Source organism: Bifidobacterium goeldii (assembly GCF_003951095.1).
Classification (GTDB): domain Bacteria; phylum Actinomycetota; class Actinomycetes; order Actinomycetales; family Bifidobacteriaceae; genus Bifidobacterium; species Bifidobacterium goeldii.
Genome location: NZ_QXGL01000006.1, coordinates 1 through 57671 on the forward strand (window position 1 = coordinate 1; position 57671 = coordinate 57671).

Sequence of the window (57671 nt, forward strand, 5' to 3'; positions counted from 1 at the left end):
CCATCATTAACCACTCTCATGGACCCCAACACCAAACAAGCATCAAGGCGACAGTCAAACTGGCAATCATTAGACAAAAAGTAGTACAAACACACTCTTGAGTTCTCAAACCACCACCACACCAACAAGGCAAAACCCCACAAGAGCAGAACCCCGCCGTGCTGAGCAGCAAGAGATAAACATACACGAACACACAACACCACGCAAATCAAGCGCGCACAACAAGACCGAGAACCGTTGAAAACAAACGGCTCTCTCGGCGTGTCGCAAAAGGCATAATCAGCCTCTATCTGTTCCCAGATTAGCCCTTCACGAGGCATTCTGCGCGCACATTACGCATTATTCACGGCGTGTCGCGAAGAATTCACCGTGCTGTCATCCATGTATTCCGTCTCACGAGCGCATTACACCGACTGCGCACGAGCATCGCACGCATTAGGGTGGCCTTATGACGAATACACACACGAATACATCTGTGCTGGAAACACAACCGGAGCGTACTGATCTTCCGCTAGTAGTAATGCCCGATGTCGTCGAATCCATGATCGACGCATTCCGCGCCAACTTTTCCTTGCTGCATAACATCGCTCGCGTACGCATGTACACGCAGTTCACACTTGACACTGATGAGATTCTTCAACGCGCAGCTGATGCCGATGCACTCATCGTTATCGGCTTCCATGTTTCCGACGATATGCTCAACCAACTCAGCAGCCACGTGCGCTGCTTCGCATTCGGTGGCACTGGCGTAGCCAGTTACATCAGTCTTGCTACTGCGCAACAGCTAGGCATTCGCGTATGCAATGTTGTGCGATATGGCGACAGTGCGGTAGCTGAGCACGCGTTCGCGCTCATTCTGGAGCTCGCTCGTGAAGTTGGCCGTTTAAACACGCAAGTACATTCGGGCAGTTGGCAAGGTGCTGACGGTATTGGCTTGCATGGCAAAACGATTGCCTTAGCTGGCTTTGGTGGCATCGGGCAAACCATGGCTCGTATCGCCAACGGGTTCGGCATGCGCGTACTGGTATGGAACTCGCATGTTGATCAGCAGGCTGCTCGCGAACTAGGTGTTACGTTAGTTGACGATTTAGGCGATCTGTTTGCGCAAGGCGACATCGTCAGCCTGCATTTGCCGCTCAATGAATCAACGCGCGGCATGATCAATGCGCGCATACTGGATCGTTTACGTGCTGGCACCCTGTTCATCAACACCGCACGCTCGGAAATCATCGCGCCCGGCGCGTTAACGCAACGGTTGCAACGTGGCGATATTCGTGCTGGATTGGACGTGTTCGACTGCGAGCCACTGCCTGATGATGATCCGCTGCGCGCACTCGACAACGTTATACTCACCCCGCATGTTGCCTGGCGCAACGATGAAGCATGCGCGAATCTCACGCGGCAAGTAGTTGAATCAGTAGCTTCATTCTTCACCGGCGGAACGATGAACCAAGTTGTGTGACGACGATTGTCAGCACATTGTTGACAATCTACGACAGTGAAGCAGCGTCAATAAGCCGTTTGGTGTACTCGTCGCGCGGATGTTCCAATACATCGGTAGTCGAACCAGTTTCCACCAAACGGCCATCATGCAATACCAGAACCCGGTCAGCAATGTGTTGCACTACGCCAAGATCATGCGAGACCATAATCAGCGCGGTTTCAGGGCGCACTTTGCGAATCAAGTCGAAAGTACGCAAAATTTGCAAACGCGATGGCACATCAATCGCACTCATTGGCTCATCCGCAAGAATCACCGTCGGTTCAGTAACAATCGCACGAGCAATAGCAACACGTTGCGCTTGACCGCCGGACAATTGCATCGGATACCGGTCGATAAACTCCACCGGATCCAATCCCACGCGCGCCAGTGTTTCATAAACCGTACCTAATACTGTGCTGCGCTTTCCCGCTCGAATCAGCAACGGCTCAGCAACCGTGTCGCCTACTGTCCATCGAGGATCTATCGAAGAAAATGGATTTTGGTACACCAATCCAGAATCATGTTGCAACACGCGCGCCGCAGCATTATGCCGTTGTACTACCGCACCGCGGTAGGTAATAGTTCCCGAATCAGCAGGCTCTAATCCAAGCAGAATGCGCGTAAGCGTTGACTTGCCGGAACCAGAACCGCCAATCACAGCGAGGCACTCCCCCGCGTACACGTCAACGTCAACGTCAAACAGCACTTGATGACGCTCTGCCCGCTTACCGCCACGGCTGCCATATGATTTGCAGATTCCGCGACCGCTGAGCACCACGTCACCGCGCGTTGCAAGCGTCTCCACCTGCTCACTCATGCGCGCCCCTCCTCTGTCTTGCTCGTCAACGTGCCAGTTGCCACACTGCTCATACCACTATTGTCAGCAAGAACAGTGTTCTGCGCACTCTCAGTTTGCGTTGCGCGCAACGTGAGCTCACGTGCCGCATGCACCAGTTCACGCGTATGTGCCGACTGCGGGTGAGTCAACAATTGCTCGGTGTCACCTGATTCGACAATTTCGCCACGATCCAGCACGTAGGAGCGCGTTGTCGCACGCGATAACACCGCAAAATCATGGGTGATGAACAGCATTGACGCGCCAGCATCGTCTACAAGTGACACCAGCAGATCAACAATCTGCCGTTGCGTAATTGAATCAAGCGCAGTAGTTGGCTCATCAGCAATAATCAACCGCGGTGCAGTAACCAACGCCGTAGCAATACCAACACGCTGCTGTTGGCCGCCAGAAAGCTGATGCGGATACGCGCGCGCAATATCATCATCAAGACCAACTTTATGCAGCATGGTCATTGCGCGCTCGTAGCGTTCAGTTGCATTCAGGTTGTAATGCAGCTTAAGCGGTAGTTCAATCTGCCGCACAACTGGCAGCACCGGATTCAATGCGGAGCCAGGATTTTGAAACACAGTACCCACATATCGGCCGCGCACATCAGCTAACGTACGTTCACTCGCATTGGCAGTATTGACATCGCCAAGCATGAGCGACCCTGTAACGTGCGCATCAACCGGCAGTAATCCCAGCATGGCTTTGGCGATCATCGATTTACCAGAGCCAGACGCGCCAACCAAACCAACGCGCTCACCATTGGCAATATGCACATTTACATCATGCACAATCTGCACAGAGCCGAGCGTCACCGATAACGATTGAATATCAACGCTCATGCAGCACTCCCCTTATCGCCAGCAGGATTCGTACCCGCGCGTTTGCTTACAACCCGCAGTTGCGTATTCGCAAGCGGATCAGCAGCATCGCCTAAAGCGTCGCCTAGCAAATTCAACGCAATAACCACCACTGTTACGATGAGGCCAGGCCACAGCACGGTAAGCGGGTACACGTTAATAAACTTCACCGAAGTTGCCAGTGAATGGCCCCAACTGGGTACGCCAGATGGCACGCCAATGCCAAGATAGGTTAAACCGCTTTCTGCCAACACTGCGGTGCCGGCAGACAACGACAATTGCACCAGCATCACCGGCATAATATTCGGCAGCACATGGCCAACAAACACGCGCAGGCTTGACGCGCCACTCCACAATGCAGCCTCTACATATGCTGAACGTGCAGCGAGCAGCGCTTGCGGGCGGGCAACGCGAGCCAGATTCAAACCGTAGCCAAAACCGCAGGCGACAACAATGACCATAATCGAAGCGCCAAGCGGCACTGCAAGAATCAGCGCGAGTAGCACTGTTGGAATAGAGATAAGCGCGTCAACTGCTACTACAGACGCGCCTGCGAGCGCAGAATGTCGGCTGACCATTGCGGCAACAAGCAGTAATCCAAAAGCGGCTGCGCAAGCGATGGTGAGTATCACAATAAGCAGGTTCGTGCGTGAGCCAGCCATCAGCCAGCTGAGTACGTCGGCACCGGTGCCATCAGTGCCGAGTATGTGCGCAGCAGACGGTTTTGCCCACACGTGATAGCCGTCGGTGGCAAGTAGTGAATATGGCGTCCAGATCAGAGAGATAAGCGAGACAGCCAGCCATACTGCCATGACGATCAGCGCAAATCGGCCTTCTGTGTGAGACCACATGCTGCGCACGACAATGAGTGGCTTGCGACGGCGAGTAGCAGTGGTAGTAACTTCCGCGGCATTGCGAGGCAGCTCGTTCTTGCGTTCGTTGCGCTCCGTCAGCGTTGTAGTTGTATCGGTTGTATTGGATGTTTCGGTCATGTTGCTCATGCATTCACCTCCGCATTATCTCCAGCTGATTGAAGACGAGGATCGAGCACTCGGTGCAGCAAGTCAACGATCAGTCCAATGGCAAGGAAAAATGCGGCAAGCATAAACAGTTCGCTTTGCACCGCAATCAAATCACGGTTACCAACGTCGGTAATCAAGCCTGCGCCAATTCCTGGCAATGCAAACAGGTTTTCGATAACCATTACGCCCGTGATCATCTCAGCAAACGTCAATCCAATCACGGAAACCAGTTGCGCGGTAGCTAAACGCAATCCGACGCGCAAGATTGCTTGCGTGCGCGTCATACCGCATGCCATCGCCATTGCTACAGCATCCGACTGCGCGGTTTGTGCAAGAGCAGCACGCGTATAGCGCATCAAACCGGCGCCTACAATAATGCCGACCGTGCATGCTGGCAGAATCAGCGACATCATTGCAGCGCCTGGATCAGACCAGCCAGCTTGCGGAAATCCTTGCGAGGGAAACACTGCGATAAGACCGGAACCGCGCGAAAACAGCAGGATCATGAGCAGGCCGCCCCACAACGCGGGAACTGATCCGCCGATAATCGCCACAACATGAAATGCCGCGCGCACCGCCGGTTTGCGCGCGAGCGCCGCTGCACAACCTAACGGAATGCCCAAAGCCATGGCAATGAGTAAACCAAGCGTAATGAGCGGAAAGGTTACTTGCGCGCGAGCGCCAACTTGTGCGCCAACGGAACGCCCGGTAAGCACTGAGGTTCCGAAATCACCATGGCATAACGCGCTCACCCAGTCGGCGTATTGTGCAGGCAGTGAACGGTTGAGTCCTAATTGTTCGCGCAATGCGGCAACGCGCTCAGGTGGCGAATTCAGTCCGGCCATAATCGAAGCGACATCGCCTGGCAAAATACGCAGGGCAACAAATACGACGAGAGAAATACCAAACAGTGCCACTGCGAACAGTGCTAAGCGTCGGATGACGAATCGCATGGTGGCTCCTTTACGATTACACGCAATTGAACGCGATTGCCAACAGGTGAGTTACGTAACGGCTCATGCACTGCGCCTTTATGTAACTCACCTGTTGCAATCATCACTGCTTCGTATACGTCACGTTGTACAGCGGCAGCAGCGTTTGATTGAGGTTTACAGGGAAGCCGTTCACGCCCTTCACCCACGCGGTGGTTACACGGTAGTTGAACAGCCAGTCAGCGGGAGCATCCTCGGAGACGACCTTCGCGGCTTGTGCGAGCAGCTGGTCGCGTTCCTCATCGCTAGTGGCAGCGATAGCCTTCGCGTACAGATCCTGCACGTCCTTGTTGTCGTAACCGTAGTAGTACGTTGGGTCGGCCCACTGGTAGAAATCGTGGCTTTCATTGTGGTCTACGAGCGAGAGATCATAATCCTTATTGGTATACACGTCCTGCAGCCACGTGGAGAATTCGACAACATTGACTTTCAAATCAATGCCGATTTTTTGCAGTTGACTACGCAGCTGATCGCCAAGTTCAGTACCATAAATGTTCGCGTAGGTTAGGCTCAACTGCAATGGCTTGTCTTCGCTATAGCCAGCTTGAGCCATCAGTGCTTTTGCCTTGTCGAGATCATAGGGGTACAGGTTGGTCAGGTCCTCGTAGCCTGGGTCAAGAGACGGAATCGGACCGCCAAGCGCCTTGTCGGAGCCACCGCGTGAAGCGATGAGTTCCTTGTGATTGATCGCGTACCGGATCGCTTGGCGTACGCGCTTATCGCTTGTTTTTTCACCAGCATTGTTGAATGCCAGCACATACTTGTCGGTATCGTCGCCTGCTTTGACGGTGTAATGCGCACTATCTGCAGTGAACGGCTCGGCTAGATTTTCGGTAATTGGAGCGAGCACCTGCACGTCGCCGGATTTGAGTGCGTTGACTGCTGCATTATCGTCGGCGAGATAACGCACGATGATGGTCGCGGTCTTTGCCTTATGCGAACCCCAATAGTTAGCGTTGGCTTTGAGCGTGATGGAATCATTCGCTACAAACTTCGCTACCGTGTATGGGCCGGAGCCGATAGCTTCAGTTTTCGCATCGTACTTGGCGTCTTTATCAAACACGAGTCCGGGGCGGCCGGTGAGCGTCCACAACAGGTTTGAATTGGCCGTGTTCAGCGTGATGGTCACCGTATTCGCATCATCGTCGGCAGCTACAGACTTGACCATGTTGAGACTGTCAGCATCGTGATACTGGTTTTTGATGAGCTGATTGATAGACCATGCAACATCTTCGGCAGTAAGCTTGTCACCGTTGGAGAATGTCATGTTCTCGTTGAGATGGAACGTGTAGGTCAGGCCGTCAGCGCTGTGTTCCCAACTTTTCGCAATAGCGGGAACAACCTGATTGTTCTCATCGCGTGCAACAAGCCCTTCATACACGTTGCCGATCAGAATCTGGTCGATAGCTGAGCCTGCAGTATTGCGGATATCAAGATTTGTGGGGGCGAGTTTGAGGCCAATAGTGACAGTGCTATCAGCATTGTTCGTGCTTGCCGTATTGGTATCGCTGCCTTTACGCCCGGTGATTGCGAGCGCAATAACAATGCCAATGACAACGATGGCGGCAATGATTACCCACAGCCAACGCTTTGGCCCGCGCTGTGGCGTTTTTGCTCGGCTTTCCAGACTTGCATCAGTGCTGGCAGATGTAGTGGTTGCGTCGGTGTTGTCGTACGCACCAGTGTGTTCAGACATGATTCCTCTTTAATTCTTTGCAATGCTTTGCAGTTCTTTGCGTAACTGTGCGGCTGGCCGCCCGTACGGGTCGACCGCCAACACGACATTGTAGCGACAGGCCGCCCTTTTCGTCCTATCATTCCTTAGTGAATGACAACCCGAATAGCAAGGATTGCTAACCGGGTTCACCGTTTTCGCGACTGAGGTCGCTATCGGCTCGTGGAGGGGACGCATATGCTCGTCGCAGTGGACATTGGCAACACCAATATCGTGCTTGGTTTTCTTCAAGACGATGACATCGTTGGCACGTATCGTATTACCACCAAAGCCAACCACACTTCTGACGAATACGGATTATTTCTCACTGAATTCTTGCGCATGAGTGGTTTCACACCACGTGATGTTGACGATGTGATTATTTGTTCGGTGGTGCCGAAGGTCATGCATTCGTTCCGCGCGAGCATTATTAAATTCCTTGGACTTGAACCAATGGTTGTTGGCCCGGGGGTTAAAACCGGCATGAATGTGCGGGTTGATGATCCAAAGTCGTTGGGCGCGGACATTCTCGCGGACTGTGTTGGCGCATACCGTACGTATGGTGGCCCGGTGCTAGTGGCTGATTTTGGTACGGCGACAACGTTTACGCATGTGAGTGCTGATGGTGTGATTGACGCAGGCGTGATTACTACCGGTATTCGCGCAGGTGCGGCAGCGCTGTGGGGGGACACTGCACAGCTGCCGGAAGTGGAAATTACGCGGCCGACGACGATTTTGGGAACGAATACGAAAACCTGCATGCAAGCCGGCTTGTATTACACGTTCCTCGGTGGTGTTGAACGTACGATCGATCAGTTCCGCCGCGAATTGCAAGGCGAACATTTCCAAGTGATCGCTACTGGTGGGCTTGGGCGCGTGTTTGCCGATGATACTGATCTGATTGATGTGTATGATCCTGATTTGATTTTTAAAGGCATGTTGTTGATTTATCAGCGCAATGCGCGGTAATTACTTGTACCCTCAACGCAATATCCTCAACGCAATAAATAGCAGCATATGCAAAGCGGTATAGAGCGGTTGCACTCACTTCACATTGCGCAACTGCTCTCTACCGTTTTGTGCTATTGCTGTGCTATTCGCTGATCGTAAAACCTTGATTTGCTCCGTATTCTTTGAGATCTTTCTGCCACAAAGCAATGCCTGCGGATAGTGACACTTTCTTGCCGGGTTTTTCAGGCAAGGCAATCGCTTTACCATCTGTTCCGGTAAGGCCCGCATCACGTTTGGCTTTTGCTTCATCGTAGGCTTGGCGTATGTTCTCCCATTCATATGCTTTGCCAACGGTCGCGCGGAAATCCGAACGCGCATATACTTCAAACGGCAAGTAACGGTAGCCGGTTGATACCGTTTCAGCAGCCTCAGACAGTTCTTTGTTGAATTCTTGGCCGCCAAAATATGGGATGGCAATACCGCGCGAATCCTTAATGGTTGTTTTCCGCAGGAATGCGTCATCACTCAACGTTGTGTTATCTGCGGGGAACGCACCACCGTCAACACGCTCGTCAATACCAGCTTTGTCATGGCATACGAAATCTACGAAACGGAATGCAGCTTCCGGCTTGCGCGTCGTGTGCAACACGCCGAGCGCTGAACCGCCATTTTCTGCGTTTGTTGCAGACCCATCAACGGTGGGCATTTGTGTAACTCGCCATAATCCTGCAGTACCGGGCACATCAGAAAGCAAGAGCGACGGCATCCACGCGCCAGCAAATACGGATGCGACGCTGCCATCACCGAGTGCTTTCTTCCAACGTTCTGACCATGTTTGCAAATGAGTATTGACCAGATCCTCATCAATCATGCGTTGCCAGAATTCAGTGAAGGTTTGTGTGCCCTCATCGTCGTGTAAGTTTACGGTCACAGTCTTACCATCAGACGATGTGCTGAACGGTCGGCCTCCCGCGAGCCAAATCATCGCATCGTAGAAGCTTGCGTCACCAGCATCGGCAGCAATATAGACGCCAATTTCTTTGAGTTTTTTAGCGGCTTCGTAGTAATCATCCCATGTTCTAATCTGCGTGGCGTCAACGCCCGCTTGGCGGAACACGTCCTCATTGTAGAAAAACGCCATCGGGCCAGAATCCATGGGCAGTGCATACACTTTGCCCGCCAACTGTACGGATGCCCATGTGCCGGGGGTGTAAAAATCACCATATCCAGTGGTGCGATCGGTAATATCGAGCAGCTGGCCGCTGACTGCGTACTGGGGTAACGCGAAGTATTCGAGCTGCGCTACGTCAGGAGTACCGTAACCGTCTTGGATTGCGGAGTTGAGATGATCGTAACCGCTGACGTTGTTGAGTTTGACTCGAATGTCTGGATTAGCGGCTTCGAAGCGTTGAATTACCGCTTTCATGCTGGGTTCCCATGACCAGACGGTGATGGTAGTGCGCGTATCTGACTGTGCGCAGGCAGCGAGAGACAATGCTGCTGCAGCGACGCATATTGCGGATATGATTCGCTTCGCTCGTCTGAACGCCATGATCGCCCCTTGTCTGCCGAACTCATGTGGATACCTACCCGTATGAGTCTACACACCGCCGTTTATACAAAGAGGCGCATGACGGTATTGTCATGCGCCTCTACGCTGGTAGCCGCCGATAACGGCTGCCTGCGTGTGAGCAGTATGTAGTACTGCTTGATCGGGTTACTGCCTTACTGGAGTTTGACTACCGCTGCACCGTTCGGGCTGATGCTGAGCGTATCGCCCGAAACCTGTGCGAGGGATGCTACCAAGACTTCGCCTTCGACCGGCACGCCGTGCGTTTCATGCGTGCGGTTGAACAGGAATGCGAAGCGATGTTCGCCATCGCCGCGCTCCACGCGCAGTACGCCACCGCGCTCTGGGAAGGATTCAATGCCCAGTGCATCGAATACTTGAGGCAGGCTCTTGGCCAGTCCCTCACGGCCCAGTCGGCAACCAACATATGCGGTCTTGCCATCACCGTATTCGTTGACAACGATGGCAGGAACACCGTTCAGGCCGGTCCACGGATCTGCCTGATAGGAGGCGAGTACGCGAGCAGTGTCAGCAGTAGAAGTGATGACATCTGCGAAATCGTGTGCAACCGTACCATTGTCGAGGTTGAGCTGATCAAGAGCACCGGGGAAATCGTCGCCCATCGGCGCGAACTCTTCCACACGCACGCCGACTACATCGCGAATCGAACCTGGGTAGCCGCCAAGCCATACGTGATCGCGCTCGTCAGCAAGTCCGGTGTAATACGTGACGAACAGTTTGCCCCCGTTTGCTACGTATTCGCGCACGCGACGGCTCGTGTCCGCTGACAGCAGGTACACGCACGGTAGTACTGCAATCTCGTAGGTATCCCAATCGGAGCGCACTGGCACAACATCAGCAGTAATGCCATTGTCTGCGAACGCGCGGAACCAGTCGAGCGGTTCAGTCCAATGGTGTACCTTCTGCGTTGGTGTAGCCGTGTGCTCGGTAGCCCATTGCGATTCGTAATCGAATACGATAGCTACCTTGGACTTGGCTAGACGAGTGCCCAGCACGCCTGCGTCAGACAGACGATCCAAGTCAGCGCCAAGCTCGCATACATCGCGGAAGATCTGCGAATCAGGGCCCGCATGCGGCACCATCGACGAATGCCACTTCTCCGCGCCCGCCTTGGACTGACGCCACTGGAAGTAGCAGATCGCGTCGGCACCCATAGCAACCTGTGCGAGCGAGTCGCGCACCAGCGCGCCCGGTTCCACACGGTAGTTGATTGGACGCCAGTTGACTGCGGACGTGGAGTGTTCCATTTGGAACCACGGGTCCTTGCGCGCGATGCCGTCGGTGAGCGATGCCGAGTAGGCGAGCTCGTCGAAGTGCTGATCGCCTGGAGTGAAGTAGTGATCGTTGGAGACGAAGTCAACTTCGTTGCCCCAATCGTCATAATCGAGACCAGTACCACTTGCAGAAACCATGAAGTTGGTGGTCAACGGGCGGCCAGGCGTAATCTCGGCGAGCACGTCGCGTTCTGCGATGTAGAACTCCTTGAGCGCATCGGAGCTGAACCGCTTGAAGTCAAGCAGCTTGCCCGGGTTCATGAAGTTGCCGTCACCAATGAAGCGCGGCGGAATGATCTCGGAGAAATCGTTCATGTGCTGCGCCCAGAACGCGGTACCCCATGCTTCGTTGACCGCATCGATGGTCTTGTAGCGCTTCTTGCACCACTTCTGGAAGGCGCGCATTGCGTCATCCGAATAATCGAAGCGATTATGGCAACCGTATTCGTTGCCAACATGCCATGCAACTACGTACGGGTTGTCCTTGTAGTGCTCGGCCATCTTACGGCAGAGGTTCAACGCGTATTCGCGGAAAATTGGGCTGGTGGGGCGCCAATGCTGGCGTGCACCTGGCCAACAGGTGTCGCCGCGATAGTCCTTCCACAGCACTTCCGGGTGGGCTTGGGTGAGCCATAGTGGCGGCGAGGCGGTAGCAGAAGCGAGATCGGTAGCGATACCTGCTTTGCCGAGCTTGTCGATAATGCGATCCAGCCAGTCGAAATCGTAGACGCCTTCTTCAGGCTCGATTTTTGCCCACGAAAAGATGCCAAGGGAGACCAGGTTGACGCCGGCCTTCTGCATTAGTTCGACATCTTCATCCCAGACGCTTTCTGGCCACTGGTCTGGGTTGTAATCACCGCCATACCAAATGCGGGCTTGTGAGCCTTTGAGAGGCTGTGGCCAGCGATGTTCTCTACGCTTGCTCATGTGCACTCCTTGTTGTTAGGTGAACGTGCCTGCGATGTTGTATCGCAGTGTAACGCTGATGCGGGCGCCCGGGCGCCTTCACCCGAACGCCCGCATCGGCTGATGTATGTGATATAGGGTACTCGTGCCGGAACCGACGAAAACGACGAAAACATCGATTCCGGCATGAGTATCAATTGGTAGTGGATTACTCCTTGACGGCGCCTGCGGCCAGACCGGACTGCCAGTACTTCTGCAAGCACAGGAACGCAATCACCAACGGAATAATCGTAATCAAGCTGCCCGTGATCACCAGGTTCTGGATAGCTTGACCACCAGCAGTAGAGGCTTGATCCTTCCACTGGTTCAAACCAATCGTCAACGGATACCAGTCAGCATCCTTCAACATAATCAACGGCAGGAAGTAATTATTCCACGTCGCCACAATCGTAAACAACGCAGTCGTCACAATACCCGGAGCCAACAATGGCAAACTAATCTGCCAGAACGTACGAAACTCCGAAGCACCATCCACGCGAGCAGCCTCCAACAATTCCTGCGGCACCGCCTGCTCCGAAAAAATCCACATAAGGTAAAGGCCAAACGGGGAGATGAGGCTCGGGATGATCATAGCCCACGGCGTATTCGTCAAGCCCAGTTTCGCGAACAGGAGGAACTGCGGGACAGCAAGAGCAATACCAGGCACTGAAATCGCACCAATGATCACTACGAATACTGCATTACGACCCGGGAAACGGAACTTCGCCAACGCGTAGCCACCCATAATCGCCAACAGTGTGGCACCACCAGCACCAACAATCACGTAAAACAGGGTGTTAATCAACCAACGCGCAAAAATCCCATCCTGATACGTAAACACCGTAACAATATTGTCCCACAGCGCGAAACTACGGCCGAAACCCAAACCAAACGTGCTCGTGAAATCAGCCTGCGTCTTCGTCGCATTCACCGCCAAATACACGAACGGGAACAAGCAATACACCGCAAAAATCGCACACAGGAACGTGAGCAACTTTGAGCGACGCGGATTATTCACATTCGCAAAACCCGCTTTTTCACTACGTTTCCGCTCGGCTTTTTCGTCAGCCGCTACACGCTTCTGACGAGCCTTCTCAGCCTTACGCGCAGCCCTCTCCTGCTCTTTCAACGACACACCAGTCGCACTACTCATCACGCACACTCCTCAACACTCAAAACCACAGTCACCAGTACAGGTACAGACTCAAGCATCATTACTTCATCTGCTCCTTCATACTGTTCAACTGCACCGCATACGCAATCGCCATCGTGATCACAGCCATCACAATCGCCAGTGCAGCAGCATAATTACTCTGGTTACCAGTGAACGACAGGTTATACGCATACATATTCGGCGTGTAATACGTCGTAATCGCATTACCCGGCACCATATTCTGCAAAATCGAAGGCTCATTAAACAACTGGAACGAACCAATAATCGAAAAAATCACCGTAATCGCCAGAGAACCCCTCAACTCAGGCAGCTTGATGCTCTTCACGATCTGCCACTCCGACGCGCCATCGATCGACGCCGCCTCATACAGGGAATGCGGAATCGTAGACAGAGACGAGTAGAAGATCAACATGTTATAACCCGTGAACTCCCACGTCACGATATTACCGATCGACGCCAGCAACACCGAAGGAGCAAGCACGTCAATATTCGTACCCAACAAATCATTCAGGCTTCCAACCAAGCCGTATTTAGCACCATACACAAAACCCCAAATCATGGTCGACACCACAGCAGGCACCGCATACGGCAAAAACGTCGAGATACGGAAAAACTTCGTACCATGAAGCTTCATCGAATCCAACGCCAGAGCCATCAACGCCGCCAGGCACAACATAATCGGCACCTGAACAATCGTAAACAAAGCAACACGCACCACCGAAGACCAGAACTGCGTATCACCAAACAAACGCGCGTAATTCGCAAGCCCCACGAATACCGTGCCACCAATCATCTTCTTCTGAAAGAAACTGATATAGATCGCGTACACAATCGGCACGATAAACACAAACACAAACACAACCGCAAACGGCCACATAAACTTCCAACCACGCCAATCAGCACGATGCCGATTCACACGCGCAGAAGACGTACCCGCGGCAACATCAACAGACGCCATAACCCTCTCCTTCGAAGGATCAACCCCGCGTATGTGCGACTCGCCACCCTACATTGCAAGGCGATGGACGCACATACACTCCAACAAATGTTTGCGTTATCATAATATCACCATTGTTGGAATTGTCCACTTAGGCGTGCGGCAAGTCGCCTATTTGTGTCTACTATAATGGCAGCGAAAACATAGACGTTTCACATAACAAAGCAGGAAATGATGGATCGCACACAACCGGCATCGATGCAAGATGTCGCCAAAGCCGCCGGCGTTTCGCCACAAACAGTATCACGCGTAGCTAATGGCAGCACTGCCGTACGCCCGGAAACGCGTCAGCGTGTCGAAGCTGCCATGGAAAAGCTTGGTTACCGACCCAATTATGCTGCGCGCGCGTTGAAACATGGTCGTTTCAAAGATGTAGGCGTCGTCATGTTTAACATGACGAATTATGGTAACGCGCGCATTCTCGACGGTATCGCCGGCGCAGCCGTTGACGAAGGTTATGCCATCACTGTGCATAAGTTCGGCGAAGGCAAAAATCGTACGCTGCAAAGCGCTATTGAACGCATGAAGCAACTGCCTGTTGACGGCGTTATCGTAATTCTCGAACAGCACATCACTGATTTCGACGAATTCCGTCCAACCAAGGATCTGCCGGTGGTCATTATCTCCGAAGATCCTGCGAACTACTGCCCCACTATTGACGCAGATCAATACGGTTGCTCTACAGCAGTTGTTGACTATCTGCTCAGCAAGGGACATAAAACCGTGTATCACATCGCCGGCCCCTCATCCTCGCGCGCAGCCGAAAGCCGCGCACAAGGCTGGCATGACACGCTTGAACAACTCGGATTGCCAATTCCGCCCACGTATCTTGGCGATTGGGAAGCTGACAGTGGCTATCAAGCCGGTCTTGCACTCGCACATGACCCCAACTGCACGGCAATTTATGCTGCTAATGATCAGATGGCGTATGGTGCAATGCTGGGATTGCAGGCGGCTGGCAAACGCGTGCCTGAAGATGTGAGCGTTGTTGGCGTTGATGATTCGCTTGCCGGGCTCGTACCGCGACTGACATTGACCACCATGCGCATGAAGTTCAATGAGATTGGTCGTGAATCGTTTGCCATGATCAAGCGCATGTGCGAGGGTGCTAAAGTGCCCGCTGGCGTAAAAACCGTTGTGCCAGCAGAACTGGTGGAACGCAGCTCTGTGCGTGAGCTCGACAATTAAGCGCATTGCACATCAGCTTCTCATGTGATGGTTTGCGCGGATGGTTTGCGCAGTGAATCATCCGCGCAAACCATCACATGCAACTCATAAAGCTCAGGCGTTGTGCTGCCCTAACGGTATGCGTGATACGAATGTGCGCAGCTCGCCTGACACCGGGTCGGTGAATGATAATCGACGTGCAATCAATTCAAGCGGCTGTGAAAAATCATCGTATGGTCGTTCAACTATCTGCGGGTAAAAATCGTCACCAATAATTGGCAGTCCCAACGAATTCATGTGTACGCGCAGCTGATGTGTTTTGCCAGTGCGCGGATGCAGCGTGTACGCGCGAATACCAGATTGGTAGCTGACCTGCTCCCCTAGTTCGATGACTGTTTCCGCATTGACTGCGCCTGGCTCCTCATATGCCTGCAAGATGCCACGATCTTTGACAATGCGCGAACGACGACGCAATGGGAACACGCGCGGCGATTCCAATCGTTCAATGGTGCCATAACGAGGCCGCTGAATCGGAGCCACAGGCGCTAAACACTCATATGTTTTGGTGGTGCGCCGTTCTTGAAACAGCATCTGGTATGCGCCACGCAGCGCAGGATCGCGCACGAATACAACCAGGCCAGCCGTGAGACGATCCAATCGATGTGCAGGCACAATATCTGGCTCACCATAGAGTTCCCGTAAGCGAATCAACGCAGTTTCGCGATACCACATGCCGCGTGGCGTAGTGGCCAAAAAATGCGGTTTATCAACAACGATAATCCCCGCATCCTCATACAACACATCCAACGCAAACGGAATCCCCGGCTCCTGAACCACCCACCGATGCCGTCGTGTCTGCGTCACGTGATCACCCACTCCCTTAGTTTCAGCGGCATCCGGGAGTGGTTCGGACATACATTGTTCGACACGCTCCGGGCCGCTCTGGCCAAGTCTTTACGGTCGAACAATGTATGTCCGAACCACTCCCTCCTCAATATGTAACGTTACGTTTCGCCAGATTTACCACGGCCGGATTGAACGTGACATTCCAGCGCAACGAGGCGGAGGTCGGCATATGCAATGCTGGACCGTAGGCTTGGCCGAACGGCCTTGAGTGTGTCCAGCGTTGCATATGCCGACCTCCGCCGGTCATCACGTACAAACCATCTCGCCGTCAATCACCGGCCATTAAATGGAAACTAACAAAAACCGCCAACTACTCCACGGTTACAGACTTCGCGAGATTGCGCGGCTTATCCACGTCGTAGCCCTTGAGCTTAGCCATATCCATTGCAAACAGCTGCAACGGCACCACATCAACGAGCGGGCTCATCAGCGTCGGTGCTTTCGGCCGCCAGAACACGACGTCCGCGTAGCGTTCCACATCCGGGTCACCCTCTTCAGCCACGGCGATAATGAACGCGCCACGTGCTCGAACTTCTTCGATGCCGGAGATTACTTTCGCATGCAGTACGTTGCGACCGCGTTCAGGCGGCACGATGAATACGATCGGTTCGCCTTCATCTACGAGTGCGATCGGGCCGTGCTTGAGCTCGCCGGCTGCGAATCCTTCGGTGAACGTGTATGCGATCTCTTTGAGTTTGAGTGCGCCTTCCATCGCTACCGGGTAGCCAACGTGGCGGCCGAGGAATAGGAATGATTTCGCGTTAACCATCTGCTCGGCGGCTTTTTGCACGGCTTTGGTTTGCGTGTCGAGAATCCACTGGATTTTGCGCGGCATGGCTTTGAGCGAGCCGAGCGTAGCGTGGATTTCGTCGCGGAACATTGCGCCTTTGACTTGCGCAAGATACAGGCCGAGCACGTAGGCGGCGGTGATTTGTGCGACGAACGCTTTGGTGGATGCGACGGCGACTTCGGGGCCGGCGTGCGTGTAGAGTACGGCGTCGGATTCGCGCGGAATGGACGCGCCTTGCGTGTTGCAGATCGCCAGCACCTTGGAGCCCTGTTCGCGCGCGTGACGCAAAGCCATCAGCGTGTCCATGGTTTCGCCGGACTGTGAGATGGCGACAACAAGCGTGCGCGGCGTCAGAATCGGGTCGCGGTAGCGGAATTCGTGCGCGAGTTCAACTTCGACTGGAATGCGCACCCAGTGTTCGATCGCGTATTTGGCGACCATGCCCGCGTATGCGGCGGTACCGCACGCGATAACGATGATTTTGTCGATCGCTTTGAAGTCGTGTTCTTCAATGCGTACTTCATCAAGGTTCAAGTCGCCGTGCTTGTCGAGTCGGCCGAGCAGCGTGCGCTGGACGGCTGCCGGGTCTTCGTGGATTTCCTTGTCCATAAACGAATCCCAACCGCCTTTTTCAGCGGCGGAAGCATCCCAGTCGACTGTGTATGTTTTTGGATCTTCGATCACGTTGCCGTCGAAGTCGGTGACGATTACTTTGTCTGCAGAAACGCATACGGCCTGGTCTTGGTCGACTTCGAGCGCGCGCTTGGTGTATGCGACGAATGCGGCTACGTCGGAGCCGAGGAAGTTCTCGCCGTCGCCGAGACCGACAACGAGTGGTGAATCGTGGCGCGCGCCGACGATGATGTCTGGTTGGCGGCAGTCGGTGGCGAGGATGGTGAACGCGCCTTCGAGCATGCGTGCGAGGCGGCGTACGGCTTTGAACAGGTCAGGTTTGCCGTCTTCTGCGATGATGCGATCGACGATTTTGCCGAGCAGTTTTGCGGCAACTTCGGTATCGGTGCTGGAGGAGAATCGGTAACCTTCTGCCTGCAGGTCGAGGCGCAGTTGGGAGGCGTTTTCGATGATGCCATTGTGAATGATGGCAACTTTGCCGTCTGCGCTGGTGTGCGGGTGAGCGTTGACGTCGGATGGTTCACCGTTGGTAGCCCAACGCGTGTGACCAATGCCTACGGTTGCTGCTGGCATTGGCTTGCGTTCAATGTCTTCGACGAGGTTGGCGAGGCGACCGGCCTTTTTGCGTACGGCTACGCGTTCCATGCCGGGAGCGGAGAGTGCTACGCCAGCTGAATCATACCCGCGGTATTCGAGTCGTCCTAGTCCTTGCAAACATACTTCAAGGGGTTTGCCGCATGCTGTTGACGGCGATCCTGCATATCCTACAATTCCACACATGGCTCACCAGCCTACCAAGACAACGTAACCGTCATGTGCAGATGCCGTGTGCGCGCCACGCATTGTTATTCTGCGCGCTGTATCGAAAGCAACAAAAAGGCTGGAGATCATCCTAGAGAATGCTAATGATGATCTACCAGCCCTGCTTTATTGCTCTGCTGCTTTCCTATCGCCAGTCACTACTGTTGATTAATGATTACAGCACGTGTTGCAAGAAGTCTTTGAATCGTGGTTCGCTCGGATGATCAATAATCTCTGGGCCGCCTGCTTCTACAACCACGCCACCATCCATAAAGACCACTTGGTCAGCGACTTCGCGCGCGAAACCGATCTCGTGCGTGACGACGATCATCGTCATGCCTTCGCGTGCAAGCGAAAGCATCACGCCCAGCACTTCGCCTACGAGTTCAGGATCCAACGCGGATGTTGGCTCGTCAAACAGCATGATTTCGGGTTTCATCGCAAGCGCACGCGCGATGGCAACACGCTGCTGCTGGCCGCCAGACAGTTCAGACGGGTAGTAGTCGAGTCGCTCCCCGAGCCCAACACGATTCAGTTCCATGGTTGCCAGTTCGCGCGCATCAGACTTGCTCATGTGCTTCACGTGTACGGGTGCTTCCATCACGTTTTCAATAGCGGTCATGTGCGGGAACAGGTTGAAACGTTGGAACACCATGCCGAGTTTGGAGCGTTGCGCTGCTACAGCCTTATCGTCGAGCGTTTGCAGAATCTCATGGCCGTCCGCATCAGTTTTACCAGTGCGCTTGTAGCCGATGAGTTCGCCGTCAACTTCAATTTCGCCGCCGGTAAGCGTTTCAAGCTGGTTGATCAGGCGCAGGAACGTGGATTTGCCGGAGCCGGAGGGGCCAAGAATCACGGTTACCGTGCCGGGCATTACCGTCAGGTCAACGCCTTTGAGCACATGCAGTGAGCCAAACGCCTTGTGTACGCCGGTTGCTTTGACTGCCGGCGTAAGCCCGCTGTTCGCGAGTTTTGTAGTGTCAGCCATTGATACTTCCTCTCCCCGCTCACGCAGTCATACCGGTAAATCCGGCTTCGTTGATCTTGTTGACGTTGTCTTTTGGCTCGCCATCAGTTTTACCTGGCAGCGGCGGCTGCTTGCCACGAGTGCCCATTGCGCGCGCGTCGAAGCCCTTACCGAAATGCTTCTCAATACGCGACTGGATGATCATCAGAATCGAGGTGATGAGCAGGTACCAGAAGCAGGCTACGAGCAACAGCGGAATCGGCTTGTAAATGCGATTAGCGATCGCACCAGTAGCGAACTGCAGTTCGAGCGTGAAGGGAACGGCAGTAACCAGGGACGTGGTTTTCAGCATGCCGATGGTCTCATTGCCGGTGGGAGGAATGATAATGCGCATGGCTTGCGGCAGGATAATACGTCGCATGATGAGCGAGCGCTTCATGCCGAGTGCTTTTGCAGCCTCGGTTTGACCGGGGTCGACTGCTTCAAGACCTGCGCGCACAATTTCAGACAGGTAGGCAGCTTCGTTGAGTGCCAAGCCAATCCATGCAGCGTTGAACGCAGTGATAACATCCTGTGAGCTCACGCTCCAGAATGAAATGTCAGTAAATGGAATGCCGATGCTCAGTCGCGGAATGAGCACGGCAAACAGGCCCCAGAATACGAGCTGCGTGTATACAGGGGTTCCGCGGAAGAACCAAATGAAGAACCAGCTGACACCGCGCAATACTGGGTTAATGGATTTGCGCATAATGGCGAGGATGACTGACAGTATGATCGCTAGCACCATTGAGATAACAGTGAGTTCAAGTGTGTAGCGTATGCCTTCGAGTACGTTCTCGTTGAACAGGTACTTCCAGACGACCGGCCATTCGAGACGCGGATTGGTGATCATGCCTTGGATGAGCATTGCCGCGAGCAACACCACAATAACCGCAGCCACGATTGGGCCAGGTCGCTTGACTGGCAGCGCGTGAATGCGATTAGGGATGTTCAGCCCGTCACCGTCAGCTTGTTTTTTCGCCATATGTTTTCAGTCCTTATACCATGTCTCGGCTCCTCAGCTGAGGAGACTGTCAGCGCAGCTGACTGGGGGTGTCAACAACTATGAAACGTTCAGAACCGTTGACTACCCCTCAGTCTCACTTCGTTCGACAGCTCCCCTAGCAAGGGGAGCCGAGATAAACGGAATTACGCCAGATCAGTCGGGTTGATTTCAGCCTTGTCGATAGCACCGGATTCCACGCCCCAATGCTTGAGGATCTTGCCGTACGTGCCATCGTCCATGAGCTCCTGCACGGCAGCCTGGATGAACTTATCCATCTGCTCGTCGCCCTTCTTAATGGCCACACCCTGCTTGGCAGTGCCTTCAACATCGCCGAGCATTTCCAGTTCGCCACCGGTCTGCGAAATTGCGTAACCGCCAACCGGCGAGTCAGCGTAGAACACGTCAGCCTTACCGGTTACTACGCTGGTAGCAGCATCGGTCTGCAGCTTGGTAGACAGCACTTCGACTGCATCCTTACCATCAGCCTTGCACTGCTTGGCCGCATTGTTGGCTTCTTCTTCCTGCACGGTACCGGTCTGCACGGCGATTTTCAGACCGCACAGATTTGAGGTATCAACCTTGTTCGGATTGCCCTTCTTGACTACCCAGCTGGAGCCGGCACGGTAGTAGCTGACGAAGTCAACTGCGTCCAAGCGTTCCTCGGTGATGGTCATTGCAGTAATGCCCAGATCGTATTTCGAGCCGACAGACGGCACAATGGAATCGAACGTGGAGGAGATAATGTCAGTTTTGACGCCGGCAAGCTTGCCGATTGCGGTTGCAATGTCAACATCGTAGCCGACAGGCGTCTTGCCATCTTCTGCAAGGAATTCAGCCGGCGCATACGACAATTCCATACCGACGGTGAGCTTGCCAGCATCTTTCACTGAGCTTGGCAGCAGGGCCGCGATATCATCGTTGGTCTTGACGCTGCTCAGATCGTAGCCTTCTGTAGCGTTTGCAGCCTGACCGTTATCGTCAGTCGTGGTATCAGTAGTGCCACAAGCAGCAACGCTGAACAGCAGTGCAGCGCTCAGTGTCAACGCAGCCGCGCTTTTCAATGATTTGAACATGATGAGTCCTCTCCGTTCTCTCGGTTCTCGTTCCGTTTACCGAGTATACAGAGAGGACGAGTTTTTCCTGTTACGAGGCAGTCAGCTCCCCCTACTGCATGAAGCTGACGCAATGGTTATTCGACAGTCGGGTTGATTTCAGCCTTGTCGAGCGCACCGGATTCCACACCCCACGTGGAGAGAATCTTGTCGTACGTGCCATCGTCCATCAGCTTTTGGATGGCTTTCTGTACAGCTTGTGCAGTGGCAGAATCACCCTTCTTAATAGCTACTGCTTCTGGGGTCACGCCAGTATCATCGCCCAAGGTTTCCAACGTGTCACCGGTCTGCGAGATGGCGTAACCGGCAACTGGTGAATCCGCATAGAAGATTGATGCTTTGCCGGAAGCAACAGCAGTAGTCACGTCCGTTTGCAGTTTCGATGACTGGATGTCGATTGCATCTTTGCCATCAGCTTTGCACTGTTCGTTGGCTTTGTTGACTTCTTCTTCCTGCGTAGTGCCAGTTTGTACGGCAACTTTTACGCCGCACAAGTTTGACGTATCCACGTTATCGGGATTGCCTTTGCGCACTACCCAGGTGGATCCGGCTTTGAAATACGTGACAAAATCAACAGCATCCATGCGTTCGGGGGTAACAGTGAACGATGAAATGCCAATATCGTATTTGGAGCCGACAGAAGGAATAATCGAGTCGAACGTGGATGAGATTGTTTCTTCCTTGAGTCCGAATACCGCGGCTATTGCTTTCGACAAGTCAACGTCGAAGCCAACCGCTGTTTTGCCATCTTCAGCCAAAAACTCTGCGGGCGCATACGATGTGTCGGTGCCAACAGTGAGCGTGCCGTCTCCTGCTACCGAATCAGGCAGGAGCGCTGCGATCGCATCGTCTTTCTTGATGCTGCTCGTGTCAAAACCTTTGGTAGATGACGAAGTAGATGAATTGCCATCTGCGGACGAATTGGAATCCCCTTCATCAGTAGTGCCGCAGGCGGCGAATGACATGATCATAGCGGCACTGAGCGCAGCCGCAGTCGCGCAACGTATTCCCTTGCTGTAAGACATCGGATTTCCTCTCTCCAGAATGTGTCGACCGGCGGGTATATTTCCGGCTAATTGTGGAGAGTAGGTTCGTCATGCTACGGGAGCGTAAAACTACGGTTTTTTGTTCGCTACGTGGACATGTGCTCGTAAGATTTGCGTTCCCGATCATGTTCTGCTGTTGCACATGAGTCAGGCAAACTGCATTGTCTGCCTGACTCATTGTGGTGTTTAGCGCGCTGTGTAATCGCACTGTTTAGCGCGAACGCATGTTGCGGTAGCGCATAACGCGTAGCGCTTCACGCTTGTCTTGTTCTTCGCGCAGTGCCTGGCGCTTATCAAATTCGCGTTTGCCTCGCGCGAGAGCAATTTCTGCTTTGGCTCGGCCGTCTTTGTTGAAATAGAGGCTCAAGGGGACGATAGTGTAACCTTTTGCCTCGGTTTGGCGTGCCAGTTTCGCAATCTGCGCTGCGTGGAGCAGTAGTTTGCGCTTGCGCTTAGGCGCATGATTGTTCCATGTCCCGTTGAGATATTCGGGAATGTTCGCGCCTTCGAGCCAGATTTCGCCACGGCGATCGATAGAAACGAACGCTTCAGACAGTGATGCGCGGCCTTCACGGAGTGATTTCACTTCCGTGCCAGTCAGCGCCATGCCTGCCTCATAGGTGTCTTCGATAATGTAATCGTGGCGTGCCCTACGATTTTGGGCGATCAGTCCTGTTCCTTGTTGTTTTGCCATATCTTCCCTGATGTGTGTGATCGGCGATATTGCGATCAGTAGTGCACGTATTCGTAGTTGCTCGCGTTGTACACGGTCATCCAGTGAGCGTTACCTTGCCAGATGGAACCGCATTCGGAGATGAATACAGAACCGTCCGCGTTCACTCGTTCGACGACGGCGACGTGACCGTAGATCGGACTGTGACCGAGCTGACCGGCTTTGAAGACCATTGCTGCGCCAACGTGCGGTGTGCGGTTGACCAGGTAGCCGAGCTTACGACCGCTGTTTGCCCAATCCTGACCGTTGCCCATGTATGAGCCGGTAGGCAGATGGTAATAGTACACGCGGCGACGGTAGGCGTACCACGTGCACTGGCTCCACGGGTAGGCGCTGCCGCCAACCGTGTTGCCAGTGGGGTGGCCGTAGCAGTACGCCATGCCCTCATAGCAGTTACCCGGCACGTCGTAGTTCATGCCGTTTGCATTGCCGGAACCGCCAGCTTGGCTGCCACCAGCGTTGCCAGCATTGCCAGCATTTGAACTGCTGTTATTCGATGAGCTGTTCGATGAGGATCCGCTGCTGCTGCCTGCCGATGAGCTGCCGCCAGTCTGCTGTGCGCCACCAGTGCTCGCGTCCGCTTTGCCGGTATTGTTTTGCGCGCTCCACGCATCGATTTCCGCCTTCATCGACACGAGTTCGGCTGCTTCTTTCGCAGACTGCGTGGTGAGTGCGTTTTTCTGCGATTCCAACTGGCTACGCGCAGCGGTACTCTCATCGCGCAACGTTTGCAGTTCTTGCTGCTTGGCGGCAGCGGCGTTAGCGGCCTGCTGTGCGCTTGCAGCCTGCTCATCTGCCTGCACTTTCAGCTGAGTGATTTCATCTTCGATAGCGCTCAAACGCTGCTTGCGGTTCATTGACGTGTTCAAGCTAGTAGCAGCATCATTGGCCGCATTCGCTTCGCTTCGGGTAACCGCTGCTTCAGACTGCATTTTGTTAACGAAATCTTCCGTAGTGGTTGCGTTTGTGACCACATCCATAACGTTCGAAGCGTCAGAGCCGTGGAAGCTTTCACGTGCCAACTGGGCGACAGCATCCTTCGCATCATCGTAATCTGCACCAGTTTGCTTGATTTTTTCTTCCAACGAAGTTTTATCGTTCTTCGCTGCTTCAAGTCGTGCTGCGGTTGCTTCCGCGAGGCTTTTTGCCTGTTCTGCTTTCTGCGCTGCTTCCTGCGCTGCCTGTTCAGCTGCAGGGATCTGGTTTTCGGTCAGATCGTTGAGCTTCACAATAAGATCAGCGAGTTTAGAGTCCACGCCAGCAAGCTGTGCTTTGAGATTGTTATGATTCTGCACTTTCTGCTGGTATTCGCTCATGCTAGGAACAGCTTGTGCGCTTGAGGGCGTAGCCGCCGTAATTGTGCCAAATCCAAATGCCGTGGCAGCCGCCAGCATTAGAGCGGTGAACGCACGTGCGCGTTTCGCCATCCTCTTCATATGTTGTTCCCAGCCTTCCTTGAAGCACAGTATGTGTGGCATTGTAACGAACGAATCTGAAAGCGATGCGCCATTGGCGAACGGCTTAGCGGCGAATCTCACACTTTCAGATAACGACGCAGTGAAATTGCCGAAGCAATCGCAGAAAGAATCATTGCGCCGCCAATAAGAGCCGGAGCTGTCAACCAAACAGTTGCTTGCGTAATGAACGGCATCCAGCGGACACTACCGGCCAACCAGTCGGTAATAAACACTTTGACGATTGCGCTCAACGCGCCAACTGCCAGCGCCGATCCAAGGAACGAAGCAATTACACCTTCAAGAATGAAGGGCAGTCGAATCGTCCAATTCGAGGCACCGACGAGTCGCATGATTTCTGTTTCGTTTTTACGCGACGCAGCGCTCATGCGAATTGTGGTAGCCGTAAGCATGATGGCTACCACGATCATTACTGCTGCGAGTACAACCGTCACCACGGTAGCGCGATTCAGCACAGCGAACACGGGGTCGAAAATCTGCCGCTGATCAACAACCTCTTCAACACCAGTGCGCCCGCTCAATACTTCAGAAACCACCTGATATTTCGTTGGATCTTTAAGCTTCAAACGCAACGAATCCTGCATATCAGAGGCAGTAAGCGTACGGCCTTGATACACACCGTTCGGATACTGCTTGAGGAACGTGTTTTTGAAGAAGTCCTCGCGGTTCACATACGTGATCTTCGATACGTCACCGCCGAGCTCATTGTTAATCACATCTTCAAGCTCGAGGATTTCCTGCTGCGTTGGCGCCTTGCCAGTAGAGCAGGTAGCGGCTTGACTGGTACCGTCAGGGCACAGCCACACCACAACCTCAACCTTGTCGTACCAATCGCCCTTAGCTTTAGTGATCTGCGCCTGCAGCAGCGCGGACGCGCCAATAAACACGAAGGAAATGAACGTGACGAGCATTACCGAAACGATCATCGATACGTTGCGGCGCAAACTGGTCCATGTTTCAGAAAGAATGAACCGAATTCTCATCACTGATGCTCCTGTGTGGTCGTGCTCGTTGCCTCATGTTCGCTATGCTGCTGTTCGTTCTTTGCGGCAGCTGGAGGGGCTGGTGGTGCGGGCGGCATTGGCGGGCTCGGAGGCATTGCGCTAGCGCTCTCTGCCTCGGTTTCAGCAGCCTCAGTAGTTTCAGCGTTCTCAGCAGCAGGCTCAGATGCTGCAACCGGCTCGCTCAGCTCTTCAGCGTCGCCAGTTTCGTCAGCTGGTTTACGCTCATCAATCGTGGCGGAGTCACGGTTCTCGGTGGAATCATGGTTCTCCGCAGGCGCTTCGGACTGTTCAGCTTGCGCGTCCGGCGTTGCTGCTTCGGCCTGCGATTGTGCTGCGGCCTCAGCTTCTTGGCGAGCTAACTGTTCGAGATCCAAGCCCTTACCCCACGTCAGCGTATCTTCAACTGACTGGAACGCTTCACCATATCGGCCGGTACGGCCCGAATGTACCGACTGCGCAAGGCGGGCAATACCCTCATTGCGCACATCGCCATCAACAGCCTGCGCAACCATACGCACGCCTTCGACAGCGCCTTCCTCGCCCTTCGCTTCAATGGTCGTCACCTCAACAGATTCAACCGCTGCATGCTTCGGGCGGAAACGCTCATGCTCATCGCTACTGTCAGCAGCAACCCCGCTCAACGCCTGATGCGCCTTCGAAGCTACCTCACTATCGGGGAAGAACTCTGCAGAATCATAGGAACCTTGAGCCTCATCACGCACAATCTTGCCAGAGTGTAATTCAACAACGCGCTTGCGCATCGAATTAACAATCTCCTCATTGTGCGTCGCCATCACAATCGTGGTACCAGTGCGGTTAATCGCATCCAACACTTCCATAATGCCCAGCGAAGTCGTCGGATCCAAGTTACCGGTAGGCTCATCAGCCAGCAGAATCTGCGGATGATTCACATACGCGCGAGCAATAGCCACACGCTGCTGCTCACCACCCGACAGCTCATGCGGATAGTTGCCTTCCTTGCCGGTCAGGCCAACCGTTTGCAACACCTGAGGCACGAGTGACTTAATCGCCGAACGACGCGTGCCAATCACTTCAAGCGCGAATGCCACATTCTGCCACACGGTTTTGTTTGCCAGCAGCTTGTAATCCTGGAACACAAAACCGATCGAACGGCGATACTGCGGCACCTGACGATTGGTCAGGCGGCGCAGATCGTTACCCGCCACACGGATTTCACCATCGGTGGCTTCTTCTTCACGCAGCAGCAGGCTCAGCAGCGTTGTCTTGCCGGAGCCGGACGCGCCCACCAAAAAGACGAAGTCACCGCGGTCAATATGCAGGTTGACATCATCCAAGGCTGGGCGCGTACCGCGCGGATAGACCTTGCTCACATGATCCAACGAAATGAGTGCCATGTCGCTTTCCTTTGATCCCTTCAGGCCCCCTATGCCGCCGGGAGCCGCTGCGACTACTCAGACTTACTTAGCCGCTTCAGCCTCGGCAGCAGCCTGACGGCGCTGCTCGTGACGCCAGCGAATGCCAGCCTCAATGAACGCGTCAATATCGCCATCGAACACAGCCTGCGTCTGGCTTGTCTCGTAACCGGTGCGCAAGTCCTTCACCATCTGGTACGGGTGCAGCACGTACGAGCGCATCTGGTCACCCCAGCTGGCCTTAATATCGCCGGCGATTTCCTTCTTCTTCTTGGCCTCTTCTTCGTGGCGCAGCACGAGCAGTCGAGACTGAAGCACTGCCATAGCGGCAGCACGATTCTGAATCTGCGAGCGCTCATCCTGCATCGTCACGACAATGCCGGTCGGAAGGTGGGTAATGCGCACTGCGGAGTACGTAGTGTTCACGCCCTGACCGCCAGGACCAGAGGAGCAGTACGTATCGATACGGATATCAGTGTCCGGAATATCAATGTGATCGGTCGCCTCAACGAGCGGCACCACTTCGACCGCTGCGAAGCTGGTCTGGCGGCGGCCCTGGTTATCGAACGGGGAGATACGCACGAGGCGGTGCGTACCGCCTTCAACCGACAGGCGGCCGAACGCGTACGGTGCATCTACCTGGAAGGTCGCAGACTTAATGCCAGCTTCTTCCGCGTACGAGGTGTCCATTACCTTGGCCTTGTAGCCGTTGCGCTCCGCCCAACGCAGGTACATGCGCAGCAGCATCTGCGCAAAATCAGCTGCGTCCACGCCGCCCGCACCGGAACGAATCGTCACAACTGCGGAACGCTCATCGTATTCGCCGTCGAGCAGCGTCTGGATTTCCATGTCGTCAAGATCTTGCTGAATCTTACCGATTTCACTTTGTGCTTCAGCAAGCGAGTCAGCATCTTCCATCTCACGACCAAGTTCAACCAGCGTTTCTACATCATCAATGCGCTGGTTCGCGGAGGTAAGGCGACGAAGCTGAGCCTGCGCGGCCGACAGCTTGCTCGTGATCTTCTGCGCGTTTTCAGGATCATCCCACAAGCCAGGCTCTGCAGCCTTTGCTTCAAGATCCTTGATATCTGCCTTCAGACGATCCATGTCCAATGCTTTAGCAATGGATTCATATTTGGCGCGTGCGTCGCCAATTGCTTGGTTATAGTCAAATTCTGCCATCGTTAACCACCATAATTGTCGTTGACTGTAAGTCCGGTCTGTTTACGTTCGTCTGCTTCGAATGCGCACAACATATGCGTGTCGAACGCATATCCCCCATTGGGCATGCGCGGGCAAGGTGCGTCAAAGACCTGCGTAGATTGCCGGAATAACAAGACTCAGCAGCATGGCAGCAGCGACAACAATGCACACCGCGCGCATGATATTGCGGCGGCGACGCTCTCGCTGTTCCCGTTCGGTCTTGTATTCGTTCACAATCCGCCATTGTAACGACTCGCCCGGATTTTGCGCTCTGCGCGTTACGAGCCGGAGCGTTGCTGGCGCACGCGATGGCATACAGGCGTAATTTTCCATCCCGTGAGGAGTCAATGGCACACGGGCGTACTCTCCCCTATGCTTAAGAAGAATATGGGTGTCGACGATAACGCCGATGCCAAACGATAAGGAGCATTCAATGGCAAACGAACGCACCGCATGGGGTTGGGGTCTAGCGTCTGTAGACGCTGCCGGCACCACGCTGGATGTCTGGTATCCGCAGCTCGCCCTCGGTGAAGCACCCGCCGACGCAGACCGCCCGAATCACAACTTCGGAGCACTGGTACATGAAGAAGCCGATGCGCGCGGCGTCAAGCGCATTCCCGTATTCACTGTCAGTGATCTCGATGCCCCCATTGCTAGTGCAGCTGACGCGTACCTGCGTCTGCACTTGCTGAGCATGCGACTGGCGAAGCCGAATACGCTCAACCTCGACGGTATTTTTGCGCAGCTTGCCAACGTTGTGTGGACCAACTACGGCCCATTCGCTGTTGAAGACTTCGCGTTGCGTAAGATCGATCTCGAATCCGCAGCAATCACCGCCGCTGACGCGTTCGCCGCACAAGTCGGCCTGCCGCATGCAGCCCCCGCCGCACTGGTCAACGTGCTCTCCGTTGACAAATTCCCGCGCATGATCGACTACGTCACCCCCACCGGCGTGCGTATCGGCGACGCTGACCGCGTTCGTCTCGGCGCGCACTTGGCGGAAGGCACCACTGTTATGCACGCAGGCTTCGTCAACTTCAACGCCGGCACGCTCGGCGTCTCCATGGTTGAGGGGCGCGTTTCACAAGGCGTTGTTGTTGGCAACGGCTCCGATATCGGTGGCGGCGCATCCATCATGGGCACTCTGTCCGGCGGCGGCAAGCTGCGCAACTCGATCGGCGAACACTCGCTGCTCGGCGCTAACGCAGGCATCGGTATCTCGCTCGGCGATAACTGCGTCGTCGAAGCAGGCCTATACGTGACCGCCGGCACCAAGGTCACCATCTACGACAAGGCCAAGGTTGCGGCAGGCGAGCCGCTTGACGTGGTCAAGGGCGCGGATCTGAGCGGCAAAGACAACATTCTGTTCATCCGTAACTCGGTCAACGGACGCATCGAAGCGCGTTACCGCAAGACCGGCATCGAACTCAACGAAAAGCTGCACAAAAACTGATTTCCTCAATATGTTCCCGGGCATACTGCCATTTCTAGCCGGAAAACCGGCAGTATGCCCGGGGAATGTTTAGCGCTCGTCGAGCGGAATGTAGTCACGCTCGGTTTCGCCGGTGTACACCTGACGCGGGCGGCCAATCTTCGTATTCGGGTCAGCGAGCATCTCGCGATACTGTGCAATCCAGCCAGGAATACGGCCCAACGCAAACAGCGTAGTAAACATTGCCGGATCAAAGCCGATCGCGCGGTAAATCAAACCAGTATAGAAGTCCACGTTCGGGTACAGGTGACGAGAGACGAAATACTCGTCATGCAACGCAATGTCTTCCAGCTCAATTGCCACATCAAACAATGCACGCTCATCCGGCGGCAACTTCGACGTATCCTCACGCTCCATAATCTTCTCAAGATACGTCTTCGCAATCGCCGCACGCGGGTCATACGACTTGTACACGCGGTGGCCCAATCCAGAAATACGGTGACCATTCGCCGTAGCATCATCAACAAACTCGCGCACTGTTTTACCAGAATCGCGAATCGCTTTCAGCTGGCGCAACACCGCCTCATTCGCACCACCGTGCAACGGGCCAGACAACGCGTTAATACCAGCAGCCACTGCAGAATACAGGTTCGCATGAGCTGAACCTGCGATACGAACTACTGACGTCGAGCAATTCTGCTCATGGTCCGCGTGAATAATCAGCAAACGTCCAAGCGCATGCACATAGAGCGAATCTGACTCAAACGGCTCATACGGTACCGCGAAGCACATGCGCAGGAAATCATCAACATAACCGCGCGCATAATCCGGATACAGCATCGGCTCATCATGGCGACGGCGGAAAATGTACGACACAATCGTGCGCACCTTCGCCATAATGATTTTGGCAGCCTCATCCAACTGGTCAGGATCGTTAATATCCGTCGTATCCGGGTAGAACGCGGCAAGCGCATTCACTGCGGAAGCCAGTACGCTCATCGGGTGAGCGGAACGCGGGAACGAGCCCATAAAGGTACGGAAATCCTCGCCCACCATGGTTTTATGGTTGATATCTGAGCAGAACTGCTCGTACTCAGCCTTGCTGGGCAATTCACCGTGACGCAGCAGCCACGCTACCTCAAGAAAATCAGACTGTTCGCACAGCTGCTCGATTGGGTAGCCGCGATAGCGCAGAATCGAATTGTTGCCATCAATAAACGTGATTTTCGACTCGCATTGGGCGGTCGTGAGGAATCCAGGATCGAGCGTCACCCAACCGTCGTTGCGCAGCTTCGAGACGACGATACCGTCTGGGCCAGCCGAGGCTTTGACAACCGGCAGAGTGTACTTACTCGAATCCACATGAAGCTCAGCCGTCGCCATCCGTACCCCTTTTCGCATCCATTTTGCCGGCATTCATACCGACCGCGTAATGGACCACACTATATTGCCCACATGTTTCCTTCAAAAACGGCGCTCCGACACGTGGACATGCCACACGTCGGAGCGCCGAATATTGAACGCGATTACAGAACGATTATCGCGCTACTAATCGCGCACGGTGAGGATAACCGGACCGTCCTCAGTAATAGCGATAGTATGCTCGCTGTGAGCGCCGCGCGAGCCATCGGACGAGCGCAGCGTCCAACCGTCCTTGGAATCCTGGTAGATTTCGTCCGTAGTCTTCAAGAACCACGGTTCGATTGCGATTACCAAGCCCGGGCGCAGCTTATACCCATGGTTTGCGCGGCCGTCGTTCGGCACGTGCGGATCGCCATGCATAATGTGGCCAACGCCGTGACCGCCGAATTCGAGGTTAATCGGATAACCGTATTCGCGAGCAATATCGCCGATCGTGGACGAAACGTCGCCCAAACGGTTACCCGGCTGTGCAGCTTCAATACCAGCGGCGAGCGCTTCCTCAGTGCACTTAATCAAACGCAGATCGCTTGGATCCTGATCCTTGCCAACAACAAAGCTGATTGCAGAGTCACCCACCCAGCCGTTCACGCTGACTGCGAGGTCGAGGCTGATGAGATCGCCATCCTTGAGGTTGTAATCGTACGGTACGCCGTGCAGCACAGCATCATTGACGGACGTGCAAATGTAGTGCGCGAACGGGCCAGTGCCGAAGTCAGGAGCGTAATCCACGTAGCAGGATTCCGCACCCTTGCGATCGACGATCTTCTTGTGCACGTACTCGTCGATTTCGAGCAGGTTGGTGCCAACCTTGGTCATGTCTTTCAGTTCACGAAGAATCTCGCCGACGAAACGACCAGCCGGCTTCATCTCTTCAATTTCCTTGGGTGTCTTGAGTTCGATCATGCCGCCCAGCCTACTCAGGGTGCACTACTTATGTGCCATGCGTTTGCGTTATCTGCGTACAACGCAAGTGGGTGGCATGCGCAACACTCTGCGTATGCCACCCACTAATACGTATACCACGAACTCAGGTTGCGGCTACTTGCGCGGTTTGCCAAACATGAACGCGCGCACAATAGCAGAAACGCCCATGACGATGAGTGCGCAGCCGCCGAAGATCACCAAGAACAGCATTGAAGAGACTGGTGAGACGAGGACGACAATGCCTGCGATAATCGAGACGATTGCGTAGAGCACGGCCCACCCGGAGCTTGGCAAACGCCATGATTCAGCGAGTGCCATCACGCCTTCCATAATCCAACCGAGACCGACGATAAGCGTGACGAATACCGCGATACTCTGGCCGGAGAGCGCTGCGTTTTTCAGCATGACAACGCCGCCGACTGCCAGCATGATGCCGATCAGAATATCAAGCACACGCCACCCGGCTGGCAATCCTAGTGTGACGATTGCTGAAACAATACGAATAACGCCGGTGACCACAAAATAAATGCCGATGGCTACTGCGAATACGGTTAGTGTTTTACCCGGCCAGATGAGCAGTGCAAGACCGAGGATGAGAGCCGCAACGCCAACAATGCCGTAGATGGCACGTACCGCGTTTTTTGCCGGCTGTGGCAGCATTTCTTCGATGAGTTTAAATGGGCTGAAGTTCTGCCAATCATATGGATTGTTCTGGCTGTTTTGGCCGTTTGCTCCATAGGCAGGCTGGTACGCGTAAGGCTGACCATATGGTTGTTCGCCTTGCGGACCTTGCGCATACTGCTGATTTGACTGCTGATTCGCCTGCTGCTGGTTAGGTGCGCCGCCGTAGGGATAGTTTTGGCTGTTCGGCTGGCCTTGCGGCGCATAGGCTCCATACTGTGGCTGATCGTTACGATCGTCTGCGTTTGGATCGCTCATGGTATACCTCCTGCGGCGTACGTGCGAGCGCGTACGCGAATGGTTCCGCGATGACAACAATCATTATTCTAGACAAGTTGTCTAATTCATGCTTTAGGCAAAAACAGCTCAATCGTCGGTCATTACGGCGCTGATTGTCTATCAAATCGTTATGAGTGCGCGCGCAAATCTGCGCTTGTACACTGATCCAAACATCGCTGCACGGCCAAATCATCACTGCGGTCAGCGAACGCGGATAGTATGGCAGCTATGACCACAGCTTTGACTTCCGGCATTGACCCGGCATCGTTCTCCTCCGTCATCAATCCCGCCAATGATCTGTTCCGTTTCGCAAACGGCCCGTGGATCGACACGTACCGACTGCCTGATGATAAGGCTCGCTACGGTTCGTTCGATAAGCTGGCCGAGGACGCCGAAAATCAGATTCACGAAATTCTCGAAGACGACGACTGCCCTGCCGTCAAGTCGCGCACACTCTACCGTTCATTCACGGACACTGATGCGATTGAAGCAGCTGGCGTTGAACCCATTAAGCCGTCGCTGCACGCTATTGATAATGCTGCCGACAAGGCAGCCCTCACTCGCGTAATCGGCTCGCTCAAGCCAACCGATGCCGGCCCGGATGTTTTCGGCATCGCTATCTATGGCGACCCGAAGAACCCAGATATCAACGTTGTACACGTTGAGCAGGCTGGCATTAATCTGCCTGACGAGGCGTACTATCGCGAGGATCATTACGCGCCCATCCGCGATGCCTACGTGAACATGGTTGCCACGCTGCTGCGTAAGGCTGGATATGGCGATGAGGCGTCTGCACGCGAGCAGGCAGCTCGCTTCCTTGAGGTTGAGACGCGTATCGCTGCTTGCCACTGGGACAATGTGGCTACGCGCGATTCGGTCAAAACCTATAATCCAACCGATTATGCGACACTGCGCAATCAGCTGGCTCATTTCGACGTTGATGCTTGGGCTCATGCTTGGCAGGAAGCCTACGACAAGACTACGGCTGCTGCCGCTCAGCCAGTCGATATGGTTGGCGCTCTGCAGCATACGATTGTGCATGAGCCGAGCTTCTTGACTGGGTTTGATGCGTTCTGGCAGGCTGCCGAGCTTGACGATTTGAAGCTGTGGGCGCGCGTACACGTGATTATTGACGCGGCTAGCTTCTTAAGCCGTGAATTTGATACCACGTACTTTGACTTCTACGGCAAAACGCTGTCCGGCACGCGCCAGCAGCGTGACCGTTGGAAGCGCGGCGTCAGCTTGGTGAACAGCATCTGCGGTGAAGATGTCGGCCGTGAGTATGTGCGCCGTCATTTCCCCGAAAGCTCTAAGCAGCGTATGGAGCAGCTTGTCGCTAACCTTATTGACGCGTATCGCGTGTCGATTTCCACCAGCGACTGGCTGAGTGAGGAAACGAAGGCGAAGGCACTGGACAAGCTGAGCAAGTTCACGCCAATGATCGGTTACACCGAGCACTGGCGTGATTACACTGCTTTGGACGTGCGCGCCGACGCTTCACTGGTGGAAAACATGGCTGCCGCTTCACTGTACGAGTGGGGTTATCAGCTCGCTAAGGTCAACAAGCCGGTGGATCGTGGCGAATGGCTGATGAATCCGCAGACGGTGAATGCTTACTACGAGCCAAGCATGAACGTTATCGTGTTCCCTGCCGCTATTTTGCAGCCTCCGTTCTTTGATCCGAATGCTGAGGATGCTGCTAACTATGGTGGTATTGGCGCGGTGATCGGCCATGAGATTGGTCATGGTTTTGACGATCAGGGTAGCCAGTATGACGGTGACGGCAAGCTCAATAATTGGTGGACTGATGAGGATCGTCAGCGTTTCGAACAGCGTACGAAGGCGCTGATTGCTCAGTATGATGCGTTTGTGCCAACGCAGTTGGCTGAAAAGTATGCTGACGAACCTGACAAGGCGCCTCACGTCAACGGCGCATTGACGATCGGCGAGAATATCGGTGATCTGGGTGGCGTGAACATCGCGCTCAAAGCGTACGCGTTCGCGCTGGATGAGGCTGCCGGCCGCAGCAAGGATGGTTCGCCTGCAGGTATCGAAGCTGCTCTGGAACAGGCTCCGACGATGGATGGTTACACCGGCTTGCAGCGCTTCTTCTTAAGCTACGCGTCAATCTGGCGTTCGAAGAACCGTGATGAGCTTGCTGAGAAGTTCCTAGCGATCGACCCGCACTCCCCTGCGGAATGCCGCACTAACGGTATTGTGCGCAATGTTGACTTGTTCTACAAGGCGTTCAACGTTACCGAAAACAACGATATGTGGCTCGCTCCTGATCAGCGCGTGCGTATCTGGTAATCGATTGTCACAAACGCTCTCGTGAATCCTCTACCCGCCCCAGCTTGTGCTCGGGGCGGGTATTTCATATGTTGCATGGTTGCCAAACATCTGCCAAACATCAACATAAGCCACATACCATGCGCGTAGAGACCATGTCTAAAATGGCGGTTCGCCGCTCGCGCTTGCTTCGCTCGCAAACTCTTCTACCCCGTCCCTAGTATCAGGTGGCATTTCCGCTTCTGCTGCCATACTCTCAAGCGGTGGAGGCGTAGTGTTTGCTGGCGTATTGTTCTGCCACGGGTCAGCTCCTGGCGTGGGGGCATTTGCCGATGCCATTGCAGTGGTTGCAGCCGCTTGATTGTTTGTAGCGGTTTGTGCACTGTCAGATTGCGCCACCGATTTGCGGAATCGTTTGAGCTCACTGACCCCATAATTAAGATCATGCCCAATGCTGGACGCTTCGAGAACCAGCCGCGAGCGTGACTCTCCTGATTGGGCGTTCCATTGTTCCGTGTTGAGCAGACCGGTGACGATAACTGCATCACCTTTATGCAGCGACATGCGCACATTTGAGGCGAGCTGCCGGAATGCTTTTACCGTGAGCCATGTTGTCGGCATGTTTCGCCATTCGCGCGTGGTTGCATCCATATAACTGCGTGTACTGCCCAATCGAAACGTACAGCCTGAGAGCATGCCTTCTTTGCCGAATACAGTTGGTTCTGCGCCTACGAATCCGGTAACAGTCACCGTTCCTTGCTGTATTGCCATGATCATGTTCCTTTCCACGTTGGCCCGCCGACCCCCATTCGGCGGTGAGCATTACTATCGCATAGATTGTGCAAAGAGCACGTGGTTTTCGGATCATGTGGTCGAAGGCTCAGGTTTTCGGCGTGTTGTGGATAACTGGGCTTCTACCCGCCCAGTTATCCACGCTCACGCTATCTAAGCCGAAATCATCCGCGATTGTCGCCGTCCGCCCCGGTCTCAGCCTTCTTCTGATCGAACACTTGACGGATATACGGACCGAACGTCTCGATAATGTGCGCCGCGCCAATCAGATCGTCATGCAGTTTCTCATCCCCAGGCGTTTCACAATGGGAACCGACTGGCTTACCATTCTCAAGTTCAACAACGATACGGCCGAGTGGCAGCGTGTTCTTCGGCGGTTCAGGGCGGTTGGTGAACGCGTAGCGACGGTAGATACTGCCGTTCTGCTTCGATTTGGGCAGCACATCGTACAACTGTGAGGCGAACGCGAGCAATGCGCCGCAGTTGTCAACATTGTCGGTAATGAACGACGACAGTGAGAACTCGAGCTTAGCCTTGCCGTCACTCTCACTATCGGGCTCGTCGACGTTGATTTTGGCTACCGCACCGGGATCTTCAACGGGCACGTTCATGTCGTACGCGTAGAAGTAGCCAAATACTTGCGACTCACGGTTTGAAGATCCGGCAGACGCATCAGGCTCGCCATTAATGGCGGCCATATCTGCTGCGATCGATGCAATGTCGGTAATCGCGTCAGCACTGGGTTGTGCACCATCACTGGGCTCAACCGTAACAGACTGCGTTTGCGTGATGGTCGCAGTATTTGACGTGTTCTGCTCGGCGTTCTCGAGCTGCTCGAATAGCTGCGGTAAATGCTCAGTCATGCCAGTGCTGAGACGCTGCGCGCCAACTAGTACTTCCTTCTTAAGCTGTGCGTTGACGGCGCAACGATGCAAAACGGTCACGCCCTCATCACCGTTGCTCAATTCAGCAGTGAACCGCGCTATCGGCATAACACCCTCAGGCAGCTCTTCAGAACATGAGAAGGCGTAGCGACGGAATGTAATATCCTTCGCGTTCGCATCCTCATATTCAGCGAGCGACTGAGCGAGCAAGGTGACGTCAGTGAGTAGCAGTTGACGGTTTTCTGCATGCTGCTTGATGAGGTCGCCAGCATGAATGCTGATTTGACGCTCGCCACCGTTCGGTTCCTCGAGCGACACCCAGATCAGCTGAGTGGCATCCTCTGGCTCATGGTCAGCATCGTACGCATAGAACCAGCCGATAATTCGCGGCTCGGAAGCATCAGTCGTATTACTGCTTTCCTCGTTCGTATTCGCTGCCATTGTTGCGTCGCTGTTCATCTCGTCTTCGTTGGCCATGATGATCCTTTCGCCAGATTGGGCACTGCGTCCAAGACTACGCCACATCGCGCAAAAACGCGTCGAGCCCCTCACATAGGAGGAGCTCGACGCGTAGGGTTTAGCAAACCGAATCAGGCCAGACGGGCTTCGATTGTGTCAGCAGCCTCAGCCACCGGCACTGCCACAGAGTTTTCACCGTTACGATCACGCACTTCAATCGTGCCGTTGTTCACGGTGTCGCGGCCAGCCACAGCGATCAGCGGCACGCCGATAAGCTCAGCATCCTTGAACTTGACGCCTGGGGAAACCTTCTTGCGATCATCGTAAATGACTTCGATGCCGCGAGCTTCCAGCTCGGCAACCAGCTTTTCAGCCGCTTCGAAAGCAGCCTCATCCTTGCCAGTAGCGACAACGTGCACCTGTGCAGGAGCGATGACAGCAGGCCATGCAAGACCCTTTTCGTCATGATGCGTTTCAGCAATGCAGGCGAGCACGCGGGAAACGCCGATGCCGTAGGAGCCCATCCACACGGGCACAGTCTTGCCGTTCTGGTCGAGCACCTTGAGGTCCAGCGCCTTGGAGTACTTGAGGCCGAGCTGGAACACCTGACCGATCTCCACACCACGCTCAAAGCTTAAGGGGCCGGAGCCGTCCGGGCTCATATCGCCGTGGCGCACTTCAACGGCTTCCACCGTGCCGTCAGCTTCGAAATCGCGACCGTAGACGAGATCGTAGTAATCAACTTCGTTCTCATCAGCACCGGTGTACCATGCGGAACCGCGAGCCACGTGTGCATCAATGAAGTAGCGCAGTGGCTCCTTCAAGCCAGCCTTTTCGCGCTGCGGGCCGAGCACCATCGGGCCAATGTAGCCCGGAACAAGCTCAGGGTGCTTCTTCAAGTCTTCGTCGGTTGCTTCCTCAAGCTCGCACGGAGCAAACTGAGCTTCCAAACGCTTCATATCAACCTGACGATCGCCCGGCAAACCGATAGCGATCAGTTCACGCCATGGCTCATCGTGCTCCTCATCCTCCGGGTGCAGCACGGCCACAACCACGTTCTTCAACGTGTCAGATGCAGCCCAGCCGCGGCCGTCGGTGCGCGGGTACATTGCATCGGCGCGCTCGATCATCTTAGCGATGGTCTTCGCATCCGGGGTGGGGCGCTTCTCAGCTGCCGGAGTGGCGGAATAGTCTACATCTGCGACCGGCGGCGTGTGCAGCGCTTCAACGTTCCATGCCTTGCCGGAGGGAGCAAGCGCGAACGTATCCTCACCAATCGGCATCGGAGCCAAGAATTCTTCAGAAGCGGAGCCACCCATCGGGCCGGACATGGCGAACACCGGCACATACTTCAAGTCAAGACGCTGGAACACACGCTCGTAAGCGCCGCGCTCATCGTAGTACGCCTTCTTCAAGCCCTCTTCGTCAACGCTGAACGAGTAGGCGTCCTTCATGATGAACTCACGGCCGCGGATCAGGCCTGCACGCGGGCGGAATTCGTCGCGGTACTTGGTCTGGATCTGGTAGAGGGTTACCGGCAGGTCCTTGTAGGACGAGTACATGTCCTTGACCAGCAGGGTGAACATCTCCTCATGCGTAGGAGCGAGCAGGTAGTCAGCCTCGTGGCGGTCCTTCAAACGGAAGATATTGTCGCCGTACTCTTCCCAACGGTGGGTAGCCTCGTACGGTTCGCGCGGCAGCAGTGCCGGGAAGTGCACTTCCTGTGCACCGATGCCGGCCATCTCCTCGCGGATGATCTCCTCGATTTTGTTGAGTACGCGCAGGCCCAGCGGCAGCCAGGTCCAAATGCCAGGGGCGGCCTTACGAATGTAGCCGGCACGCAGCAGAAGTTTTGCGGAATCGACATCCGCGTCGGCGGGGTCCTCGCGCAGCGTGCGCAGGAACATGGTAGACATACGAAGTGCTTTGGAACTCATGGGTTCCAAGGTATTCGCGTTGCGGGACAATACCGGCAAGTCACAGCGCAGGCCACCTCAGGCAGCAGCAGCTGTGGTGTCACGCGGCGGATCATGCGACAATGGGTTGAGGTCGTGTAAGCGCAGAGGGGGATGTGCCATGACGCAATATGATCCTACAAGGCAATCGGGGCCGATACCGCCGGCTCCTACACCGCAGACCCAGCCAACTGGCCTGCGCTGGCCTAGTAGCACGGCACAGTTGCGCGATGCAGCGCTTAATCCTGATGACTTTTCTCCTATTAGTTCCCAGTTCACTCCAACTGGTATTGATCTTGCAGATCCGCGGTGTGCGCAAGTGCTTGCACTGAGCCGTCAAGCTGCCGATCTGTTAGACGAGCGAGCACGACTGCTCACACAATTGCAGTCACAGTCACCATTGCACGCACCGCAAACGTTCCCTGGGCCTGCTTCACCGCATGTATCCACGCCACCCGCGCCGGCAGCGGCAGCAATGGCAGTTCCTCCCGCGCGCCCACGCACGTCCGGTATTCAAATGCTGTTATTGATACTTGGCGTCGGGCTCGTAATGCTCGCCGTTGCCATGTTTGCATCCCTCGCCCAGTTCTTCTTCGGCGATGTTGGGCGAGCAGCATGTATTGCCATCGCAGGCGTTTGCGCACTAGCGATCGCATACGCTTTATCCTCGCGGTTGCGCGTCACTGCGGAAGGCATTACATGGGCTGGACTCGCCGCATTGTCTATCGACGCGTATGTTATTGGCGAAATATGCGATGCTTCTCATGATCAGTTATGGGCTGCTGTTACCGGCAGTTTATTAGCTGCGATATCGCTGATATCAGTGGGATTGTATGCGCTGATATCGCATACTACTCATGGTCACACGTTGCGCGCATGGTCCCTGTACGCAGCTGCTGTAGCACCATGGTCGATTGCCTTGTTCACTGGCGGATTGGGATTGCCGATTGTCCTTGCTAACATGATCGCCGCCGCGTGTTTACTGGCAATTGCCGCGTGGAGTTGCCTAGCGTCAAGCCAGCAGTTTGCTATCGAACGCATTATCGCCCTGGTAGTGACGCTCGTATTGCTCACGGTGCTGTCGCTGGGAGATTTTGACGCGTCTCAGCCTGGCCGTCGGCTGGTAGCAATCGGCATGTATCTTGGCCTGCTGATCGTGACAACTATGGTATGGATGCGCGCAGCACAACCGGTATTCCCACCACAACCGATAGCACCACCGCAACCGGCACTCATGTATCCCCCGTCTGCGCAGCCTCAATATCGTGACCGACTCGCATGCTTGCGTTGGCTCGCGGCTATTGCAACCGGATTCATCGGCATGGCAATGGCGATGCTTGCCGAGCATAAACCAGTGCCAATTGACCTCTTTACCGCATCATTAGGCATATCTGTTACGATCATCGGCGCACGATGGATGCAAACTCGCCCATTATTGCGTAGTTGGCCGGCTCTAGGACCGGGATTGCTGCTAACACTAGTGCCATCGTGGCTGATCACGCTGAACGCAAACACCAATGCATTATTCGCTCCAGTACGCTCACTACTGCTGTTTGCTGTTGCACTAGCAGTATTGCTTATCGGCGTGCGATTGAGCTATCAAGCGCCAGTACTACTGGGCGCGATCCTACTAACAGCGCATACTGTAACCCAATTGTGGCCGTGGATCAGCGCAATATCCCGGTACTTTTGGTGGGTATGGCTCCTCATCGCTGGCATCGTGCTTATCATTGCTGCCGCCCGCTATGAGTCAGGATTGCGTTCGATGAAATCACTGGCTCGCCGCTTTACACAATTGCGGTAAATTGCCCGTCACCTACGCATAACCCATACATATAAGAAGACCGCCGTACCCAAATGGCAGAAGAGGGTACGACGGCCACAATTAATACCAGTAATACCAGCGGCGCGGCGCGTATTGGGTGTTACCAAATCACCGAACCTGCCGCCAATGCGTTACTTCAGACTGTTATTCACAGCCTTCACAGCTTTGTCCAAGCTCTTGGTGTGCTCCTGATACCAGGTCGTGTTGTCCGCGATCTTCTGGTTCTGCGCCTTGAACTCTTCAGCAGTATCCACGTTGCATGCAGCCAGTTCAGGAACCTCAACGCTCATCTCGTCGGCGAGCGCGGAAATGGTGGAGGCATCCTTCACATCATCCTTGGTGTAGGCGCTTGCTTCGGCAGCATCCCCATTGAGCAGGTTGTTGTAGTCGTTCTGTGCAAGGCGCAGTTCTTCGGATGCGGTTGCGCACTGTGCTTTGAGGGATTCCAGATCGTCGCCGCGGGTCAGTGCCCATCCTGCTACTGCAGCGATAACGATCACGACTGCCACGACAGCAGCTACGATGATGCCTGTCTTCTTCTTATTCTTCGCCTCTGTGGCCACTGCAAGTTCTTTCTTGTCTGGTGTCGCCAATGTTGTATCTCCTTTCAAACAACATCGGCATACTCTACGCAAGCCCTGCAAAACCGTCCAGCTGCAGCAAGAACCGTAAGACAACAGTGTCCGAATGCAGAACCGTTTAGAACAACTCCGTTTGTTCAAACTCATCAGCACTGTGCATACCAGCTGAATGCAATGCAAGGCCGGGGCGAAAAGCGTCACTCCCCTCTTCAGCTAACCGAACTGAAGCTGCCTGTGCATCGGCGCGCAACACGCTATCAAGGCGCACGGCATCCGGTGAGACTGCAAACATGCGCTCATTCACACCAGTCAGGTACAGGCCATCCATGCCTTGCACACGCGATAATGCCACGTACCCCATGCCTGGCGCGAAGGTACGACTCAAATCCATAACAGCCCGGTCGAGCGTCATGCCTTGCGACTTGTGGATGGTGATCGCCCATGCGCAACGCAATGGGACTTGCCGCACACTCGCTAGCACGGTCTCACCGTCCATCATCTCCCACGAGGCTTGCTTCATCGTCACGATGCTGCCGTTGTCAAATTCTACGATCGGCCAACCGCCTTTAGATTCGGGCGCAAAACCGCGAACCTTGCCGAGCGAACCGTTGACGTACTGATGATCAGGATCGTTGCGCAATGCCATCACTGCGGCACCGCGTTTCAATACCAGCCGTTCAGGAGCGAGCATATTGCGCTTAAGCCGCTCGATAAGATTTGCTGGCCCTGCCTGCTCGGCGTGAAACTCGTGCTCTTCGCCGGGCAGGTCAGCGAGGCGCAAATCGTTGAGCCCATCAGCTTGGCGGTTTACTGGGAACAGGTGTACTGCCACTTGATCGCCAGCTGGCAATACACCAAGCCGAGCCGCGAGTACATCATGATCTTCTTGGCTGACTGCTCCTTCGCGAATATCTGTCAGCACGGTAAGCAGCTGGCCATCATCCTGACGATGCTGCTCGGTCAGATAGCACACTACCGGATTGAGTTCATCCCATACCAGTGATTCAGTGACGAATCCTTCGGGGTTTTTACCGACACGCGCATAGCGTTCGCGCGCGGCGAGAAACTCCGGCGATGGTGCGATAAGATCACGATCGCGCCCGGAAACGCTCACTGGAGGCAGTTGGAAGAAATCACCAGAAAGTACGATCTGCAGGCCGCCGAACGGGCGCGGATCGTGGCGCACTTGGCGGCATACTTGATCAACCATGTCAAATAACCACGCGTGCAGCATGGAAATTTCATCGATAACAAGGATGTCAACAGCTTGGATTTTGCGACGGCGGCGCGTTTTAATTTGCTTGAGCAGGTTTGCGGTAAGCGCGGTTGCTACCCCTACACCACTCCAAGAGTGAATAGTTTGCCCATTAATATGCGTAGCAGCAATACCAGTAGACGCAGTAACTGCCACGGATGCGCCTGCTTGGCGCGCTTTAGCAACGAACTCGTTAAGCACGTACGTTTTGCCTGCGCCGGGAGCGCCCGTGAGGAACACGTTGGCGCCCGCGTTCAGGATTGCTAAAGCTTCGCGTTGCTGCATATCTCAGGCCGCCTGCGTTACTCGCCGATCAGCCTGCGTACAACAGTAAGCACGCCGCCTTCCGTGTTGGCAGGAGCGATGAAATGCGCGGCTGCTTTGAGATCAGGATGCGCGTTACCCATCGCGAATGAGTAATCGCCAGCGGCAAGCATTTCAAGATCGTTGAGATAGTCGCCAAATACCGCGGTTTGTGCCGCACTTACTCCCAAGTGACGCTGCAGGGCTTCTACACCTTGGCGCTTATCGGTGGTCAAGTTCATAATGTCAACCCAATGCGCGCCAGAAACCACTACCTGATGATCGCGTGCGATCTCGCCGAGCATGTCTGCTGCCATCGCTTCAGCATCAGCGAAATCGAAGATTGCGAGCTTCAGCATTGTTTCTTCGCCTGATTCAACCGCGCTCAACACGCTATGCAAGTCAGGAACGATTTCCAACGCCTTGTAGTATTTGCGGCATTCATCCACAAACGGCTTGTCTGTACGCTGCACATACGCAGTGTTCAGACCGCACAATACCAGTCCAATGTCATGCTTGTGCTCAGCAACCGCACGATCGACCATGTCGATAACGGTGCGCGATACTTCTACGCCAACGCCGTGTACTTCGATGATCTTGCCATCAGCAACGACAACATTACCGTTTTCTGCCACGTAGGACAGTTCACCATCAACACGCCCCTCGAACATTGAGCGCAAGGTAGCGAGCTGGCGGCCGGACGCTGGCACGAACTCAATGCCGAGGGTTTTCAGGCGCGCAAGCAGCGGCCAAAAATCCTGCGGAATCTCACTGTGAGCGTCAAGCAGCGTGCCGTCCATATCAGCTACAACAAGGCGAATATCGTTGAGGCCGGGCTTGATCTCGGTCCAATCGGCTGCGGTCATGCTAGGTCCTTTGCGGTTGAAGGTACTTACAGTTCCGTACGTGACTTACTTGTTGAGAATGCTAGTCGCGACCACGTCGGCGGCAATGCGCTTAGCAGTATCCGCGTCCGGACCGGGCGCAGGTGCCATAAACGCTTCGCGATAGTAACGCAGTTCATCCAACGATTCGATAATGTCTGCGAGCGCACGGTGGCCGCCGTTCTTTGGCGGACGGTTCTCGTAGACTGCCGGGTACCAGCGGCGAGCAAGCTCTTTGAGCGTGCTCACATCGATACTGCGATAGTGCAGGTGGCTCATCAGATTCGGCATGTAATGGTCGAGGAACTTTTTATCCGAACCGATTGTGTTGCCGGCGAGCAGCGGGCGTACGCCGTCTGGAGTGAAGCGTGCCACGTATTCAGTGACCTTGGCTTCCGCGTCCGCGAGGGAAAGGCCATGTTCCCATTCATTGATCAGGCCGGAGCGAGTGTGCATTTGACGCACAAAATCATTCATGTGAGCCACCGCTGCATCGGAAGGCTTGATCACATAGTCAACGCCCTCGTCCAGCACGTTGAGATCAAAGTCAGTCGGCACAACAGAGACTTCTACGAGCTCGTCGCCGCCGAAAATATCGAGACCTGTCATCTCGCAATCGATCCAAATCAGGCGCGAATCCTTGGCGCTATACGTTTCTGCATCATGACTGTCGACCATGTCTGCCGCCTTTCTGTGAGCGATCATCAGCGCGCGCGATGTGCGCCGAACATTTGAGGATACCGCAGGGCGGCGATTAGTTCATGCTGGGCGCGGGGCCTGTGGTTCCACGCATCACCATTGTGGTAGGCATGTCAACATATGGTTCGTCGAGTTCTTCCCCGTTCATAAGTGCGAGCGCCATGCGCGCGGCTTCGCGGCCAGTTTGTACCGGGTTCTGGTGGATGGTGGTCAAGTCGATGGCGGCTGCAGTCGTGTCATCATCGAAGCCGATGACTGACACGTCTTGTGGTACTTGCCAACCGATACGGCGCAATTCTTTAATCAGTGGTACAGCAGTTGAGTCAGGTGATACGCAAATGCCGGTCGGGCGAATAGGCGCGCTGAGTAGTTGCGCGGCAATACCGGAGTAGGCGTCTTGTATAGAGCGCGTATCTATCGAACGCAGTGATGGGATCATCACAATGCGTTCATCATCGTAACCGCACGCTTTGGTCGCATCAAGGAATCCTTTCATGCGCATTACGTCAGAACAGGTGAACGGCGAGGGGTTTACTGGCTGCGCCACGTAAGCGAGGCATTCATGGCCGAGCGAATGCAGCAGGCGTACAGCATCAGCCATCGCAGCATGATCGTCGATGCGTGCCACGGCATCATATCCGTGGTCACTCGGCGTGTTAATACCGACTACTGGCAGTGTGAAATCAGTGAGTACGGATCGTTGTGCATCATCAAGATCAAATGAGCATACGAACACGGCATCAACATTGCGATTGCCAGGCAGATTACTGAAGAAGCGCTCGAGCGATGGCTCGTCAAGCATGACATATGGGATAACGTCATACCCTTTGCCAGAGAGCACCTCGTAAATACCTTCAAAAACATTCGCATTGAACCAACTATTGATCTCGTTGGGGAGCAGTACTGCGACGCGCATGGTTTTGCCGCTCGCCAGCGAGGAAGCACTTTTTGAAAAGGAAAAATGTAGCCGTTCTGCTTGTTCGCGAATGCGTTCGCGTGTTTCCGGATTGACTTTGTCGAGCCCGCGTAGGGCCCGTGATACCGTGGAAACGGATACGCCAGCGGCCTGCGCCACATCAGCAATGGTCGTTCGTGCCATGTTTGCCTCCTTGCCACTGGTCGAATACCAGCCCCGTTGTGTTATGCGGAGTGGTTTCGATGCTGCGCCGAATTCGACGCATTGAGTCACACTGTTCGCACTGTTCGCGCTCTGTATGCATCACCATTGCTGCAATACTGGAGCAAAAGAATACAAGCGCTTGCACTACTGAAAATTATACTAAAACGCCCGTTTTCAGCAAATCAGATACGACACGCCGTTTTGCTTGCATTGACTTATGCAAGCGCTATTATTCATATCAATACCGCAACCTCGTCGGCAACGACGCACCGAGCAATATCAACCGATATAAATACAGCAATTGCAAGGAACCTACACGGTTCTTCGACGTTGCCAACCGCCATGCAAACGGTTGCATAGCGATTCCAAAGGAGGAACGACATGACCGAACTCACCGACGCTGCCCTGTGGTGGAAGCAGGCTGTCGTCTACCAGGTCTATCCGCGCAGTTTTAAAGACACTCGAGGCGAAGGCCTCGGCCAGATTGCCGGCGTAACCGAGAAGATCGACTATCTTGCCGATCTTGGTGTTGATGCCATTTGGCTGAGCCCCTTCTACCCCTCACAACTTGCCGACGGCGGCTACGACGTTGATGACTACCGCAATGTTGACCCCAAGCTCGGCACGATGGACGACTTCGACGAACTCGCGAAAGCCGCTCACGCTCACAACATCAAGGTGGTCGTTGACATCGTTCCCAACCACAGCTCTAATCTGCACCCCTGGTTCCAGGCAGCGCTCAACGCAGCACCTGGCTCCCCCGAACGCGACCGCTATATCTTCCGCGATGGCAAGGGCCCGAATGGCGACCAACCGCCAACGAATTGGGAGAATCATTTTGGCGGCCCAGCTTGGACGCGCGTGCCCGATGGCCAGTGGTACCTGCACATGTTCACCAAGGAACAGCCCGACTGGAATTGGGATAATCGCGAGGTGCGCGATGACTTCCTGACCACGCTGCGCTTCTGGCTTGACCACGGCGCTGATGGCTTCCGCGTGGACGTGGCACACGGCCTGGCCAAGGATCTTGACCGCGATGACCTGGACAATTACGTAGTGTGGTGCACCTCCGACCAGCCTGATGACGGTTCCCACCCGGTGATCGACCGTGATGAAGTGCACGAGATCTACCACGAGTGGCGCAAGGTGTTCAACGAGTATGATCCGCCGGCATTCGCCGTGGCTGAAGCATGGGTGCAGCCTAACCGCCAGTACCTGTATGCCAGCCCTGACGACTTGGGCCAGATCTTCAACTTCGAGTTCGCCAAGAAGGACTGGATTCGCGACAACATGCACAAGGCCATCGAGGAGGGCATCGAAAGCGCTGAGCGTTCCGGCTCTTCGGCGACGTGGGTGATGAGCAACCATGATGTGGTGCGCCACGCCACCCGTTATGGCTTGCCGCAAACGCCAACCAGCGAATACCATCAGCTTGCTAAGGATTGGGTGCTGCGCGATGGCACCACGTATTTCCTTGACAAGGCGCTTGGCACCAAGCGTGCTCGTGCAGCAATCATGATGGAAATGGCACTCCCCGGTTCCGCATACGTGTACCAGGGTGAAGAGCTTGGCTTGTTTGAAGTTGCTGATATTCCGTGGGATCGTGTTGAAGATCCGTCCGGCCACCGCACTTCGCAAGCAGCCAGCACCAAGGGTCGTGACGGTTGCCGCGTGCCGCTGCCGTGGACTGCTGCCGATGCGCCAACGCTCGATAATCCAGACGATGAGTTTGGCCATGGTGGCTCCTTCGGCTTCTCCCCCGCTGACGCCACAGCCGAGCCACATCTGCCGCAGCCTAAGTGGTACAAGGACTTCGCGGTTGACGTGGAGGATAAGGATCCTGACTCGATGCTCAACTTGTACCGCAAGGTATTGAAGCTGCGTCACGAGCTGCAGACCAATGATCTGAGTCTCGAATGGCTACCTGAGGATCGTTCCAGCGGCAAGCCAGACGGCGCGCAGGGCTTTACTGGCGGCACGATTGCCTATAAGCGTGCCAACGGTTGGGCGTCGATTACTAACTTCGGTGCCGATCCTGTTGCGCTGCCTGCAGGTGAAGTGCTGCTCACCTCCGGCCCGCTTACCGATGATGGTAAGCTCCCGCAGGATACTTCCGCCTGGCTCAAACTCGCCTGACCCGCGCTTCCTGCTGGTGCAGTGAATTCCTTGTTCCCGCACCGCACCAGCAGGATTACTTACCGCATTCCAGTTTTCCGCATTTGTCAACTCAATGAAGAGAAAGAAAGAACAATGACAACTGCAAGTGTGGCTCCAACGCCAACAAATAGCAAAGCTGACAAGTGGCGCTATGTCGCCGGTTTCATGGCGTTCGCCGTGCTCAACGGCGTCGCCTTCTTCGGCACGATGTCCGTGCTTGTCCCTCAACGACTGCGCGCCGACTTGGGCATGAGCGCTGTCGACTCGACCGCCGCACTCGGCGTAATCAACTCCGCCGGCTCCATTGCCTCGATTTTCATCGCGCTGTTCGTAGGCGCACTCTCTGATCGCACCGCCAGCCGCTGGGGCAAGCGCACCCCGTGGATCTTCTCAGGCGCGTTCATCTACGGCCTATGCTTCTGGGCTTTGAGCCGCCCGTCTAACGCACTGCTCATCGGCGTCTTCTACGTCATCGCCCTCGTAGGCCTCAACATGGTGCAGGCACCGATTTACGCGCTCATCTCCGACCGCGTCGAAGAATCTAATCGTGCAACCGTGTCCGCGGCCATCGGTGGCGGCGCGTAATCGGTCAGGGTATCGGTACGCTCATCGGCTCCCGTTTTATGGAGAACGTTGAAGTTGGCTTCGTATGCACCGGTCTGTGCGCTCTGCTCGGTGGCCTGCTCGCAGTCATCCTCACTCCGAAGGAGCCGTCCTCCAAGAACATGCCGAAGGACACCGGCAAGCCGATGTGGAAGGTCGTTGCCGAATCCCTCACCCCGCCGCTCAAGGATTGCGGTGACTTCTATCGCGCATTCATCTGCCGCACTTGCTTGATCGTCGCCTACCAGATGATCTTCAGCTACCAGCTGTACATCCTGACCGATCACATCGGCGACTCCGACAAGCAGGCCGCCAACGCGATGGCTGTTATCTCCGTGCTCACAATGGTCGCCTCGATGGTTGCCTCGCTCATTTCCGGCCCGATTGCCGATGCGCTTGGTCGCCGCAAGGCGCCGATCGCAGTCGCCTGCGCTGTGTTCGCTATCGGTTTGGCAATGCCATGGGTCTTCCCGAATGATATGGGCATGTTCCTCTTCGGCGGTATCGCCTCCTTCGGCTACGGCATGTACCTGTCGGTCGATCAGGCACTGAACGTCGACGTACTGCCGAACAAGGAGACTGCCGGCAAGGATCTCGGCTTCATGAACATCGCCACCTGCGCCGGCCAGGCGATTGGTGTGGCAATCACCTCCGGTATTGTTGCTGCCACGCACTCCTACAACATCGTGTTCCCGACCGCTATCGCGATGGCCGCTATCGCTGCTATCGCAGTGATGGGTATTAAGCGCGTCAAGTAACCGCTAGATCAGCTACCCCAACTAACCCCCTACCAACGAATGAAGGGCCTCTCCGTGATGTACGGAGAGGCCCTTCATTATGCCGTTTCAATGGCAATCAAGAACCGACCAGCAAGATCGGTTCAGTGACATCAGTTGTTGTGGAAGCCGGAGTAGTTCGGAGCCTCCGCAGTCATCACGATGTCGTGCGGGTGGGATTCGCGCAGACCAGCATCGGTGATGCGGATGAAGCGACCCTTCTCGCTCATTTCCTTGATGTTGTGCGCACCAATGTAGAACATCGACTGGTGCAGACCACCGATCATCTGGTAGAGCACAGCGTTGAGCGGTCCGCGGTACGGCACTTCGCCTTCAACACCTTCCGGCACAACCTTGTCGTTGGAAGTGACGTCGGCCTGGAAGTAACGATCCTTAGAGTAGGACTTCTTGCCACGCGGAGCCATTGCGCCCAGCGAGCCCATGCCACGGTACAGCTTGTACTGCTTGCCGTGCAGGAGCACCTTCTCACCCGGAGCTTCCTCGCAGCCAGCGAGCGCGCCACCGAGCATAACCGAAGAGGCGCCAGCCACGAGAGCCTTAGCGATATCGCCGGAGTAGTGGATACCACCATCAGCGATACACGGCACGCCAGCAGCCTTGCAAGCCTGAGCAGCTTCGTACACAGCAGTCAGCTGCGGGACGCCAACACCAGCGACCACGCGGGTGGTGCAGATGGAGCCGGGGCCCACGCCGACCTTCACAGCGTCAACGCCAGCATCGATCATGGCCTGTGCGCCGGAGCGAGTAGCGATGTTACCGCCGATAACCTGCACGTCGCGGAAGGCCGGATCGGACTTGATACGACGAATCATATCGAGAGCCAGGCGAGCCTCACCGTTCGCAGTGTCGACGACGAGCACGTCCACGCCAGCTTCCATCAAAGCGGAAGCGCGCTGCCAAGCGTCACCGAGGAAGCCAACGCCAGCGGCCACGCGCAAGCGGCCCTGAGCATCCTTCGTAGCATCCGGGTACTGCTCAGTCTTCACGAAGTCCTTCACGGTGATCAGGCCGGTCAGGTGACCTTCAGCGTCAACCAGCGGGAGCTTCTCAACCTTGTGCTTAGCCAGCAGGTCGTGAGCGTCTTCCTTAGAAATGTTGGACGGACCGGTGATGAGGTTTTCGCGAGTCATCACGTCGCGCACCTTGAGGTGATCGTAATCCTCAGAGGCGATGAAACGCATGTCACGGTTGGTGATGATACCAACGAGCTTGTTTTCCTTGTCCACAACCGGCAGACCGGAGATGTGGAACTTGCCGCACAGCTTGTCGAGGTCAGCGAGGGTGACGTCCGGGTTGACGGTCAGCGGGTCGGTGATCATACCGGATTCGGAACGCTTCACAACGTCAACCTGAGCAGCCTGATCGTCGATAGACAGGTTGCGGTGGAGTACGCCGATGCCGCCGTTACGGGCCATAGCGATGGCCATTTCAGATTCGGTGACGGTATCCATGGCTGCGGAGATCGCAGGGACCTTCATCGTGATTTCACGAGTCAGATGTGTGGTGGTATCGACTTCGGAAGGAATGACATCCGTCTCATTCGGCAGCAGCAGCACATCGTCATAGGCGAGACCGAGCTGAGCGAAGATCGGGGGGAGCGGAGCATATGTCGCATTCATATCAGGATTTGTAGCCATGTATTCACTATATGAGCGTTAGGCGACGAACGCGACACGCATGGTCTATGACGAAGGTGCTTAGTGTCGTATTACCCGTTATTTATGCTCGCGAGGCCCCTCATTATCAGTCACCGTTTCCTGTGCGGAAGCGTGCTGAGCCTTCCGGCGCGCGGCTTTGTACGTCATGTTTTCCTGCGCAATTTCAGGCAAACGACGCTTCAGATACGGGTACATTGTTGCAACGGTAAGTAGCACTACAGCAATGCAGAATCCAATGAGCACATGGCTCGCGCGGAAGAACAAGATCATAATCGAACCGAATGCGATCAGCGCTGCCCAACCCCACAGAATCAGCACCGCGCCTTGTACACTGTGCCCGATGCGCAGCATGCGATGATGCAAGTGCATGCGGTCAGGATGCATTGGTGATTGACCGTGGCTCAGTCGCCGTACAATCGCCAAACACATGTCGAGCACCGGCAGGAACAGCACTAAAATCGGCAGCAAAATCGGCATGAATACCGGCAGATAAATACTCGCGTGAATAGAAGCTGGGTCTAGGCGGCCAGTCATCACAATCGAAGCGCACGTAATGAGATAGCCAAGCAGCATGGAACCAGAGTCGCCCATAAACAGTTTGGCTGGATGCCAATTGTGCAGAATAAAACCGACGCAAATGCCCACCATTGCCACGTCGATTAACGTAGCCATTGACGCGTAGGACGGCGAATTGCGCGCGATGATATACGAGTAAATCGCAAATGCGATACCGCCGATGGCCACAATGCCTGACGCGAGACCATCGAGGCCATCGACGAAATTCACCGCGTTAATTGATGCAACAATCAAAATTGCTGTAATCGCAATAGACAAGCTTGGCGAAGCGGTGATCAGCGAACCGAGTGGCAGTGAAATGATCTGCAAGCCACCCCACGCTACAAAAACGGAAGTGAGTAGCTGGCCAGACATTTTGAGCATCCAGTCAAGATCCCACAAATCGTCAGCCATACCAATCAAACAGATCAGCACAGCACCGATCAAAATTACCCACTCTTGGTTGTTACCTTCGAACAATCCAGCGGTGAAGGGAATACGACTGGCGTAAATAATGGCAAACGCGAAGCCGATAAGCATGCCAAGGCCGCCCATACGCGGAGTTGGCACAGTGTGTACATCGCGCGCGCGAACTTCACCGACTGCGCCAATATGAATCGCAATATGGCGAATAAGCGGAGTAATCAGCCACGTCACGCCTCCGGCGATCGCAGCAATGAGCAAATAAATTCTCATGCGCCAAGACCTCCGCCATTCATGTGCAGAGCCATACGGATAGCAGACTGCGGAATCATGCCTTCGCGCAAAATCGCAATACCATCGCGACCATGTGGATCTGCAGCAACTACCGTGCTCGCAACATGACCCTTAGTCGCACCGCCATCAAAATACAGTGCCACGTCGTCACCGAACGCTTCGACAGCTTCTTCAACGGTTTGCGCACTCTGATGGCCGGAACGATTGGCGCTGGACGCAGCCAGCGGCCCAAGCGCATTGAGAATGCGAGCGGTAAGCGTGGAATTCGGTACGCGAATGCCCTGCGTGCCGTCAGCGTTCACAGTGGCCAGCGCGCAGTCTTCACGCGCTACAGCAATCGGCGAGAATGCTCCCGGCAAAAACTGTGCAGCAAGACGGTTCAGCGGCGCCGGCAGGTCAAGACCGAGCGCATCAAGTTGATCAACATTGGCGAGCAGCACTTGCAACGCTTTGAATCGTGGCCGTTGTTTGACCTCGTAAATGCGAGCGATAGCGTCCTTATTAGTTGGGTCGCAGGCCACACCGTACACCGTATCCGTAGGGATAACAATCAGACCGCCGTCATCGACGATCTTCTTCGCCTGCGCCAATGACTCGTCATTCACCGTGCAAATCGTGCTCATGGCCACCATTGCACCATTGCGCCGCGACTTGGGTAGCGTATCGCCATCACACTGCCGCGATTTCAACGTTCCAGTTCACACACCACACCCAGACATGTACGTTCGTACACCTATACTAGTATGCCGTGCAATATCCGCCGCCATTGGCGGCATACAGACATATCAGCAGCAAGCAAGGAGGCATTATGACCACCGGCAGCAGCATTCCCCCAGTCGAACTGAGAACACCGCGCGCATCCGAACGCGAAGAAATGCTCAACGGCAAACTCTACAATCCAGCAGATCCTGAACTGTGCGCAATGCGCGAGAAAGCCGGCGACCTGTGCACCAAGTTCAACGCACTCCCCCGCGGCGACCATGCCGCGCGAACCGCCGTACTCGATGAGCTGATTCCCAATCACGGAGAAAATCTCGACGTTATGGGACCAATCTTCTTCGATTACGGATGCCACACCACGATTGGCGATCGCGTATTCGCCAACTTCAATTTCACCGTACTGGATTGCGCACCGGTGACGATCGGCGACGATGTGCTCTTCGGCCCCAACGTGTCGCTGCTGCCTCCTATGCATCCGCTGCGTTATGAAGATCGCAACGTACGCCGTGCGCCAGACGGATCCTTCTACGATTACGAATACGGCCGGCCGATCGTTATTGGTTCAAACTGTTGGTTCGGTGGCAATGTAACCGTGATTGGCGGCGTAACCATTGGCGAAGGCTGCGTTATCGGCGCCGGATCAGTGGTCGTTAAAGATATTCCACCGCACACAGTGGCTGTTGGCAATCCAGCACGCCCAATTCGCACACTTAGCGACGCGGACGCCTCCGTGTACCAGGAGTACGCGCAATAACACCCCTGCGCTGTTGTTTCAGCGACCCACCGTTCGCAGTGCGCGCGATGCTTGTTACGCGCGTACTGCGAACAGGAAACGCGGGCGACCAGTCCAATCATTTTCTGTACGAGCCTGAGCAAACTCTTGAGCTCGCGCAAACGCTACAAGCCGGTCGCCCTGCGAAATATCATGCTCCATCACCAGCGCGCCACCCGAACGCAGCAACGATGCCGCACGCATAATAATCTGCTCAGGAATCAGCGCACCATCAGCTGAACCGCCATACAACGCCATATCTGGGTCATGATCGCGCACTTCAGGCTGCTCAGGAATTTGCGCAAGCGGCACGTAAGGCGGATTGGTAATCACCATATCGATAGTGCCGTTGAGCTGCGGCAACGTGAGCGGACTCGTCGCGTCGCCCTGCTCAAGATGATAGTTGTAGCCAGCCGACGGATCACGTTGAGATACCGCTTCACGATTGCGCTCAGTCCACGCGTACGCTTCCGGCGAGAGCTCAACCGCCCACACTTCAGCACCGCGCACTTCCGTAACCACTGACAAGCCGATCGCTCCCGACCCGGCGCACAAGTCAACCACGCGCGGCGCATACAGTCGCTGCTGCGTAATCCAATCAAGACCAGCTTGCACTACCGTTTCCGTCTCCGGACGCGGAATAAATACCCCCGGGCCGACAGCCAAATCAAGATAGCGGAACGGCGCATGACCGACAATGTACTGCAACGGCTCGCGCTTGGCACGCCGTGCGATCATTGCTTGCAGGCGAATCTGAGCCGCGTCATCAAGCGCCCACTGCTCCCCCAGGAGCATTGCCTTGTCAACATCGCGCAGTTCGCGCCCAGCCACTTCAGCCAGCAGCAGTTTCGCATCATGTTCAGGCGTATCAATACCTGCTTCGCGCAGTGTTTTCGCCGCACTCCGAATCACATCAGCAACAGTCGTCATTCACTTTATCCACTCTCATATCACGGTCGCAAAGCGCCGCATAACTACACACGAGGGATAGGCCGGGGCATACGATGCTCGACCGTAGGCTTGGCTGCTGAGCCGTGATGGACAGTCCTGCGGACTGTCCATAGGCGAAGTGAGCAGCTACGCTGCGAAGCTCCGCGAAGCGGAGAGCCTTGAGTGTGTCGAGCGTCGTATGCCCCGGCCTATCCCGGCCGTATGCGCAAACCGTTATGTCACGCACAAATCAGCAAAGCGCGCAAAAACTACTTCTGATTCGCGAGGCGGTCGGCTTCGTCGGCTTGGATGTCCGAGTCGATGACTGCCTGCAGGTCGCCGTCGAGTACCGCGTCAAGGTTGTACGCCTTGTAATTCGTGCGGTGGTCAACGATGCGGTTCTCAGGGAAGTTGTAGGTGCGAATGCGCTCAGAACGGTCGAGTGAACGTACCTGCGAGTGGCGCATGTCAGCGGCTTCAGCGGCTTCCTGCTCATGCTTCATGGCCAGCAAGCGGGACTTGAGGACGCGCAATGCGGCTGCGCGGTTTTGAATCTGCGACTTCTCGTCCTGCATGTTCACCGTAATACCAGTAGGAATATGGGTCATGCGCACTGCAGAGTAGGTGGTGTTCACCGACTGGCCGCCAGGGCCGGAGCTCATGAAGATGTCGATCTTCAAATCTTTCGGATCGATTTCGATCTCGTCATCATCTTCGTCCGCTTCCGGGAAGACGATCACGCCAGCCGCAGACGTTTGAATACGACCCTGCGATTCGGTAACGGGGATGCGCTGTACGCGGTGCACGCCACCCTCATATTTGAGCGAAGCCCACACGCCATCCTCCGGCGCAGGCGTGCCCTTAGCGCGAATAGCAAGCTGCACGTCCTTTACGCCGCCCAGCTCAGTCGTGTTCTCAGACTGAATGGTAACCGTCCAGCCGCGCTTTTCCGCGTAACGCGTGTACATGCGCAGCAGGTCACCAGCGAACAGTGCTGCTTCTTCGCCGCCAGTGCCCGCCTTGATTTCCATAATCGTGTCGCGCGCATCATCTGGGTCGCGCGGAATCAACGCAGTACGCAGTTTTTCTTCAGCAGCCGGCAGCTGCTCTTCAAGACGCTTAGCTTCCGCAGCGAAGTCTTCGTCTTCTCCAGCCATTTCGCGCGCAGCTTCGAGATCGTTGCGAATCGACAGGTAGTCAGTGTACGCGGAGACGATCGAACCAAGTTCCGCATGGCGACGGCCCAGTTTGCGGATTTTCTCAGGATCGGACGCCACGCTGGGATCCGCCATTTGTGCTTCCAGCGAGCGATACTCCTCAAGCGCGGTTGCCGCCGCGGGGAACTGTTCGTCTGCCATGTGTTTTCCTTACCCTAGAGGCGTGCGTATATGAATCGTAAAGTCTGCAAAATCTAGTGTGAGCATACAAAAACGCCAGTCCTGCAAGCGGGTCGTCAAAGCGACGCCCGCACACGCATGGACTGGCGTTATTGAAGCTACTTGGCCTTCTTGCCGTAGCGACGCTCGAAGCGAGCAACGCGACCACCGGTGTCCAGGATCTTCTGCTTGCCGGTGTAGAAGGGGTGGCACTTCGAGCACACGTCGACCGTCATGTGGTCGCCCTTGTAGGTGGAACGAGTGACGAAGGTGTTGCCGCACGAGCACAGAACCTCGACGGCATGATAATCAGGATGGATACCCTGCTTCATGGTTTGTCTCCTAAGGGATTCGGGGGACCCGGGTCGCCGCGCCCCTGTGGCGGGCGTGAACCGGAACCGACAAGATGATACGCGGGGGTGTGGATTTTCCCTGTATGCGCGCGTGTATCTACTACGATGGCGCGTATGAGAATCGCAGTGCTGCTTCCTGGTGAAATGTGGGCGTTCGACGTTATCTCAATCATTCAAATTTTCGATGATGATTCGGTAATGCACGGCTCGCCTGATCGCCCGATTATTGACTTTATTGCCAGTGGGCACACGATGGAACTCGATCATGGCATGTCGATTCGTACTACTGCGCTGAACGAGTATCATCACACGCCTGATTTGGTGATTATTCCTGGGTTTGCTGACCCGTATTCGATTGCAGCTGATCGGCGCGAAGGCGATCACAAAGCGGGATTATTTACGCGCAATCCAGCGGATGCACTGGCTGCGCGCGACTGGCTCATTGACTGTCATACGCGCGGCGTGGAGATTGCAGCAATGTGCACGGGCGTGTTTGCATTGGGCTGGACCGGTTTGCTTGACGGCGTTGCATGCACTACGCATTTGCCATTTATTGATGATCTTGCGGCGCAGTTTCCCAAAGTGCTTGTTGCTCGCGACCGACTGCTGACGCATGATGCCGAGCATCGTATTTGGACGTCAGCTGGCGGCAGTATGTGCTTGGATTTGTGCATCGCGCTGCTAGCTGAACACGCTGGCCAAACCATGGCGAGTACGGAAGCCAACATGTTGATGATGCATTATCCGCGTTCGGTTGATAGTCGGCGTATTGCTTACGCATCATCGAATACACTGCCCGCACCGCCACGGCAGAATGATGACATTATCGCGTTAACGCGCCGTGTGCGCGAACATTTGAGTTATGACTGGACGCTCACTACATTGGCGCAGACTGCGCATACGTCCACGCGTTCGTTTCAACGTCGTTTTGCTGATGTTATTGGTGTGCCGCCGAGCAAATGGCTGCTTAGCGAACGGCTGAAAGCTGCTAAGGAGATGTTGGAGCTGACTGATCTGCCAGTACAGGCTATTGCTATGCGTGTTGGATTACATAATGCTGATTTGCTGCGCAAACATTTTTCTGCAGCATTTGGCACGAGTCCGAGCCGCTATCGTCAGCGATTCC

50 protein-coding genes (1 of these 50 running past the window's edge) are annotated in these 57671 nt (G+C 55.0%); 11 read left to right on the top strand and 39 right to left on the bottom strand.

Annotated features, from left to right (window positions below):
* Nucleotides 1-320 (bottom strand): hypothetical protein (locus D2E25_RS10595; RefSeq protein ID WP_206430762.1); only part of this gene is annotated, 320 nt, incomplete at its 3' end.
* A gap of 128 nt (nt 321-448) precedes the next feature.
* Between D2E25_RS10595 and D2E25_RS08445 the strand changes: the two genes are divergently transcribed.
* Nucleotides 449-1462, top strand: coding sequence for a D-2-hydroxyacid dehydrogenase family protein (locus tag D2E25_RS08445; protein ID WP_125981794.1), 1014 nt, complete (start codon nt 449-451; stop codon nt 1460-1462).
* Nucleotides 1463-1490: 28 nt separating this feature from the next.
* On the opposite strand, the gene D2E25_RS08450 is transcribed toward D2E25_RS08445, so the two are convergent.
* The 5 genes from D2E25_RS08450 to D2E25_RS08470 form a co-directional block, all read right to left on the bottom strand.
* Entirely contained in the window at nt 1491-2300 is an 810-nt protein-coding gene (locus D2E25_RS08450; RefSeq protein WP_125981796.1) for an ABC transporter ATP-binding protein, read from the bottom strand.
* The gene (locus D2E25_RS08455) at nt 2297-3169 is read right to left on the bottom strand and encodes an ABC transporter ATP-binding protein (protein WP_125981798.1); all 873 of its coding nucleotides are present in this window, start codon (nt 3167-3169) and stop codon (nt 2297-2299) included. The genes D2E25_RS08450 and D2E25_RS08455 overlap by 4 nt, the downstream gene beginning before the upstream one ends.
* On the bottom strand, nt 3166-4038 hold the full coding sequence (locus D2E25_RS08460) for an ABC transporter permease (protein ID WP_125982000.1): 873 nt from the start codon (nt 4036-4038) through the stop codon (nt 3166-3168). The genes D2E25_RS08455 and D2E25_RS08460 overlap by 4 nt, the downstream gene beginning before the upstream one ends.
* A gap of 146 nt (nt 4039-4184) precedes the next feature.
* The gene (locus D2E25_RS08465) at nt 4185-5162 is read right to left on the bottom strand and encodes an ABC transporter permease (protein WP_125981800.1); all 978 of its coding nucleotides are present in this window, start codon (nt 5160-5162) and stop codon (nt 4185-4187) included.
* Between the two features lie 103 nt (nt 5163-5265).
* A complete protein-coding gene (locus D2E25_RS08470; protein ID WP_125981802.1) occupies nt 5266-6897 on the bottom strand; it encodes an ABC transporter substrate-binding protein in 1632 nt (543 codons plus the stop codon).
* A gap of 216 nt (nt 6898-7113) precedes the next feature.
* Here D2E25_RS08470 and D2E25_RS08475 point away from each other — a divergent pair, with 216 nt between their 5' ends.
* Nucleotides 7114-7884: a type III pantothenate kinase gene (locus D2E25_RS08475; RefSeq protein WP_125981804.1), complete on the top strand. Its 771-nt coding sequence runs from the start codon at nt 7114-7116 to the stop codon at nt 7882-7884.
* A gap of 124 nt (nt 7885-8008) precedes the next feature.
* On the opposite strand, the gene D2E25_RS08480 is transcribed toward D2E25_RS08475, so the two are convergent.
* From D2E25_RS08480 to D2E25_RS08495, 4 genes are all read right to left on the bottom strand, one after another.
* A complete protein-coding gene (locus D2E25_RS08480) occupies nt 8009-9418 on the bottom strand; it encodes an extracellular solute-binding protein (protein ID WP_125981806.1) in 1410 nt (469 codons plus the stop codon).
* 173 nt (nt 9419-9591) lie between these two features.
* Entirely contained in the window at nt 9592-11658 is a 2067-nt protein-coding gene (locus tag D2E25_RS08485; RefSeq protein ID WP_125981808.1) for a beta-galactosidase, read from the bottom strand.
* Between the two features lie 187 nt (nt 11659-11845).
* The gene (locus D2E25_RS08490; RefSeq protein WP_125981810.1) at nt 11846-12829 is read right to left on the bottom strand and encodes a carbohydrate ABC transporter permease; all 984 of its coding nucleotides are present in this window, start codon (nt 12827-12829) and stop codon (nt 11846-11848) included.
* 61 nt (nt 12830-12890) lie between these two features.
* Entirely contained in the window at nt 12891-13808 is a 918-nt protein-coding gene (locus D2E25_RS08495; protein ID WP_125981812.1) for a carbohydrate ABC transporter permease, read from the bottom strand.
* Between the two features lie 213 nt (nt 13809-14021).
* Here D2E25_RS08495 and D2E25_RS08500 point away from each other — a divergent pair, with 213 nt between their 5' ends.
* Nucleotides 14022-15035 (top strand): LacI family DNA-binding transcriptional regulator, encoded by a 1014-nt coding sequence (locus D2E25_RS08500; RefSeq protein WP_125982002.1) that lies wholly within the window; start codon nt 14022-14024, stop codon nt 15033-15035.
* Nucleotides 15036-15128: 93 nt separating this feature from the next.
* On the opposite strand, the gene D2E25_RS08505 is transcribed toward D2E25_RS08500, so the two are convergent.
* The 12 genes from D2E25_RS08505 to D2E25_RS10810 all read right to left on the bottom strand — a co-directional run bounded on the left by D2E25_RS08505 (nt 15129) and on the right by D2E25_RS10810 (nt 28357).
* Nucleotides 15129-15851 carry a pseudouridine synthase gene (locus tag D2E25_RS08505; RefSeq protein WP_241217120.1) on the bottom strand — a complete coding sequence of 241 codons (723 nt, stop codon included), beginning with the start codon at nt 15849-15851 and terminating at the stop codon, nt 15129-15131.
* Between the two features lie 379 nt (nt 15852-16230).
* On the bottom strand, nt 16231-18123 hold the full coding sequence (glmS, locus tag D2E25_RS08510; protein ID WP_125981816.1) for a glutamine--fructose-6-phosphate transaminase (isomerizing): 1893 nt from the start codon (nt 18121-18123) through the stop codon (nt 16231-16233).
* A gap of 196 nt (nt 18124-18319) precedes the next feature.
* Nucleotides 18320-19132, bottom strand: a complete 813-nt coding sequence (locus D2E25_RS08515) for an amino acid ABC transporter ATP-binding protein (protein WP_125981818.1) — start codon at nt 19130-19132, stop codon at nt 18320-18322.
* A gap of 19 nt (nt 19133-19151) precedes the next feature.
* A complete protein-coding gene (locus D2E25_RS08520) occupies nt 19152-20135 on the bottom strand; it encodes an amino acid ABC transporter permease (protein WP_125981820.1) in 984 nt (327 codons plus the stop codon).
* 164 nt (nt 20136-20299) lie between these two features.
* The gene (locus D2E25_RS08525; protein ID WP_125981822.1) at nt 20300-21229 is read right to left on the bottom strand and encodes an ABC transporter substrate-binding protein; all 930 of its coding nucleotides are present in this window, start codon (nt 21227-21229) and stop codon (nt 20300-20302) included.
* A 116-nt stretch (nt 21230-21345) separates the two neighbouring features.
* Nucleotides 21346-22293 carry an ABC transporter substrate-binding protein gene (locus tag D2E25_RS08530; RefSeq protein ID WP_125981825.1) on the bottom strand — a complete coding sequence of 316 codons (948 nt, stop codon included), beginning with the start codon at nt 22291-22293 and terminating at the stop codon, nt 21346-21348.
* Between the two features lie 232 nt (nt 22294-22525).
* Nucleotides 22526-23008: an SsrA-binding protein SmpB gene (smpB, locus tag D2E25_RS08535; protein WP_125981827.1), complete on the bottom strand. Its 483-nt coding sequence runs from the start codon at nt 23006-23008 to the stop codon at nt 22526-22528.
* 35 nt (nt 23009-23043) lie between these two features.
* The gene (locus D2E25_RS08540) at nt 23044-24483 is read right to left on the bottom strand and encodes a CHAP domain-containing protein (RefSeq protein WP_125981829.1); all 1440 of its coding nucleotides are present in this window, start codon (nt 24481-24483) and stop codon (nt 23044-23046) included.
* 98 nt (nt 24484-24581) lie between these two features.
* Complete coding sequence (gene ftsX, locus D2E25_RS08545) at nt 24582-25505, bottom strand: permease-like cell division protein FtsX (protein ID WP_125981831.1); 924 nt, start codon at nt 25503-25505, stop codon at nt 24582-24584.
* Nucleotides 25505-26902 carry a cell division ATP-binding protein FtsE gene (ftsE, locus tag D2E25_RS08550; protein ID WP_125981833.1) on the bottom strand — a complete coding sequence of 466 codons (1398 nt, stop codon included), beginning with the start codon at nt 26900-26902 and terminating at the stop codon, nt 25505-25507. Before ftsE ends, ftsX begins: the two co-directional genes overlap by 1 nt.
* 63 nt (nt 26903-26965) lie before the next feature.
* Nucleotides 26966-28102 (bottom strand): peptide chain release factor 2, encoded by a 1137-nt coding sequence (gene prfB, locus D2E25_RS08555; protein ID WP_125981835.1) that lies wholly within the window; start codon nt 28100-28102, stop codon nt 26966-26968.
* A 123-nt stretch (nt 28103-28225) separates the two neighbouring features.
* Nucleotides 28226-28357, bottom strand: coding sequence for a hypothetical protein (locus tag D2E25_RS10810; protein WP_277599953.1), 132 nt, complete (start codon nt 28355-28357; stop codon nt 28226-28228).
* A 199-nt stretch (nt 28358-28556) separates the two neighbouring features.
* On the opposite strand from D2E25_RS10810, the gene dapD reads away from it, so the two are divergent.
* Nucleotides 28557-29576, top strand: coding sequence for a 2,3,4,5-tetrahydropyridine-2,6-dicarboxylate N-succinyltransferase (gene dapD, locus D2E25_RS08560; RefSeq protein WP_125981837.1), 1020 nt, complete (start codon nt 28557-28559; stop codon nt 29574-29576).
* A gap of 69 nt (nt 29577-29645) precedes the next feature.
* Here the strand turns inward: dapD and D2E25_RS08565 are convergent, their stop codons facing one another.
* The 3 genes from D2E25_RS08565 to D2E25_RS08575 form a co-directional block, all read right to left on the bottom strand.
* Nucleotides 29646-30938, bottom strand: a complete 1293-nt coding sequence (locus tag D2E25_RS08565) for a citrate synthase (RefSeq protein WP_125981839.1) — start codon at nt 30936-30938, stop codon at nt 29646-29648.
* A 165-nt stretch (nt 30939-31103) separates the two neighbouring features.
* Complete coding sequence (map, locus tag D2E25_RS08570) at nt 31104-31880, bottom strand: type I methionyl aminopeptidase (RefSeq protein WP_125981841.1); 777 nt, start codon at nt 31878-31880, stop codon at nt 31104-31106.
* Nucleotides 31881-32015: 135 nt separating this feature from the next.
* The gene (locus tag D2E25_RS08575; RefSeq protein WP_125981843.1) at nt 32016-32840 is read right to left on the bottom strand and encodes an HdeD family acid-resistance protein; all 825 of its coding nucleotides are present in this window, start codon (nt 32838-32840) and stop codon (nt 32016-32018) included.
* A gap of 240 nt (nt 32841-33080) precedes the next feature.
* Between D2E25_RS08575 and D2E25_RS08580 the strand changes: the two genes are divergently transcribed.
* A complete protein-coding gene (locus D2E25_RS08580; RefSeq protein WP_420897344.1) occupies nt 33081-35171 on the top strand; it encodes a M13 family metallopeptidase in 2091 nt (696 codons plus the stop codon).
* 138 nt (nt 35172-35309) lie between these two features.
* Here D2E25_RS08580 and D2E25_RS08585 read toward each other — a convergent pair whose 3' ends face one another.
* From D2E25_RS08585 to D2E25_RS08595, 3 genes are all read right to left on the bottom strand, one after another.
* Nucleotides 35310-35921: a single-stranded DNA-binding protein gene (locus tag D2E25_RS08585; RefSeq protein WP_125981847.1), complete on the bottom strand. Its 612-nt coding sequence runs from the start codon at nt 35919-35921 to the stop codon at nt 35310-35312.
* Nucleotides 35922-36106: 185 nt separating this feature from the next.
* Nucleotides 36107-37303 carry a hypothetical protein gene (locus tag D2E25_RS08590; protein WP_125981849.1) on the bottom strand — a complete coding sequence of 399 codons (1197 nt, stop codon included), beginning with the start codon at nt 37301-37303 and terminating at the stop codon, nt 36107-36109.
* A 113-nt stretch (nt 37304-37416) separates the two neighbouring features.
* A complete protein-coding gene (locus tag D2E25_RS08595) occupies nt 37417-39222 on the bottom strand; it encodes a proline--tRNA ligase (RefSeq protein ID WP_164514784.1) in 1806 nt (601 codons plus the stop codon).
* Between the two features lie 139 nt (nt 39223-39361).
* Between D2E25_RS08595 and D2E25_RS08600 the strand changes: the two genes are divergently transcribed.
* Nucleotides 39362-41044 carry an SCO7613 C-terminal domain-containing membrane protein gene (locus D2E25_RS08600; protein WP_125981851.1) on the top strand — a complete coding sequence of 561 codons (1683 nt, stop codon included), beginning with the start codon at nt 39362-39364 and terminating at the stop codon, nt 41042-41044.
* 152 nt (nt 41045-41196) lie between these two features.
* Here D2E25_RS08600 and D2E25_RS08605 read toward each other — a convergent pair whose 3' ends face one another.
* The 5 genes from D2E25_RS08605 to D2E25_RS08625 form a co-directional block, all read right to left on the bottom strand.
* Entirely contained in the window at nt 41197-41658 is a 462-nt protein-coding gene (locus D2E25_RS08605; RefSeq protein ID WP_125981853.1) for a hypothetical protein, read from the bottom strand.
* Between the two features lie 106 nt (nt 41659-41764).
* The gene (locus D2E25_RS08610; protein WP_125981855.1) at nt 41765-43186 is read right to left on the bottom strand and encodes a PIF1 family DEAD/DEAH box helicase; all 1422 of its coding nucleotides are present in this window, start codon (nt 43184-43186) and stop codon (nt 41765-41767) included.
* Nucleotides 43187-43203: 17 nt separating this feature from the next.
* A complete protein-coding gene (locus D2E25_RS08615; RefSeq protein ID WP_125981857.1) occupies nt 43204-44070 on the bottom strand; it encodes a Cof-type HAD-IIB family hydrolase in 867 nt (288 codons plus the stop codon).
* A gap of 45 nt (nt 44071-44115) precedes the next feature.
* A complete protein-coding gene (gene orn / locus D2E25_RS08620; protein WP_125981859.1) occupies nt 44116-44766 on the bottom strand; it encodes an oligoribonuclease in 651 nt (216 codons plus the stop codon).
* Nucleotides 44767-44842: 76 nt separating this feature from the next.
* Complete coding sequence (locus D2E25_RS08625; RefSeq protein WP_125981861.1) at nt 44843-45886, bottom strand: LacI family DNA-binding transcriptional regulator; 1044 nt, start codon at nt 45884-45886, stop codon at nt 44843-44845.
* 402 nt (nt 45887-46288) lie between these two features.
* On the opposite strand from D2E25_RS08625, the gene D2E25_RS08630 reads away from it, so the two are divergent.
* From D2E25_RS08630 to D2E25_RS10760, 3 genes are all read left to right on the top strand, one after another.
* Nucleotides 46289-48043: a glycoside hydrolase family 13 protein gene (locus D2E25_RS08630; RefSeq protein WP_125981863.1), complete on the top strand. Its 1755-nt coding sequence runs from the start codon at nt 46289-46291 to the stop codon at nt 48041-48043.
* A gap of 114 nt (nt 48044-48157) precedes the next feature.
* Nucleotides 48158-48649 carry an MFS transporter gene (locus D2E25_RS10755; protein WP_241217112.1) on the top strand — a complete coding sequence of 164 codons (492 nt, stop codon included), beginning with the start codon at nt 48158-48160 and terminating at the stop codon, nt 48647-48649.
* A 38-nt stretch (nt 48650-48687) separates the two neighbouring features.
* Nucleotides 48688-49425: an MFS transporter gene (locus D2E25_RS10760; protein WP_241217113.1), complete on the top strand. Its 738-nt coding sequence runs from the start codon at nt 48688-48690 to the stop codon at nt 49423-49425.
* A gap of 131 nt (nt 49426-49556) precedes the next feature.
* Here the strand turns inward: D2E25_RS10760 and guaB are convergent, their stop codons facing one another.
* From guaB to D2E25_RS08650, 3 genes are all read right to left on the bottom strand, one after another.
* Nucleotides 49557-51101 (bottom strand): IMP dehydrogenase, encoded by a 1545-nt coding sequence (guaB, locus tag D2E25_RS08640; RefSeq protein ID WP_125981865.1) that lies wholly within the window; start codon nt 51099-51101, stop codon nt 49557-49559.
* A 78-nt stretch (nt 51102-51179) separates the two neighbouring features.
* Nucleotides 51180-52373: an MraY family glycosyltransferase gene (locus D2E25_RS08645; RefSeq protein ID WP_125981867.1), complete on the bottom strand. Its 1194-nt coding sequence runs from the start codon at nt 52371-52373 to the stop codon at nt 51180-51182.
* Nucleotides 52370-53017, bottom strand: coding sequence for an L-threonylcarbamoyladenylate synthase (locus D2E25_RS08650; protein ID WP_125981869.1), 648 nt, complete (start codon nt 53015-53017; stop codon nt 52370-52372). The genes D2E25_RS08645 and D2E25_RS08650 overlap by 4 nt, the downstream gene beginning before the upstream one ends.
* Nucleotides 53018-53202: 185 nt before the next feature.
* Here D2E25_RS08650 and D2E25_RS08655 point away from each other — a divergent pair, with 185 nt between their 5' ends.
* Nucleotides 53203-53868 (top strand): sugar O-acetyltransferase, encoded by a 666-nt coding sequence (locus D2E25_RS08655; protein WP_125981872.1) that lies wholly within the window; start codon nt 53203-53205, stop codon nt 53866-53868.
* A 54-nt stretch (nt 53869-53922) separates the two neighbouring features.
* Here D2E25_RS08655 and prmC read toward each other — a convergent pair whose 3' ends face one another.
* The 3 genes from prmC to rpmE form a co-directional block, all read right to left on the bottom strand.
* Complete coding sequence (prmC, locus tag D2E25_RS08660; protein ID WP_125981874.1) at nt 53923-54816, bottom strand: peptide chain release factor N(5)-glutamine methyltransferase; 894 nt, start codon at nt 54814-54816, stop codon at nt 53923-53925.
* A gap of 269 nt (nt 54817-55085) precedes the next feature.
* Nucleotides 55086-56174 carry a peptide chain release factor 1 gene (prfA, locus tag D2E25_RS08665; protein ID WP_125981876.1) on the bottom strand — a complete coding sequence of 363 codons (1089 nt, stop codon included), beginning with the start codon at nt 56172-56174 and terminating at the stop codon, nt 55086-55088.
* A gap of 137 nt (nt 56175-56311) precedes the next feature.
* On the bottom strand, nt 56312-56524 hold the full coding sequence (rpmE, locus tag D2E25_RS08670) for a 50S ribosomal protein L31 (protein WP_034526683.1): 213 nt from the start codon (nt 56522-56524) through the stop codon (nt 56312-56314).
* Nucleotides 56525-56659: 135 nt separating this feature from the next.
* Between rpmE and D2E25_RS08675 the strand changes: the two genes are divergently transcribed.
* Nucleotides 56660-57671, top strand: partial view of a GlxA family transcriptional regulator gene (locus D2E25_RS08675; RefSeq protein ID WP_125981879.1) — the 5' portion only. The gene runs 5 nt beyond the window's last position; 1012 of the gene's 1017 nt are visible here — the first part of the coding sequence; it begins with the start codon at nt 56660-56662; its stop codon lies beyond the right edge, outside the window.

Coding starts and splice junctions, on each gene's coding strand:
- D2E25_RS08465 (WP_125981800.1), bottom strand. CDS start 5,162: ATGCGATTCGTCATCCGACGCTTAGCACTGTTCGCAGTGGCACTGTTT.
- D2E25_RS08580 (WP_420897344.1), top strand. CDS start 33,081: ATGGCAGCTATGACCACAGCTTTGACTTCCGGCATTGACCCGGCATCG.
- dapD (WP_125981837.1), top strand. CDS start 28,557: ATGGCAAACGAACGCACCGCATGGGGTTGGGGTCTAGCGTCTGTAGAC.
- D2E25_RS08495 (WP_125981812.1), bottom strand. CDS start 13,808: ATGGCGTCTGTTGATGTTGCCGCGGGTACGTCTTCTGCGCGTGTGAAT.
- D2E25_RS08515 (WP_125981818.1), bottom strand. CDS start 19,132: ATGGCTGACACTACAAAACTCGCGAACAGCGGGCTTACGCCGGCAGTC.
- glmS (WP_125981816.1), bottom strand. CDS start 18,123: ATGTGTGGAATTGTAGGATATGCAGGATCGCCGTCAACAGCATGCGGC.
- D2E25_RS08520 (WP_125981820.1), bottom strand. CDS start 20,135: ATGGCGAAAAAACAAGCTGACGGTGACGGGCTGAACATCCCTAATCGC.
- map (WP_125981841.1), bottom strand. CDS start 31,880: ATGATCGAACTCAAGACACCCAAGGAAATTGAAGAGATGAAGCCGGCT.
- D2E25_RS08590 (WP_125981849.1), bottom strand. CDS start 37,303: ATGGCCAACGAAGACGAGATGAACAGCGACGCAACAATGGCAGCGAAT.
- D2E25_RS08470 (WP_125981802.1), bottom strand. CDS start 6,897: ATGTCTGAACACACTGGTGCGTACGACAACACCGACGCAACCACTACA.
- D2E25_RS08625 (WP_125981861.1), bottom strand. CDS start 45,886: ATGGCACGAACGACCATTGCTGATGTGGCGCAGGCCGCTGGCGTATCC.
- D2E25_RS08630 (WP_125981863.1), top strand. CDS start 46,289: ATGACCGAACTCACCGACGCTGCCCTGTGGTGGAAGCAGGCTGTCGTC.
- rpmE (WP_034526683.1), bottom strand. CDS start 56,524: ATGAAGCAGGGTATCCATCCTGATTATCATGCCGTCGAGGTTCTGTGC.
- D2E25_RS08450 (WP_125981796.1), bottom strand. CDS start 2,300: ATGAGTGAGCAGGTGGAGACGCTTGCAACGCGCGGTGACGTGGTGCTC.
- D2E25_RS08460 (WP_125982000.1), bottom strand. CDS start 4,038: ATGTGGTCTCACACAGAAGGCCGATTTGCGCTGATCGTCATGGCAGTA.
- guaB (WP_125981865.1), bottom strand. CDS start 51,101: ATGGCTACAAATCCTGATATGAATGCGACATATGCTCCGCTCCCCCCG.
- D2E25_RS10755 (WP_241217112.1), top strand. CDS start 48,158: ATGACAACTGCAAGTGTGGCTCCAACGCCAACAAATAGCAAAGCTGAC.
- D2E25_RS08480 (WP_125981806.1), bottom strand. CDS start 9,418: ATGGCGTTCAGACGAGCGAAGCGAATCATATCCGCAATATGCGTCGCT.
- ftsE (WP_125981833.1), bottom strand. CDS start 26,902: ATGGCACTCATTTCGTTGGATCATGTGAGCAAGGTCTATCCGCGCGGT.
- D2E25_RS08610 (WP_125981855.1), bottom strand. CDS start 43,186: ATGCAGCAACGCGAAGCTTTAGCAATCCTGAACGCGGGCGCCAACGTG.
- D2E25_RS08530 (WP_125981825.1), bottom strand. CDS start 22,293: ATGTCTTACAGCAAGGGAATACGTTGCGCGACTGCGGCTGCGCTCAGT.
- ftsX (WP_125981831.1), bottom strand. CDS start 25,505: ATGAGAATTCGGTTCATTCTTTCTGAAACATGGACCAGTTTGCGCCGC.
- orn (WP_125981859.1), bottom strand. CDS start 44,766: ATGGTCGACAGTCATGATGCAGAAACGTATAGCGCCAAGGATTCGCGC.
- D2E25_RS08575 (WP_125981843.1), bottom strand. CDS start 32,840: ATGAGCGATCCAAACGCAGACGATCGTAACGATCAGCCACAGTATGGA.
- D2E25_RS08615 (WP_125981857.1), bottom strand. CDS start 44,070: ATGACCGCAGCCGATTGGACCGAGATCAAGCCCGGCCTCAACGATATT.
- D2E25_RS08595 (WP_164514784.1), bottom strand. CDS start 39,222: ATGAGTTCCAAAGCACTTCGTATGTCTACCATGTTCCTGCGCACGCTG.
- prfA (WP_125981876.1), bottom strand. CDS start 56,174: ATGGCAGACGAACAGTTCCCCGCGGCGGCAACCGCGCTTGAGGAGTAT.
- prmC (WP_125981874.1), bottom strand. CDS start 54,816: ATGACGACTGTTGCTGATGTGATTCGGAGTGCGGCGAAAACACTGCGC.
- D2E25_RS08585 (WP_125981847.1), bottom strand. CDS start 35,921: ATGGCAATACAGCAAGGAACGGTGACTGTTACCGGATTCGTAGGCGCA.
- D2E25_RS08485 (WP_125981808.1), bottom strand. CDS start 11,658: ATGAGCAAGCGTAGAGAACATCGCTGGCCACAGCCTCTCAAAGGCTCA.
- D2E25_RS08645 (WP_125981867.1), bottom strand. CDS start 52,373: ATGAGAATTTATTTGCTCATTGCTGCGATCGCCGGAGGCGTGACGTGG.
- prfB (WP_125981835.1), bottom strand. CDS start 28,102: ATGGCAGAATTTGACTATAACCAAGCAATTGGCGACGCACGCGCCAAA.
- D2E25_RS08500 (WP_125982002.1), top strand. CDS start 14,022: ATGGATCGCACACAACCGGCATCGATGCAAGATGTCGCCAAAGCCGCC.
- D2E25_RS08490 (WP_125981810.1), bottom strand. CDS start 12,829: ATGAGTAGTGCGACTGGTGTGTCGTTGAAAGAGCAGGAGAGGGCTGCG.
- D2E25_RS08565 (WP_125981839.1), bottom strand. CDS start 30,938: ATGGCGACGGCTGAGCTTCATGTGGATTCGAGTAAGTACACTCTGCCG.
- D2E25_RS08655 (WP_125981872.1), top strand. CDS start 53,203: ATGACCACCGGCAGCAGCATTCCCCCAGTCGAACTGAGAACACCGCGC.
- D2E25_RS08540 (WP_125981829.1), bottom strand. CDS start 24,483: ATGAAGAGGATGGCGAAACGCGCACGTGCGTTCACCGCTCTAATGCTG.
- D2E25_RS08455 (WP_125981798.1), bottom strand. CDS start 3,169: ATGAGCGTTGATATTCAATCGTTATCGGTGACGCTCGGCTCTGTGCAG.
- D2E25_RS08650 (WP_125981869.1), bottom strand. CDS start 53,017: ATGAGCACGATTTGCACGGTGAATGACGAGTCATTGGCGCAGGCGAAG.
- smpB (WP_125981827.1), bottom strand. CDS start 23,008: ATGGCAAAACAACAAGGAACAGGACTGATCGCCCAAAATCGTAGGGCA.
- D2E25_RS10760 (WP_241217113.1), top strand. CDS start 48,688: ATGGAGAACGTTGAAGTTGGCTTCGTATGCACCGGTCTGTGCGCTCTG.
- D2E25_RS08475 (WP_125981804.1), top strand. CDS start 7,114: ATGCTCGTCGCAGTGGACATTGGCAACACCAATATCGTGCTTGGTTTT.
- D2E25_RS08525 (WP_125981822.1), bottom strand. CDS start 21,229: ATGTTCAAATCATTGAAAAGCGCGGCTGCGTTGACACTGAGCGCTGCA.
- D2E25_RS08445 (WP_125981794.1), top strand. CDS start 449: ATGACGAATACACACACGAATACATCTGTGCTGGAAACACAACCGGAG.
- D2E25_RS08600 (WP_125981851.1), top strand. CDS start 39,362: ATGACGCAATATGATCCTACAAGGCAATCGGGGCCGATACCGCCGGCT.